Here is a 57,671-nt window from a genome sequence, read left to right as displayed (position 1 = left end):
AGCTGGCGCAGCGCGGCCAGCGAGGCGGCGAGCCCGTGGCCGCCGCCGAAGGCGACGACCGCCGGCTCCAGCCCGGCGCCCGCGTCCTCGACGGCCTGGACGGCCTCAGGGGCCACGGCGACCCCAGTGACCCCGGCGCCCTCAGCGCCCCCGGTGGCCCCAGCGCCCTCAGCGGCCCGGGGGTCACGGCCGGGGCCGGTGGGCTTCGGCACGCTCACTCCCGTCCCAGATCGCGGTGCACGACCCGGACCCCGACGCCGTCGGCGGCCAGTCGCGCGCCGAGCTGCTCGGCCATCGCCACGCTGCGGTGCTTGCCGCCGGTACACCCGACCGCGAGGGTCAGGTACCGCTTGCCCTCCCGCGCATAGCCCTCCCCGACCAGGCGCAGCAGGGCCGCGTACTGGTCAAGGAACTCCTGCGCCCCGGGTTGGGCGAGGACATAACTACGCACCTGCGGATCCCGCCCGGTGTAGGGGCGCAGCTCCTCCACCCAGTGCGGATTGGGCAGGAATCGGCAGTCGGCGACGAGGTCGGCGTCCAGCGGCAGCCCGTACTTGTACCCGAACGACACCACGGTGGCGTTGAGCCGGTTCGCGCCCGGCTGCCCGAACGCCGCATCGATCTTCGACCGCAGCTCGTGGACGTTCAGGTCCGTGGTGTCGAGGACGAGATCGGCCTCGCCACGCAGCTCGGCGAGCAGCGCCCGTTCCCGGCCGATGCCGTCGACCACGCGCTCGTCGCCCTGCAGCGGATGCGGCCGGCGGACGTGGTCGAACCGCCGGATGAGCGCGTCGTCGCTGGCTTCGAGGAAGAGCATCCGGGGATGCATGCCGCGGGCGTCCAGCGCCGCGACCGCTGCCCGCAGGTCGGAGAAGAACGCCCGGCCGCGGACGTCCACGACCACGGCGATCCGGCTGACCGCGCCCCCGGAGCGGTGGCCGAGCTCCGCCATGGTGGACAGCAGGGCCGGCGGCAGGTTGTCGACGACGAACCAGCCGAGGTCCTCCAGGCACTTGGCCGCGGTGCTGCGCCCCGCGCCGGACAGGCCGGTGATGATGGCGAGGTCGAGGGTCGGGGTGGTCATGACGGCCTTCCCGAGTCGGCGTGGTGCAGGGCGCGTGCCGCCGCGGCGGGATCGTCCGCCGCGGGCGCCGGTGCGGTCAGCACCGGGTCGGGTTCCGGCGCGGGCGCCGGTGGCGCCTCGTCGAGGATCTCACCGGTGCGAGGGTCGACGGCGGGGGTGGGGGCGGCGGCGGTGCCCGGCGCGGACCGGCCGAGCGCCGTGAGGATCGCCGCGGCGGTGCGCGGCCCGATCCCGGGCACCTGGGCGATCTCCTCGGCGCTCGCCGCCCGCACCTTCGCCACCGAGCCGAACTGCCGCAACAGCGCCTTGCGCCGGGTCTCCCCGAGGCCGGGCACGTCGTCGAGAGCGGAGGTCACCATCGCGGCGGACCGCTTCTGCCGGTGGTAGGTGATGGCGAAACGATGCGCCTCGTCCCGGACCCGCTGCAACAGGTACAGCGCCTCGGAGGCGCGCGGCAGGATCACCGGCTCCGCGGAGTCGGGCAGCCAGACCTCCTCCAGCCGCTTCGCGAGCCCGCACAGCGCCACCCCGCCGGGCCCCGTGTCGATGCCGAGCTCGTCGAGGGCTCGGGCGGCCGCGGCGACCTGCGGGGGGCCACCGTCGACGACGACGAGGTTCGGCGGGTAGGCGAACTTGCGGGGTCGGCCGGTGTCCGGGTCGATCGACTGCGCCGCGCCCGTCGGCCCGGCCCGGCCCCGCCCGTCCCGCACGCCCGCCTCGGCACCGGCAGGGACGTCGCCCGCGAGGTCGCCAGTCTGATCGGCGGTGGAAGCGGCGGTGGGGCCGACGGCGAGATCCTCCACGGGGTCGACGATGTCGACGAGTTCCCCCGTGCGGGACCGCTCGGCGAGGTACCGGGAGAACCGGCGGTGGATGGTCTCGTACATGCTGGCGACGTCGTCCTGCCCGGCGTCCGGCCGCCCGTGCTCGCGGCCGGCGCCCGCGCCGCCGCGGATGGAGAACCGGCGGTACTCCGACTTGCGCGCCAACCCGTCCTCGAAGACGACCATGCTCGCGACGACGTTGGTGCCCTGGATGTTCGACACGTCGTAGCACTCGATGCGCAGCGGCGCGTCCGGCAGCTCCAGGGCCTCCTGGAGCTCGGCGAGCGCCCGGCTGCGCGCGGTCAGGTCGCTGGCCCGCTTCGTGCGGTGCAGCGTCAGCGCCTGGCGGGCGTTGCGCTCCACGGTCTCCAGCAGGGTGCGCTTGTCGCCGCGGCGCGGCACCCGGACCTCGACCCGGCCGCCGCGGGCGACGCTGAGCAGCTCGGCCACGGCGTCCGCGTCCGGGGGCAGGGCGGGCACGAGAATCTCGCGCGGGATGCCCGCGCCCTGCGGGTCCGTGCGCGGCGACCGGGCCGGCGGCGTGGGCCCGGCGGCCCGAGCGGCAGCCACGACGGCGGCATCCGATGCGCCGGCCTGCCCGGCCTGCCCGGGGGGAACGGGGGGAACGGCGCCGGCGGTGGTGAGCGAGGTGCCCTCCAGGTACTCCTGGGTGAGGAACTGCTCCACGAGGTCGGCCGTGGTCACCTCGTCGAGCTTGTCGACCACNCAGCCGCGTTGCCCGCGCACGCGACCACCGCGAACATAGAAGATCGCGACCGCGGCCTCCAGCTCGTCCTCGGCGAAGGCGATCACGTCGGCGTCGGTGCCGTCGGGCAGCACGACGGCCTGCTTCTCGATGGCGCGCCGCAGGGCGCCGGCGTCGTCGCGCAGCCGCGCGGCCCGCTCGTACTCCTGGGCCGAGGCGGCCTGCTGCATCTCCTGCTCGAGCCGGCGCAGGTAGCGGCCGGTCTGACCGGACATGAAGTCGCAGAAGTCGTCGACGATCTCCCGGTGGGTCTCGGCATCCACCCGGCCGACGCAGGGCGCCGAGCAGCGGTCGATGTAGCCGAGCAGGCACGGCCGGCCGACCTGCCCGGCCCGCTTGAACACCCCCGCCGAGCAGGTGCGCGCGGGGAAGACGCGCAGCAGCAGGTCGAGGGTCTCCCGGATCGCCCAGGCGTGGGCGTACGGACCGAAGTACCGCACACCCTTGCGCTTCGGTCCCCGCATGACCTGCAGACGCGGGAACTCCTCGTGGAGGGTCACCGCGAGGCTCGGGTAGCTCTTGTCGTCGCGGTACCGGACGTTGAAGCGCGGATCGAACTCCTTGATCCACGTGTACTCGAGCTGGAGGGCCTCGACCTCCGTGGAGACCACGGTCCAGTCGACCGCGCTGGCGGCCTGGACCATGTGCTGGGTACGCGGGTGGAGCGTGTGCAGATCGGCGAAGTAGTTGGCCAGCCGGGCCCGCAGGTTCTTGGCCTTGCCCACGTAGAGCACACGGCCGTGCTCGTCGCGGAAGCGGTAGACGCCGGGGGTCTCGGGAATCGAGCCCGGCGCGGGTCGGTAGGACGCCGGATCAGCCATGAACCGAGCCTACGGCGACCATCATCCCGCATGAGCAGCGCCTGCACGTAACCATTTCATCACGCATAGCGCGCAACCTCATCGGCGGGCCCTCTCGAAGCGTGGCAGAAGGATGACAGCAGGCGACAGATCCTGAAGCTGGTCGTGATTAATCCCGGACTTTCCGTTGTTTCTGGTGCCCCCACTGGCGTCCGGCGCGGGGGGCTGCGACCCTCGACACATCGGGCAAGCGAACCGAGGGAGCCAGCTCGTGCTTGGTGAGGACGTCACGGCGGAGTTCGTCGTGGACGACGCGGCCAGCCGTGGGCGGGTGACGGTGTTCCAGATCTGCTGGCGTGCGTGCGATCCGCTGGCCGTGTCCATGACCCTGGTGTCCAGGCCGGAGCACCCCGCGCTGCCGCAGGGGAGCTGGGTCGCCCCCCGCGACGCCCTGCGTGCCGGGCTGGAGGCGGCGGTCGGCGACGGCGATGTGCGGATCGGCCCCGACCCCGGGGAGGGCGGCGTCCGGCTGGACCTGGTCGACGGGGATCGCCACTCCGTCGTGGTCCTCGCGACGGCGTCGCTGCGCAGCTTCCTGGACCGCACCGAACGGCTGGTGCCGACCGGCCAGGAGCACACCGAGCAGGAGCTGGACACCGTCCTGGCGAACCTGCTCCAGACCTGATCTCCCCGGCCCCGGGCGGCCGCACCGCGGACCCGCGCGGTCGACGGATCCCCGCCCGGCGCCGGCCACCCTGTGGCCCGCCGGGCGGCCGGCGCGCCTCTCAGCGGGCCGCCGCTTCGGCGAGCCTGCGCCGCCGAGCGCCTCCCCCACCACCGGCCTCGGCCGCCGCCCCGCCGGCGGCCGGGACCCGGTCGCCGAGGATCTCCCGAAGGAAGACCGCGGTGTGGCTCTCCTCGACTGCGGCAACGGTCTCGGGCGAGCCCTGGGCGACGACCCGACCGCCGCCGGTGCCGCCCTCCGGCCCCATGTCGATGATCCAGTCCGCCGTCTTGATGACGTCGAGGTTGTGCTCGATCACGATCACCGTGTTGCCGGCGTCGACGAGCCGGCCGANCACCCCGAGCAGCTTGCGGATGTCCTCGAAGTGCAGCCCGGTCGTCGGCTCGTCGAGGACGTAGACGGTCCGGCCGGTGGAGCGCCGCTGCAGCTCGGAGGCGAGCTTGACCCGCTGCGCCTCGCCGCCGGACAGCGTCGGCGCCGACTGGCCGAGGCGGACGTAGCCGAGTCCGACGTCGTTGAGCGTGCGCAGGTGACGGGCGATCGCCGGCACCGCGGCGAAGAACTCGGCCGCCTCCTCGATCGGCATGTCGAGGACCTCGGCGATGTTGCGCCCCTTGTAGTGGACCTCGAGGGTCTCCCGGTTGTAGCGGGCACCATGACAGACCTCACACGGCACGTACACGTCCGGCAGGAAGTTCATCTCGATCTTGATGGTGCCGTCGCCGGAGCACGCCTCGCAGCGGCCGCCCTTGACGTTGAACGAGAACCGGCCCGGCAGGTACCCGCGGACCTTGGCCTCGGTCGTCTCGGCGAACAGGCGGCGGATGTGGTCGAACACGCCGGTGTAGGTGGCCGGGTTGGACCGCGGGGTCCGCCCGATCGGCGACTGGTCGACCCTGACTGCCTTGTCGAGGTGGTCGAGGCCGCTGACGGTCCGGTGCCGGCCGGGCACCTCGCGGGCGCCGTTGAGCTTGTTGGCCAGCACGGCGGCGAGGATGTCGTTGACAAGGGTGGACTTGCCCGACCCGGACACCCCGGTGACGGCCACGAAGCAGCCCAGCGGGAACGAGACCGTGACGTCGCGCAGGTTGTGCTCGCGGGCGGCGTGCACCGTCAGCGCCCGCCCCTTCGTCGGCACCCGGCGGATGTCGGGCACCGGGATCTGGCGCCGGCCGGAGAGGTAGGCGCCGGTCATCGACTCCTCGCTGGCGAGCAGCTCCGCCACCGGCCCGGAGACGACGACCCGCCCGCCGTGCTCACCCGCGCCGGGGCCGATGTCGACCACCCAGTCGGAGGCCCGGATGGTGTCCTCGTCGTGCTCGACGACGATGAGCGTGTTGCCCAGGTCACGCAGCCGCAGCAGGGTCTGGATGAGCCGACGGTTGTCCCGCTGGTGCAGCCCGATCGACGGCTCGTCGAGCACATAGAGCACCCCGACGAGGCCGGAGCCGATCTGGGTGGCCAGCCGGATGCGCTGCGCCTCCCCGCCGGCGAGGGTGCCGGCGGCCCGGTCGAGGGAGAGGTAGTCGAGCCCGACGTCGAGCAGGAACGTCAGCCGCGCGTCGACCTCCTTGAGCACCCGCCCGGCGATCGTCCGCTCCCGCTCGCTGAGCTCCAGCCCGCGCAGGAACTCGGCGCACTCGCCGATCGCCATCCCGGCGACCTCCGCGATGGACCGGCCGCCGACCGTGACGGCCAGCGACTCGGGCTTGAGCCGGGCCCCGCGGCAGGCCGGGCAGGGCACGTCGCGCATGTAGCCCTCGTACCGCTCGCGGCTGCTGTCCGACTCGGCCTCCCGGTGGCGGCGGCCGATGAAGCCGATGACCCCCTCGAACGACGTGTAGTAGGNCCGCTTACGGCCGTAGCGGTTGGTGTAGCCGACGTGGATCTCGGTCTCGCCGCTGCCGTGCAGCACCGCCGTGCGGGCCCGCTCGGGCAGCCCCTCCCAGGGGGTGTCCATCCGGAAGCTGAGGTCCTCGGCGAGGGCGGTGAGCAGCCGCTCGAAGTACTCCTTGTTGTGCCCGCCGGCCCACGGCGCCACGGCACCCTGGGCCAGGGAGAGGGTCGGGTCGGGCACGACGAGCTCCGGGTCGACCTCCTTGCGGGTACCGATGCCGGTGCAGTCGGGGCAGGCGCCGTAGGGCGAGTTGAACGAGAACGACCGCGGCTCGAGCTCCTCGAAGGACAGGTCGTCATAGAGGCAGGCGAGGTGCTCGGAGTACATCCGCTCGCGCTCGGGGTCGTCGGCGGCCCGGTCGACGAAGTCGACGAGGACCAGGCCGCCACCCAGGCGCAGCGCCGTCTCCACCGAGTCGGTCAGGCGCCGCTTGGCCGACTCCTTGGCCGCCAGCCGGTCGACCACGACCTCGATCGTGTGCTTGCGCTGCTTCTCCAGCTTCGGCACGTCGGTGAGCGCCACGACGGTGCCGTCGACGCGGGCCCGGGCGAACCCGGAGCTCTGCAGCTCGGCGAACAGGTCGAGGTACTCGCCCTTGCGCCCGCGGACCACCGGCGCGAGCACCTGGAAGCGGGTGCCCTCGGGCAGCTCCAGCAGCCGGTCCACGATCTGCTGCGGGGTCTGCCGGGAGATCGGCCGCCCGCACTTCGGACAGTGCGGCCGGCNGGCGCGGGCGAACAGCAGACGCAGGTAGTCGTACACCTCGGTGATCGTGCCGACGGTGGAACGGGGGTTGCGCGAGGTGGACTTCTGGTCGATGGAGACCGCCGGGGACAACCCCTCGATGAAGTCCACGTCGGGCTTGTCCATCTGGCCGAGGAACTGGCGGGCGTAGGCCGACAACGACTCCACGTAGCGCCGCTGCCCCTCGGCGAAGATGGTGTCGAAGGCAAGGCTGGACTTGCCGGACCCCGACATGCCGGTGAAGACGATCAGCCCGTCGCGGGGCAGGTCGAGATCGACATCGCGGAGGTTGTGCTCACGCGCGCCACGCACGACAAGACGGTCGGCCATCGTCGATCCCTCATGATCTTCCGGAAAATCGGACCTGGGCGAGTGTGGCCATGCTACGGATGGGGACTGACAGTTTTTCCACGGCCGGTCGCCGGCGCCGCCCGCCGGGCACCCGCCCGCGCGCCGGCGGTACGGCCGTCACCCGACGGAAAGTAACGACCTGCCCGAAGTGGGTGTTCCGCGCCCGGCGTGGTCCCACGCCGGTCCGCGGTGTCGGCGAGCCACCGGGCGCCGACAATCACTTCAGGCGGGCGCGACCATCGCGGGCGGACGTGATGCCCGAGCAGACCCGGCCGTTCGCCCGGAGAGGGGAACACCCATGAGCGACGCCCACGGCGACGAGGCCGGCGCGACCACCACCGGCGGCTACACCGGGAAGGTCACCGTCGGTGGCCCGGCGGACACCCGGCCCCTGCCCGGCCTGACGGTGACCAAGGTCGCCGTCGGCCCGGCGGACAACAACGCCTACCTGCTGCGCTGCCCCGTCACCGGGGAGCAGCTCCTCATCGACGCCGCGAACGAGGCCGACACGCTGCTGCGGCTGATCGGCGACGCGGGCCTCGCCACGGTGGTCACCAGTCACCGGCACGCCGACCACGTCCAGGCGCTCGCCGAGGTCGTGGCCGCCACCGGCGCGACCACGGTCGCCCACGCCGACGACGCCCCTCGGATCCCCGTGCCCACCGCCCGGGTCGTGCACGACGGAGACGAGATCACCGTGGGCCGGGCGACCCTGCGGGCGATCCACCTGGTCGGCCACACCCCCGGCTCGATCGCCCTGCTCTACGACGCCGACCCCGCCGCCCCGCACCTCTTCACCGGCGACTGCCTGTTCCCCGGCGGCCCGGGCAACACGTTCGGTGACGCCGACGCCTTCGTCACGCTGATGGACGACCTGGAGCGCAAGGTGTTCGGCCCCCTGCCGGACACCACCTGGATCTACCCGGNCCACGGCTTCGACTCCACCCTCGGCGCCGAACGCCCCCACCTCGCCGAATGGCGCGCCCGCGGCTGGTGACCGTCCCAGGGGGTGCCGGACGCGGCGGCCCGCCGATCGTGCCGCCGACGACCGGCTCAGAGGGTGTTGCCCACGGGGCGCCACGGCTCGGCGTCGGGAGTCTCGGCTCCGCCCGTGCTGCGGGTGAAGGTGAGATGCTCGGTGCCGCTCTCGGCGGTCTCCACTCTCACCGCGTAGTTCTGTTCGAGGCCGCGCAGCTCGTCCCAGAGGCGAACGCCGCCACCAAGAAGGATCGGGGCGATGGCAACGTGGAGGGCGTCGATCAGGCCGGCCTTGAGGAAGTCGCGGACCACGGTCGGTCCGCCGCCGATCCGGACGTCGAGCCCGCGGGCGGCCTCCACCGCCAGCCGGAGCGCCTCCTCGGGCGTGGCCGCCAGGAAGTCGACCCGAAGCCGTCGAGCGAGATGTTCAGGTCGGCGCGCACCTTCATCAGCAGTCCCATCCTCGTGATCGCGTGAACGACTCACCGCCGCGCGGAGGACCATGGCCGACCGGCACCGGCACCGCGATCAACGGCTCGTGGCCGGGCATCGCCCGGCTCAGGACGCCAGGGCGAACTCCAGGGTTGCCTGGGCGAGGTCGCGCAGGAACCGGTCACGGTCGAAGGCGTCGCCGTCGTCGGCCAGATCTGGCGGCGGCGAGTTCATGAAGCTGAAGTGACCCGCGTTCGGCACGATGCGCAGCTCGACGTCGGCCGGCGCGCTCTTCAGCAGGATAGCTTGGTCGACGGGTGTGACGGTATCCAGCTCGGCGGCGTAGACCAGCATGGGAACCGTCACCGCGGCCAGGGCACCGGGAGCGGCGAACCAGCCGGTGGCGGGCGCCCACAGGGCGAGCCGGCTGACCCGAGGTTCCCGCGGCACGTCCAACGGCGTGCCGTCCCGCTCCCAGGGCGTCGCTCCGGCCAGGCAGAGGGCGGCCCAGCCGCCGATGGAGTGGCCTATCGCCACGACGGTCGCGTCCGCGGGTGCCTCTCGGCGCAGCGCTTCGACCAGCCCGGCCGGACGGGCGAGCAACTCGGCCGTAGCCGCCTCCCGCCCGGCCATGCGCTCGAAGCGGGGCGCGACGACCCGGCAGCCATGGGCGGCGAGGTGGTCCAGGAGCGGTCGGTAACGCTGCGGGTCGCCGCCCGCGCCGGTGGCGAAGAGCACGACGCGCTCGGGCTCGGCCGGACCGAGCGTCAGGATGTCCATGTCGTTCCTCCACCACGCGCGGTCCGCCGGCGAGACCCGTCACCCCGCCCAGCAGGTCCTGATGCCGCATCAGGCTACTGAGCGGCGGTGGATCCCGTTCCGCCCCATCGAGCCCGGACGCCGCTCGCCTGCTCCTCGCGCAAGCCGGGCGTCGGTGTCCGCCGGGTCGCGGCGAGGCCTACCCGGTGGCGAGGGGATAGACGACCGAGGGGTCGGGTTCCAGCTCCAGCTCAACGGGTCGAGGTCTCTGCGCCGGGACGGCGGGCGTTGCGATCCGGGCCGCATCGGCCGGGGAGAGGTGGCCGAGGCGACGGCGGGTCGCGGCGGGGGCGGCGTGCCAGCGGGAGTGCACGGCGGGCTCCCAGGTCGGCCGGGCCAGGCCGGCCGCGAGGCCGGCGAGGATCCCGGCAGCGCGCCGGGCATCATGGATGCGACCGGTGGCGAGTTTGCGGGCGGTGAGGACGACGAGCTGGCCGGCGTGCACCGCGGGCCAGCTCCAGCCCAGGGTGGCGCGATGGCGGCGGGCGTAGACGGCGGCCGAGCGGCCGAGCTCGGCGTGCAGCAGGCCGGAGCGGCCGACGGTCTCGCCGCCGACGTGTACCACGGGCCATTCGTCGTCGGCCCAGGCGAGCCGCCCGCCGGCCGCGTACAGCCGGGCGAACAGATCGGTCTCCTCGTAGTACATCCAGTAGGCGGGGTCGAAGCCGCCCAGGCGCAGGAAGGTCGGGACGCGGATGGCGAAGAAGGCGCCGACCGGGTGGCGCAGCTCCGGCCACCGGGCGACGGCCGCCGCCTCGCCGCGCAGCGTGATGAAGGCGTTCGTGCGGGAGGTCGGCAGCACTCCGCGGGACCGTCCGGGGCTGCCGTCGCCGGCGAGGAACGGGAACCCGACGGCGTCGACGGACGGCGGGTACCAGGCGAGGAGCTTGGGCAGGACCTCCGCGGTGTCGCGGGGGATCATCACATCACTGTTGATCACCAGCAGCCAGTCCGGCGCCGGGCCGTCCGTGACGGCGCCTCGGACGGCGAGGTTGACGGCGAGGTTGACGGCGGTGCCGTAGCCGACGTTGCCGTGGCCCTCGACGACGCGTACCCCGGCGGGCACCGAGCGCCCGGCGAGCGTGCCGTTCTCGACCAGCACCGCCTCGCAGCCGTTCATGGCGACCAGGGCCGAGAGCAACTGGTGCAGATGGGTTGCGCCTCCGTGGGACACGACGACCGCCAACAAGCTGTGCATCATCCGCCTTCACTAAAACATAAAACGATGACGAGAAGATCGTGGACAACCCTGCCGTACGTCCACGGAGCAAACCGGCGAACACATCAGGCCAGGTCGATCGATCAGGATTTCGCCGGTGCCGCCGCACTCATGGCCGTACTCCCGTCCACGACCACAGTCGTGACCCACCTCACCCCTGCTGACCAGCCCGGACACCGGTCTCGACCAGGGTAACTAGCGCATCGCGGTGCTCCACTTCTCCCTTCCCGGCGAGTCGCGCACCGTCGCCGGTCCACCCGTTATCCGAAACCGCCAAACGTGCACCGGAAATGCTGCAGATGCGGATTACGGTAACACTCGAGCGGAATTTCGACCCCGATCACGGTCGCCGCCGCAGCCACCGGGAGACACCGAATCCGGTACCGAGCCAGCCTGTCGCGCCGGTCACCGCTGCCGGTCACCGGGCCGCGCCGCCCGGGCCGCGCCGCCCGGGCCGCCCGGGTCCGCTGCCCGGGTCCGCCGCCGTTCGGCACTCCAGTCATCGCACATCACGGGCATGGGGCAGCGAGATTGCCCAAGTCGCGCCGTTTCGGCACCAGTCGTGACAGGGCCCTGTCAACGTGGAACGCATGCCGCACCCAGATCGACTGACCGCGATCGTCGAGGAGCTGCGCCGGGCCGGACCCGCCGGGCGCACAGCCGCAAGCCTGGCGGCCCGGCTGGACGTCAGTGTGCGAACGATCCGCCGGGACCTGCTGGCCCTCCAGGACGCCGGGGTTCCCGTCGGCGGGATCTCCGGGCCCGGGGGCGGGTACGTGCTCGCCCAGCACGCGATGCTGCCACCCGTCGCGTTCACCCAGGGTCAGGCGAGCTCGGCCGCCGTGGCGCTGGCCGCCGCCGCGACGGGCCCGCTGACCCGTGACGGCGCGGCGGCGCTCGAGAAGCTGCTCGACATCATGCCCCCGCCACAGCAGCGGCAGGTCGCCGAACTGGCCTCACCCGGCTGGGCGGGGCCACCCGTGGTCGCCCGCACGGCGCTGGCCACCACGATCGAGGAGGGCCTGCGGGCCGGCCGGGTGCTCGCGATCGACTACCAGGACGCCGCCGGCAGCCGGACCGTGGGCCGCCGGGTGGAGCCACAGTTGCTGGCCTTCACCGGCGGCCACTGGTACCTGCTGGCCTGGTGCCTGGATCGGGGCGGCCCGCACTGGTTCCGCTGGGACCGGATCTCCCGCGCCGTCAACACCGGCCAGCCGGCGGACGACCACGACCCGTTCTCGATCTTCACCGCGCCTCCGCCCGGCCTGCGGCGCATCCGCCGGGCCCCGGCGTCCGGCCCGCGCGGCGAGCCGGCGAGGCCGAGCTGACCGTGCCCGGCGGCCGGCCCGTCGGGCGTGGTCGCCGTCACCACGATCGACGGGCCGCCCGCGCCGGGCGGGGCGGCCTAGCGCGAGCGTCCGCCCGGCAGCCCGCCGCCCGGCGCGGCGACCTCCCGCGGTTCGGCCCGGTCGGCCGCCGGGGTCGGTGAGGAACCCGCCTCCGGGGCCGGTTTCTCGGCGACCTCCCCCGCTTCCCCCGCCTCCTGCGCCTCCTGCGCGGGCGGTTCGGTCAGCAGCGACCAGATCACCGAGACGGCCAGCGCGACGGCGATCACGCCGAGCGACAGCGTGATCGGCATGTGCCACACGTCGGTGAGCAGCATCTTCACGCCGATGAAGGCCAGGATGAACGCCAGCCCCGTCGCCAGCCGGTGGAACCGTTCCATCAGGCCCGAGAGCAGGAAGAACAGCGACCGCAGCCCCAGGATGGCGAGTGCGTTGCTGGTGTAGATGAGGAACGTCCGGTCGGTGACGCCCAGGGCGGCGGGCACCGAGTCGAAGGCGAACAGCACGTCGGCGGTCTCGATCGCGACGAGGACGGCGAGCAGCGGCGTGGCGACGAGTTTGCCCGCGCGGCGCAGGACGAAGTGCTGCCCCTGGTACTGATCGGTGACCGGCATGACCCGCCGCAGCAGTGACACCGCCCGGCTCTGCCCCGGGTCCATCTCCACCCCGCTGTCGCGCAGCATCTTCACGGCCGTGTAGATCAGGAAGGCGCCGAAGATGTAGATGATGAAGCNGAACTGCTCGAGCAGGGCGACCCCGGCGGCGATGAAGATGAACCGCAGTACCAGGGCGCCGAGCACGCCGTAGAACAGCACCCGGTGCTGGTACTCCCGGGGGACCTTGAAGTACGAGAAGATCAGCGCGAAGACGAACAGGTTGTCGACGGACAGGCTCTTCTCGAGCAGCCACGCCGCCGTGTATTCGCCGGCGGCGCCGGGGCCCTGCCAGGCCCAGATGACCCCGGCGAAACCGATGCCCAGCGACACCCACAGCAGGCTCCACCAGGCGGCCTCGCGGAAGCCGATGACGTGGGCCCTGCGGTGGGCGAGCAGATCGATGGTGAGGAGCCCGAGCACAGCGCCGACGAAGGCGGCCCAGGCCCAGAGGGGAACGTGCACGGAGATCTCCAGAGGTGTCGCCGGTCGCGGCCCGGATGCGCCACCCCGGCTCCACCGGGGCGGAAGGTGTCGCTCTGACCGGCCGGGCGCCGTTGCCAGCGGCCGGTCAGAGCACGTTTACGCGCGCCACACCATCAGCGAGATGAGCGTGAAGCGACGAATCGTTAACTCTCAGTAACTATCGGAAGGTACGGCGGTCCCGGTGTCCCCCGGCCGGATCCCACGTGGAGATCCGGCCGGGGCGTGGCCGGGGGCGAACCGGCCGGGCGGGCTGCCCGCCGGCGGGATCAGCGCCGGAGGGGGATCAGCGCCAGAGGTTGCCGGGCCGCACCGGCCGGGCGCCCCGCCCGCGCAGCGGCGCCGTCTCGATCGCCTGGCTGAGCTCGACCGGGCCGACGGTGCCGATCATCCGGGGGTTGCCGTCCGCCGCCGGCTCGATCACGACGACGCAGCCGGCGGCCGGCCGTTCGAGCAGCCTCGCGGGCAGGTCTGCCACCGCGTCGTCCGGCGCGGCGGTCGCGACCATGGACAGTGGGATGCAGACCCGGTTGACCCGGGCGAGGTCGCGGTCGTCCATCGGGACGGCGGCGAGGTCGCGCAGCAGCGCCACTCCGGCGAGCGAACCGTCGAAATCCTCGACCCCGAAGACGGCGCGGTGGGCGGGCAGCACCACGTCGTGGAGCGCGTCGTCCACGGTCGACCAGGACGACAGCGCCGGCGGCGCCGGGCTCATGACGTCCCGCGCCACCAGGCCCTCCAGTGCGGCGTGGGTGCGCTGCTGGGACTGCGCCAGCCGGGACGCACCCAGTGCCAGCCAGCCGAGCAGCACCGCCCACAGCCCCACGAAGCCGACGAGGAACACGCCCGCGGCACCCACGGCGATCAACGACCAGCCGCTGATGACGCCGGCCCGGGCGACGGCCTGCTCGGCGCGCTCCCGGCTGCCGGTGCGGCGCAGCACCCGCGCGGCAATCAGCCGCCCACCGGAGCTGCGCGGGCTGGGCAGCACGTCGATGAAGGTCACCAGCAGCGCGAACGTACCGACCCAGAGGGCCACCTGGCCGGCCAGGGCCAGCGTCCCCGCCGGCGCCAGCGCGCCGAGGGTGACCAGCAGCGCGCCGGCCAGGGCGGTCACGGTGAGCCCCGCGCGGGCGACCTGCGCCTCGGCGCGGACGTCGGCACCCGACTCGACGAACCTCGGGCCGGTGGCCGCCTTCCCGGGGCCGGTGGCCGGCGGCAGAACGACGTCGACTCCGCCGCCCGCGCCGAACGTGCCCGGGGAACCGGCTGCTCCGGAACGCCCGGTGGGCGCGGCCGACCCGGCTGCCGGACGACCCGCGGGGGTCGCGCCGGCGTCGGCGCTGCCCCGGTCACGGCCGCCGAGGGCGACCGTCAGGCGGCTGCCAAAGGCGCCGAGGGTGATGCCGACGACGGTCAGCCCGGCCCGGCGGGCGGCCCGGGCCCGCCTCAGGTCCGCGCCCAGCATGATGCCGATGAGCAGGCCGGCGCCGATCAGCCCGCCGCAGAGGTAGGCGAAGTCGGGCCGGTCCGGCACGGTGGCCGGCAGCGTGATCGCGGCGAGCAGGACGGTGACGACCGCCACCGAGACGGCGAGTCCCGGACGCACCGTGATCGGCGGAAACCCTCCCCGCCTGGTGGCGTCGTGGGTGGTCATGTCCGCTCAGACTCCTCTCCCGTTTCCCAGTTCCCCGGCCGGCGTTGACGACCGGGTGCTACACATGCACAACGTCTAGCGTGCCCTTCAACGTCCCGGCAGACACCGCACGGACTCTGCGACTTCGCCTATGATTTCGCTGCCGAGGCTCGGCAATCAGGGGCGGGAGGCGGGTGGATGGACCAAGCGGACGAACCGGCCGGGACGGCCGCGGTCGACGACGACGCACCGGCCGGTCTGCCCGAGACGAGCCTGACCCGGCTCCCCCGCGCCGCCGTGCTCGCGGCTGCCGACTCCCGGCTGCATGCCGGCCTGCTCGGCGACTACCTCGACGTCCTCGCCTCGGCGGCGGACAGCGGGCGGCGGCTGACCCGGGCGGAGCTGGAGGCGTTTCGCGGCCTCGGCCAGGCGGCGGCGGAGTCCGGGGCGTCGCTGCGCGCCCTGGTCGACCTCTACCTCTCGGCGACCTGGCGGGTGTGGCCGTCGCTGCCCGCGGTGCGGGCCGCCGACCGCGCCGCCCGCGGGCTGACCAGGGCGTCGAGCGAGCCGGTGGCGTCGGGGCAGCTCGCCCACCCGCTGCGCTCGGCCGGCGATTCGGTCGGGGCGGTCTCGCGCACCCGCGCCGCCGCCTCCGCGGTACTGCGGGCCAGCGACGACGCCGTCGCCGCCGTCTGCGAGGGCTACGAGGCGGCCCGCACCGCCCGGGCGCGCTCCGAGGAGGCGCTGCGCCGCGAACTCGTCGATGATCTGCTCACCGGCACGTCGGCGGTGGGCCAGTTGCTGGAGCGGGCCGGGGCGTTCGGCCTGCGGCTGGAGGCGCCGCACACCGTCCTGGTCGTCGCCGGTAACCGGCGCTTCCTCGACGGACGGGCACTGACCCGCGCGGCCGAGTCCCTCCTGCGCGAGCACAGCCTCACCGATCCGCTGGTCGCGACCCGCGACGGCCTGCTCGTCTGCGTGGTGCCCGAGCAGGGCGACCTGGCCCGCGGCCGGCAGCCGCCCGTTCGCGGCCGTACCCCGGCCAGCCATCCGGCGGCCGGGGCGGACGCCGCCGGCGGCGCTGCAGCCGGGCAGGCGCGGGGCGCTGCCGCCGGGCCGCCGAGACCACCGGGGTCGCGGGCCCGGGCCGCGGCGGCTGCGGGGAGCCGCCCGCCCGGCCGGCGGCGGGCGGACGAGTCGGGTGCCGTGGGCGCGGGCTTCTCCCCGCTGCCCGCGTTCGCGCCCACGCCGGAGGCCCCGGCCGCGATGGCCGCACTGACCCGCCGGCTGCGGGCCGAGCCCGGCCTGCTGTGGCGGGTGGGGGTCGGCCGCGCGCGCAGCGGCGTCGCCGGGGTCCGCATCGGCTTCGAGGAGGCCCGCGGCGCCGCGGAGCTCGCCGGCCGCCTCGGGCTGGAGGGGGCCGTCGTGCACACCGACGACCTGCTCATCTACAAGGTCCTGCTGCGCGACCGGGAGGCGCTGGCGGAGCTGGTCGAGGCGGTGCTCTCACCGCTGCGGGCCGCCCGGAGCGGCGCCGGCCCGCTGATCGACACCCTCGACGCCTACTTCACCACCGGCGGGGTGGCGCTCGCCGCGGCGCGCCGACTGCACCTGTCGGTGCGGGCGTTGACCTACCGACTCGACCGCATCCACGCCCTGACCCGCCACGACCCGACCTCCCCGACCGACCGGTACGTCCTGCAGACGGCGGTGCTCGGCGCCCGGCTGATCGGCTGGAACCCAGCCGGCGGGTGAGACTGCCGGCAGGGCAAGACGCCCGGCAGGGCGAGGGCCGGCAGGGCGAGGGCCGGCTGGGCGAGGGCCGGCTGGGCGAGCCGCCGGCGACCGGTCGGAAACTGTCGGAGGGCTGTGGTGTTCTAGATGGCGTGAGCACAACGTTCGAACGGCCCAGCCTCGACATCGAGCGGACGCGCGCCCCGTTCAAGGTCGTGTCCGACTTCTCCCCGTCGGGCGACCAGCCCGCCGCGATCGACGAGCTGGCCCGGCGGGTGCAGGCCGGCGATACCAACGTGGTCCTGCTCGGCGCGACCGGCACCGGCAAGTCGGCGACGACGGCGTGGCTCGTCGAGCGCCTGCAGCGGCCGACGCTCGTGATGGCCCCGAACAAGACGCTCGCCGCGCAGCTCGCCAACGAGTTCCGCGAGCTGCTGCCGCACAACGCGGTCGAGTACTTCGTCTCCTACTATGACTACTACCAGCCCGAGGCGTACATCGCACAGACCGACACCTACATCGAGAAGGACTCCTCGATCAACGAGGAGGTCGAGCGGCTGCGGCACTCGGCGACGATGAGCCTGCTCACGCGGCGTGACGTCATCGTGGTGGCGAGCGTGAGCTGCATCTACGGCCTGGGCACGCCGCAGGAGTACATCGACCGGATGGTGCGGCTGCGCGTCGGCGACGAGATCGAACGGGACCTGCTGCTGCGCCGCTTCGTCGACGTCCAGTACACCCGCAACGACCTGGCCTTCACCCGGGGGACCTTCCGGGTCCGCGGCGACACGGTGGAGGTGTTCCCGGTCTACGAGGAGCTCGCCGTGCGGGTCGAGATGTTCGGCGACGAGATCGAGCGGCTGACCTACCTGCATCCCCTGACCGGGGAGATCGTCCGCGAGGTGGAGGAGATCTTCGTGTTCCCGGCGACGCACTACGTCGCCGGCCCGGAGCGGATGGAGCGGGCGATCGCCGGGATCGAGACGGAGCTCGACGAGCGCCTCGCGACGATGGAGCGCCAGGGCAAGCTGCTGGAGGCGCAGCGGCTGCGCATGCGCACCACCTACGACATCGAGATGATGCGCCAGGTCGGCTTCTGCTCCGGGATCGAGAACTACTCCCGGCACATCGACGGCCGCGACGCCGGCACCCCGCCGCACACCCTGCTGGACTACTTCCCCGACGACTTCCTGCTGGTGATCGACGAGTCGCACAACACCGTCCCCCAGATCGGCGGGATGTACGAGGGCGACATGTCCCGCAAGCGCAACCTCGTCGAGCACGGCTTCCGGCTACCCAGCGCGATGGACAACCGGCCGCTGCGGTGGGAGGAGTTCCTGGAACGCATCGGCCAGACCATCTACCTGTCGGCGACGCCGGGCCCCTACGAGCTGGGCCGGGCCGACGGCGTCGTCGAGCAGATCATCCGGCCAACCGGGCTGCTCGACCCGGAGGTCGTGCTCAAGCCAACGAAGGGGCAGATCGACGATCTCGTCCACGAGATCCGGCTGCGCGCGGAGCGGGACGAGCGCGTCCTCGTCACCACGCTGACCAAGAAGATGTCCGAGGATCTCACCGACTACCTGCTCGAACTCGGCATCCGGGTGCGCTACCTGCACAGCGAGGTCGACACCCTGCGCCGGGTGGAGCTGCTCACCGAGCTGCGTCGCGGGGATTTCGACGTGCTCGTCGGGATCAACCTGCTGCGTGAGGGTCTCGACCTGCCCGAGGTGTCGCTGGTGAGCATCCTCGACGCCGACAAGGAGGGCTTCCTGCGCTCCGACAAGTCGCTGATCCAGACCATCGGCCGCGCCGCCCGCAACGTGTCCGGCCAGGTGCACATGTACGCGGACTCGATCACCCCGTCGATGCACCGTGCCATCGACGAGACGAACCGGCGTCGCGAGAAGCAGATGGCCTACAACGCCGAACGCGGCCTCGATCCGCAGCCGCTACGCAAGAAGGTCGTCGACATCCTCGACGACATGGTCCGCGAGTCGGCGGACGGTGAGCTGATCGGTGGGGGCGGACGGTCGCAGTCGCGTGGCAAGGCGCCGGTGCCGGGGATGAAGTCCCGGGGCGGGGCGCAGGGCACGGTCGGCCGGTACGCCGCCGAGCTCGCCGGGATGCCCTCGCACGAGCTGGCGCAGCTCATCCGCCAGCTCGACGACCAGATGCACGAGGCGGCCAAGGAGCTTCAGTTCGAGCTGGCGGCCCGGTTGCGCGACGAGATCGCCGAGTTGAAGAAGGAGCTGCGCGGCATGGGTGCCGCCGGGGTGCAGTAGCCCGCGCGGCCGGTCCCGCCGCCCGGCCAGGCCGGGCCGGGGGCTACGGGGTGGTGGCCGGGGGGTGTTCGGCGGCGCGGGCGTCGCGGCGGGTCAGCAGCTCCTGCCAGACCTCGTCGAGGCGGGCGTCGAGCTCGTCGAGGCTGCCGCCGTTGTCGATGACGATGTCGGCGGCGGCGCGACGCTGCTCGTCGGTGGCCTGCATGGCCATCCGGGCCAGCGCCTGATCGCGGGGCAGTCCGCGGCCCTCCAGCCGCACCAGCCGCAGCTCACGCGGCGCCTCGACGACCAGCACCAGGTCGTAGCTGCCCTCCGCGTGCACCTCGACGAGCAGCGGGACGTCGTGCAGGACGATCCCGTCCGGGGAGAGCTGCGCGATCCGCCGAGCGGTCTCGGCCCGGATGAGCGGATGGACGATCGCCTCCAGGCGCCGACGGGCCGCGGCATCGGCGAAGACGATCCGGCCGAGTGCCGGGCGGTCGAGGCTGCCGTCGGGCGCGGCCAGCTCGGCTCCGAACTCCGCCAGCACCGCGGCGAGACCCGGGGTGCCCGGTTCGACCACGTCTCGGGCGATCTGGTCAGCGTCGATCAGCAGCGCCCCACGGGCCGCGAGGCGCGCCGACACCGCACTCTTGCCCGACCCGATACCACCCGTCAGACCCACTGTGAGCACGGTGCCGAGTCTGCCAGCCTCTGCCGGCACATGTGCCGCCTCGGCGCAGTACCCAAGCCTCGGCACGATCTGACCGCGATGTGGTCGGGTAACGAAAGCCTGCGGCCGCGACGCCCGTAGTGCCGGCACGCGTCGGACACCACCAGGAACCCACGCGCCGGCCACCCCGGCCTACCGCCTTCGCGGCGCGGGCGGCGGTTGGCAGACTGGTCCGCGTGGGGGCGACCGAAACGGGGCGGACGCAGGCCGTTCTCAGGCCGGCAGTGCCCACCCGGGCCGACCCGGGNGGTCCTGGCCCTGGCGCCGGCGGGCTGCCCGGTAGGGCCGCGGCAGAGCGGATCGACGGCTCCGGAGAGGCACAGCCGGCCGACGGTTCGGCAGGAAGGGAGCCAGCCGACAGCCTGACCGGGGCGGGGCCGCGCGACGCCTCGGCCCGGGCGATGCCGACTGGGCAGCGGCTCGCTCACCGGTTGTGGCCGGTGCTGCTCACCGGTTCGCTGCTCGGGCTCGGCGCCCTGGGGCTGGCCATCGCGCCCGCGCTCGCCGGCCGGGCGCCGCTGCTGCTCATCGCGCTGCGGCCCACCTGGGCGATCCTGCTGCTTGTCGGCGGGTCGGCGCCGTTCGTGCCGGCTCTGCTGGTCGCCGCGTTCTTTCGGGCCCTGGTCGACGTCGGCTACTTCGGGCTCGCGCGCAACAACATCCGGTCGGTCCTCCTGCGGCGTCTCGGTGGCAGCCGCCTGGTCACGGCCCTGGCCCGCCCGGGGACGCAGACCCCCCTGCTGTGGTTCTGCCTGGTCAACACCAACGCGGCGGTCGACGCGGCGCTCGGCGCGGGTGACGTGCCGATGCGTCGCTTCCTGCGGTTCCTGATTCCCGGTTCCCTGCTGTCCGCCGCGCTCTACCTGACCGCGGCGCGGGCGGTGGCCCCGTGGATGCGCGGCGCCGTGAACTGGCTGGACGCGCACATGACCTACCTGGTGCTCGGCGGTCTGGCGCTGGCCCTCACGCAGGCGGCCGCGCGGGGCGGCCTGCGGCGGTGGCGCAGCCGGCGAGGCGGAGCGCCGGTGAGACGACCTCGCGGCAATGGCAACAACACGCCGTAGGCCAACAATCGCACCATACAGACACACCAACACACTCTGGACATCCTGCGCCGCAGGTAGCAGGGTCGGTGGCTACGGGTCACGCCACCCGTCGGCTGCACGCCGGGCCTCGGCCCGGTCGCCGCCCCCACCCTCCGGAGTCGACCATGCCCTGCCCCCGCCCCACCGCGCCGAACCTCACCGTGCCGAACCCCACCGCCCTGGGCACCACCGCCCTGGGCACCACCGCCCTGGGCACCACCGCCCTGGGCACCACCGCCCTGGGCACCACCGCCCCACGCCCCACCGCGCCCTGCGCCATCCCGCCGCACATCCTCGAACGCATCGTCCGCAACGGCAGCGACGACCAGCGTTCCTGGGCGCTGTCCACCCTCGTTCAGGACGGCTCGCACCGCACGATTCGCGTCCACAACGCCCAGCTTCGCTCCGCGCAGCGCGGCGCCGCACCGCCGCGGCTGGACCCGGATGCCGGTCCGCGCCGCACCGTCGGGGACGCCGCCGGCACCGAGGCGCTGCCGGGTAGGACGGTCCGCACCGAGGGCGAGGCCGCGGTCGATGACGTGGCGGCCAACGAGGCCTACGACGGCCTCGGTGCCACGTTCAGGTTCTACTCGGAGGTGTTCGGCCGCGACTCCATCGACGACGAGGGGATGGCGCTGCTCGCCACCGTCCACTACGGCGACCATTACGACAACGCCTTCTGGAACGGCCGGCAGATGGTGTTCGGCGACGGCGACGGCGAGCTTTTCCAGCGGTTCACGGTGTCGCTGGACATCATCGGGCACGAACTGACCCACGGCGTCACCGAGGACGAGGCGGCGCTGATGTACGTCAACCAGTCCGGGGCGCTGAACGAGTCGGTCAGCGACGTCTTCGGTTCCCTGGTGAAGCAGCACGCGCTCGGCCAGACCGCGGAGCAGGCCGACTGGCTGATCGGCGACGAGCTGCTCACCGACGCGGTGTCGGGGGTAGCGCTGCGGTCGTTGAAGGACCCCGGCACCGCCTACGACGATCCCGTGCTCGGCGACGACATCCAGCCCGCGCACATGACCGGCTACGTCCAGATGACCGGTGACAACGGTGGCGTGCACATCAACTCGGGCATCCCGAACAAGGCGTTCTACCTCGCCGCGATCGCGCTCGGCGGGCACGCGTGGGAGCGGGCCGGCCGCATCTGGTACGAGAGCCTGCGCGCCCCGCAGGTGCGGCCGAACGCGACCTTCCGCTCGTTCGCGGCGGTGACGAGCCGCCAGGCCGGCGTGCTGTTCGGCGCGGACGAGCGCAAGGCGGTCGCCGAGGCGTGGCGCGAGGTCGGCATCGCCGTCTGACACCCGCCCGGGACCATGATCCCGCGAATCGCAGGAAACACCCAGCCTCGGCACAGGCTCCCCACAGCGGGGCCCGACAGCGTGTCCACCAGCCGGCACACCGGCGGTCCCGCTGCACCGAGGGGGAGCATGAACGACGTCAGGATGTCCCGGTATGCGCGCCGGAGCGGCACCGCGACGCGGCGGCACCGGCTCATCCTGCCGCTGCTGTCGGTCACCCTGACGGCCGTGCTGGCCGGATGCGGGGGCGGCGGGAGCGACGCGGCGGCCGGCTCGGCCTCGTCGGGGACTGCTGCGTTGGCAACCCCGTCCACGGGAGCGACTCCCGCCACGGGGGCGACTCCCCCCGCCGGCGGGGGGACGGCTGCGATGGCTGCCTACCGGACCTGCCTCGCGAACAACGGGGTGACGCTGCCGACTCCGGGTGCCGGCGCAGCGGGAGGCGCACCGCCGCAGGGCGCTCGTCCGACCGGTGCCCCGCCGTCGGGCGCCCCGAACGGCGGCGGCACCGGTACCGGCGGCGGACCAGGAGCCGGCGGCGGACCCGGCAGTGGTGCGGGCTCGGGCTCGACCGCGGCACCGCCCGGCGTGGACGCCGACACCTGGCGTACCGCGCGGGCCGCCTGCGCATCGCTGGCGCCCACCGCCCCGGCGGCGGCCTCGGGGACGGCGGCCGCGAACTGACCCGCGCGAGGTGGTGCTCCGCGCGGTCAGCCGCTCGACATCGGTCGACCCCCGATGCGCCGGCCTGACCGTGCGGGCACCCCCTGCTGCTGTCCTCGTCCCCCCGGTGCGGTTCCCGCCTCCCCGGGCGGGGGTGACCCCGACCGCCCGGCCTCCGCCTGCCCCGCACCGCCGGCCGCCTCACCCCCGGCCACCCCGCCCTCGACCATCCCGCCGTCAGCCACCCCGCCGTCAGCCACCCCGCCCTCGGCCACCCCGCCGTCAGCCACCCCGCCCTCGGCCACCCCGCCCTCGGCCACCCCGGCTCCGGGCGCCCCGCCACCATCCGACAATCGGGCATCGGGCAACCCGCCGGCGCACTCCGTAGCGCGTTCCGATGTCGGGAGGGTCGCGTGCGGGGCAGACGGCCGTACCTCGGCGGCCCGGGAGCGGAGCAGCTCGGACATCTCCGCCGCCGGCAGCGGCACCGAGATCGCCTCGCCCTGGAGCAGGTCACAGCCGAGGTCGATCATCATCGCAAGCGTGCGCTCGTCCTCGATCCCCTCGCCGACCACCCGCAGCCCGAGCCGGTGGCCCAGGTCGAGCACCGACCGCACGATCGCGGCGTCGGGCAGGCTGCCGCGGGCATCCGCGACAAAACCCCGGTCGATCTTGACCTCGTCGAAGGGGAGCGTCTTGAGGATCNCCATCGAGCTGTAGCCGGTGCCGAAGTCGTCCAGGGACAGCGCCACGCCCTGCGTACGCAGCTCACTCAGCATCGTCGCCGCCCGAGCCGGCTGGGTGACCAGCGCACTCTCCGTGATCTCCAGGGTGAGGACGTCGCTGGCCAGTCCGTGGGCCGCCAGGGAGCCGGCAACGACCTGGGGCAGGTCGTCGAGCACCAGCATCCGGGCGGAGAGGTTCACCGACACGGGCAGGTGCAGACCCTCGTCCGCCCAGGCGGCGCACTGGCGCAGCGCCTCGTCGAGGACCCAGCGGGTCAGATCGGCGATCAGCGGTGAGCGTTCGGCGACGGGGAGGAACACGCCGGGCGCCAGCAGCCCTCGGGTGGGGTGGTGCCAGCGCAGCAGCGCCTCCGCGCCGACGATCCCACCCGAGCATGCCGACTGCAGTGGCTGGTAGAACAGCAGCAGCTCGCCGCGGGTGATCGCGGTGCGCAACTGCGCGTACAACGCGATCTCCTCGGGCCGCACCCCGGTGATACCGGGATCCCACAGTCCGACGCTCTCCCCCACCCGCTTGGCACGCAGCAGCGCCGAGTCGGCGCAGGTCAGCAGCCCGCTCATGGTGGTGCTGTCGCGGGGGGCCACGGCGATCCCGACGGAGGCGTCCACCTCGACGTCGACGCCGCAGACCTGGAAGGGTCCCTGGATCTGGCGCAGGACCCGGCGGCCGAGCACCCGGCGCCGCTTCGTCTCCGCCGCGGTGGGCACGGGCAGGGGCGCTCCCGGGCGGCTGGCGGCCGTCGCGACGGTGGGTGGGACCGGCATCCCGCGGAAGACGAGGGCGAACTCGTCCCCGCCGGCCCGGCCAACGAAGGCCGGGATCGGCCGCAGCCCGGACAGCGTCCGCGCGATGATCTGCAGCAGCCGGTCGCCGCCGGCATGCCCGAGCGCGTCGTTGATCTCATGGAACCGGTTGATGTCGACCAGGACCAGGATCGCCTCCCGGCCCTCTGCCTGGATCTCCGCCACGGCGCTCTCGCCACGTTCGAGGGTGCCCGCCCGGTTGGCCAGGTGCGTGAGCGGATCGGCGTGGCTTTGCAGCAAGCCCGCCCGGAACAGGCCTTTCACCACCGCTCCGGCCACGACCGTGGAGAGCGCCGCCGACACGGGACCCGCTGTCTGGGTCGGATCGGCGCCGGCCGCCACGCCCGCCACGAGCGCGCCGGTGATCATGGCGATGACCAGGATCGCCGCGGGAGTCGTCACGAGGGCGACATACGCACACAGCGGGGGGAACCAGACCAGGTACATGTCGGCGTCGCTGCCGGAGGTGGCTCCGGCGAGCGCGAGGGCGAGGGCGGTTGCCAGCGAGGCGGCGGCGAACGGCGGCACCCAGTTCCAGCGTGGCCTCGCCACCAGCCCCAGTACTACGTTGGCCGCCGCGACCAGCAGGCCGACCCAGCTCTCCCACCGCTGCTGGCCCGGCGAGCCGGGCAGGACCGCGGCGAGCAGGAACAGCGCGGCGGCGCCCGTCGGCGCGGCGACGAGGAACCGCCGGCGGTCGGCGAACGTACGACCGTTGTGCACGAACCGCATTCCTCCCCGCCGTTACGGCCGGTCCGCAGGACGTGGCCCGGACCGCCAATTCCGCCGCGGTCTCCGCGGCGGACTATTCGGCTGGGTCGACATATCCGGCGTAGAATTGCGCGTCACGTCAGGCCGTGGTGACCTGGTGCCGGGGTCACCACCCGCGACGCTGACGAGATCCGGGTCAGGCTTTCTTCAACATAGCCGGTGCGGCGCAGCGGCTAACATGCGCGTCCGAAACCTGCACCGCGACCACGCGACTATGTCCGGACATAGTCCGCCGCGCGCCCGCGGAAATCCCGACCGGAACGTATACAGACCATCGGCGCAGCGGCGCTCGGAGCGGGCTTTTCCGGCATTCAGTGAGCGGCGTCGTCCCAGGTCCGGCCGGCTCCGACGCTGACGTCGAGGGGCACCGACATGGTGTACGCCGACGTCATCTCGGCGCGTACGAGCGCCTCGACCGCGTCGTACTCGCCGGGAGCGATCTCCAGCACGAGTTCGTCGTGGACCTGGAGCAACAGCCGGGAGGCGTGCCCGCCGGCCCGCAGCGCCCGGTCGACCCCCAGCATAGCGATCTTGATGATGTCGGCGGCCGAGCCCTGGATCGGGGCGTTGAGGGCCATCCGCTCGGCCATCTGCCGGCGCTGGGCGTTGTCGCTGGTCAGGTCGGGCAGGTAACGCCGACGGCCGAGCATCGTCTCGGTGTAGCCGTCCTGGCGGGCCCGTTCGACCACACCGCGCAGGAAGTCGCGCACCCCGCCGAACCGGCCGAAGTACGCGTCCATGTGCTCGCGCGCCTCGTCGGGGGCGATCCCGAGCTGGCTGGCGAGGCCGAACGCCGACAGTCCGTACGCCAGCCCGTAGGACATCGCCTTGATGCGCCGCCGCAGCTCGGGGTCGACCTCGCTGATGGGCAGGTCGAACGCCTCTGCGGCGACGAAGGTGTGCAGGTCCTCGCCTGATCCGAACGCCTCGATGAGGCCCTCGTCGCCGGACAGGTGCGCCATGATCCGCATCTCGATCTGCGAGTAGTCGGCGGTGAGCAGGGTCTCGTAACCGGGGCCGACGACGAAGGCACGCCTGATCTGGCGCCCCTCGGCGGTGCGGATCGGGATGTTCTGGAGGTTCGGATCGGTGGACGACAGCCGGCCGGTGGCAGCGATCATCTGGTTGAACGTGGTGTGGATGCGGCCGACATCATCGATCATGGGCAGCAGTGAATCGACGACGGTCTTGAGCCGGNCCACGTCCCGGTGGCGCAGCAGCACCGGCAGCAGCGGGTGGTCGGATTGGACCGCGAGCCAGACGAGGGCGTCGGCGTCGGTGGTGTAGCCGGTCTTGATCTTCTTGGTCTTGGGCAGGCCGAGCTCGTCGAACAGGATCTGCTGGAGCTGCTTGGGGGAACCGAGGTTGAACGTCCGGCCGACGATCTCATGGGCCTGCGCGGCGACGGCCGTGACCTCGCCGCCGTAGTGCTTCTGCAGCTCGGTCAGATGATCCTGGTCGGCGGCGATGCCGGCCCGTTCCATCCCGGCGAGGACCGTGACCAGCGGAAGTTCCATGTCCCGCAGCAGGACCGCGGCGGAACGGCGCTCCAGGTCCGCGTCAAGCTCGTCGGCGAGCTCCAGGCACGCGCGGGCCCGCACCGCGTCCGCGTGGGACTCCTCCGCCTCCCCGGAGCCGTCGAGGGTGAGCTGGCCGTTGCCGGCCGGCTCGACGGCCAGGTCCCGGTGCAGGTAGCGGGCGACCAGGTCGGCCAGGTCGAACGAGCGCTGGCCGGGCAGGGCCAGGTAGGCGGCCAGCGCGGTGTCACTGGTGACGCCGGCCAGCGTCAGGCCCAACTCCGCGAGAGCCAGCATCGGGCCCTTGACGTCGTGCGCCGCCTTCGGCTGGTGCGCATCGGCGAGCCAGCCGCCGAGCGCCGTCAGGTCCGCCGGGGTGAGCTGGGTCGGGTCGAGCCAGGCCGCGGCGCCGTCGGCCGAGGCCAGGGCGAGGCCGGACAGCACGCCCGTGCCCCGCCCCCAGGTTCCGCGGGCGTGCAGGCCGGTGCGGCCGACCCCGCGGGCGTGCTCGTCGAGCCACTGGGCCACCTCGTCAGGACCGAGGGTGGTCAGGTCGACGTCGAAACCCTCCTCGACGGGCGGCGGGGCGGTGGCCAGGGCCGCGTAGAGGCGCTCACGCAGGACGCGGAACTGCAGCGTGTCGAACAACTGGTGGACGGCCTCGCGATCCCAGGGGCGCAGGCGCAGCTCGTCCGGTCCGACGGGGAGCGGAACATCGCGGGACAGCTCGGTCAGCGAACGGTTGCGGATGACCGACGCCAGGTGGGCGCGCAGCGACGCCCCCGTCTTCCCGCCGATCTCGTCGGCCCGGTCCACCAGCTCGGCGAGGGACCCGAACTGCTGGATCCACTTGGTGGCGGTCTTCTCCCCCACTCCCGGCACGGAGGGCAGGTTGTCGGACGGGTCGCCGCGCAGCGCCGCAAAATCCGGGTACTGCACCGGTGACAGGCCGTACTTCGCCTGCACCTCGTCCGGGGTGAACCGGGTCATGTCGGAAATGCCCTTGCGGGTCATCAGGACCGTGACCCGCTCGTTGACGAGCTGCAACGCGTCCCGGTCGCCGGTGACGACCAGCACGTCCATCCCCACCGCGGCGCCCGCGGTCGCGAGGGTGGCGATCACGTCGTCGGCCTCGTAGCCGGCGGCGCTGACCCCCGGCACGGCGAGCGCGTCGCACACCTGGTGGATGAGGCTGACCTGCCCGACGAAGTCGGCCGGGGTCTCCGAGCGGCCCGCCTTGTACTCGGCGTACTGGGTGTGGCGGAAGGTCGGAGTCGGCAGGTCCCAGGCGACCGCCACGTGGGTCGGCTTCTCGTCGCGCAGGACATTGATGAGCATCGAGGTGAATCCGTACACGGCGTTGGTCGGCTGGCCGGTGGTGGTGGAGAAGTTCTCCACCGGCAACGCGTAGAACGCGCGGTAGGCCAGCGAATGCCCGTCAAGCAGCAGCAGCCGCGGGACCGCGGCCGCGGGCGCCGCCTTCTTCGCCGCGGTCGACTTCGCCGTAGTCGCCTTCGCCGTCGCAGCCGTGTCCGTCTTGACCGTCTTCGCCTTGGCCGTCGCGGCCGTCTCCGACTTGGCCGCTGGCGTCTTGGCCGTCGACGTCGACGCGGCGGTGGACCGTCGGACACCGCGCGGCTTCGCCGGCCGAGCCTCCGCCGCGGGCTCCTCCGCACCGGCCGACCCAGCGGCCGCGGAGGCGCTCGTCTCGACAGCATCGCCCGTCTCGGCAGCGAACGCCGCGCCGGTCGGGAACCCGGCCCCGGCGGATCCCGCATCGTCGGCGGGCCTTGCTCTGGCGGCGGATCCTGCCTCGGCAACGGACCCTGCCTCGGCGGCGGACGGGGCCTCGGCGGCGGACGGAGCCGGCTGGTCGGCGGGCGAGTTCGGCGTGGTGACGGACACGCGGCGAGTTTAGGCCGTGCGTCCGACAGTTCCGTTGCCTGTGGGCGGTCCATCGCGGCGGGGGCCACTGTGTGCCCGGACCGCGTGCCCGGACCGCATGGCCGACTGCCGTCCGTCCTGCTGTCCGTCCGCCCTCAGCCACCCGCCGTCGGTCCACCCCCGGTCGCGCCGCGAGTTGCCTGAGGCTGATGACCTTTCCTATGGCGGGAGGCGCCAGCAACCTCCAACCACTGGCGCTCGGCCGGGGCGAAGGCGGTCGGGGGCCTGCCCTCGCCGGAGGCCGGTGCCCGGCGCCAGGGTTCGGCCACACATCGTGGTTGGTCGGCCAGCCGACGGGAGCTGGTCGTCTAGGCTGGCGGTCATGACCGCTGCCGATGCCGCGCCCGCGGCCGACGACATCGCCGCGATCCAGGGCAGTGGTGAGGACGGCAACAGGGGTCCGCGCGTCGAGGCCAACGTCGTGGAGGCTGACGTCGAGGAAGCCGACGCGGTTCGGCTGGCCGCGCAGATCAACGCCGCGCGCGGGGAGATCGAGCGGCAAATGGGCATCCTGCTCACCGAGGCGAGCCCCGAGCGGCTGGTCGCCACGATGCCCGTCGAGGGCAATCGACAGCCCTACGGTCTCCTGCACGGCGGCGCCTCCGTGGTGCTCGCCGAGACGCTGGGCTCGGTCGGGGCGAACCTGGACGCCCCGCCCGGCTCGATGGCCGTCGGTATCGAGATCAGCGCCTCGCACCACCGGTCGGCGACCTCGGGCACCGTCACCGCCGTCGCCACCCGCATCCGTGGCGGGCGTAGCCTCGTCACCTACGACATCCGGATCACCGACGACGCCGGCCGCGTGACCTGCACCTGCCGCCTCACCTGCATGATCCGCAGCGGACTGCCGGCCGGCCTGAACACATCTGGCCCGAGCTGATCGGAAGCGGCCCGCCGCCGACCGGGACACGAAAACCGGACATGGATCGCCCTAATGCCAGTATTTTCCGGTTCTCCTGCCCACCCAGGAGGACACTCGAACTGACACACCGGACCACTCCGATGCATTGACCAGATGCATGGACCGCCCTAATCTCATCGCCCGTGGCACCCGGGATGGGCGAGTAGACAACGCCTGGGCTCGGGGAAGGTCCGGACGGCACCAAAGTCGGTCCCGGGTGCCTCACCATCGAGTCTCCGATCGCGCGAATCCCCGACCGGACCGATCGACCCTGGTTCCCGTCTGCGGCCCAGCCGTTCCCGCCGGCCGACGGGTCCTCCGGCCCGAACAGCACACCGGCCCGAACGGCACACCGGCCCGAACTGCACTGCACACCGGCCCGAATGGCACACCTCCGGGTCCGCCCGCTTGACGCCGGTGACCCGGAGGTAGGCGGGGCGGAACCGGGGTCCGCCGCGGGGTCACGGCTTGACGAGTGACTGGACCGGGCCGAGCACGGTCCGCTTCCCGTCCCGGACCTCGTAGAGGTAGACCGTCGACCCCTCCACCTCGCCGTTCTTACGGAACCGGATCCGCTTGGTGACGCCGGGGACGTTCACGGAGCCGAACGCGGCCGCGACCGACTCCCGGGTGGCCCCGGTGCCGATCTTGCGCAGCACCTCGATGATCGCGTTGGTGGCGTCGTACGCCTCGCCGGAGTACGTGCCCGGTCGGGCCCCGCTGTTGACCGTCCGGTATTCGGCGACGAAACCGGCCGCGGCGGGATCGCTGTTCGGATCCCCGCAGGCGCAGGTGAGCAGCGTGCCCTCGGCGTTGCCGACGCCGGCCTCCCGGATGAGCTGGTCGTCGTTGGCCCCGTCCCCACTGACGATCTTCCCGGTGAAGCCCTTGCTGCGCAGCGCCTTGGTCAGCAGGGCGAGCTCCGAGTAGTAGCCGGAGTAGTAGAGAACGTCCGGCCGCTCACCGATGATCTTCGTGGCCTGGGAGGTGTAGTCCTTCGTCGGGTTGATGCCGTCGTGGACGACCTTGACGTCGTGGGCGGTCAGCGCCTGCTCGAGTGCCCCGGACAGGCCGGTGCCGTACTCGCTGCGGTCATCCAGCGAGTAGACCTTCGTCGCCTTCAGCACCTTGGTCAGGTACTCGGCTGCGGCCGCGCCCTGGACCGTGTCGGGGGCGATCACCCGGTAGAAGGTGAGGAAGCCGAGGTCGGTGAGCGCCGGGTTCGTCGCCGACGGGCTCACCGACAGCAGGCCGGTCTGGGAGTAGAGCGGCTCGCTCGACTTCGTCGGCCCGGAGAAGACCGGACCGACGACGGCGACGACGCCCGGGTTGTCGAGGAGCTTCTGCGCGGCGGTCGGGCCCTGGTCGGGGTCGCCCTGGTCGTCCGAGGCGACCAGCCGCAGCCGGAACGGCAGATCATCGCGTCGATTGGCCAGGTCGACGGCGGTCAGCACGCCGTCGTAGGCGTTGATGCCGAGCTGCTGGTTGTCGCCGGACAGCGGCCCCTGGAAGCCGATGACGAACTCCTTCTTCCCGACCTCTGCGGTGGAGCCGCCGCACCCGCCGAGCGCGGCCACGGCCGTCAGCACCCCCGCGGCCCCGAGCACTGCCCATCGCCGTCCAGGACCGCTCATGACACGTCCTTCCGCAGCACCTCGCTGCTGGTGTCGGCACCCGGGGCGCCGGAGTCGCCGGAAATGTCGTCGAAGAAATCAGGTAACCGATCGACGACTTGTCGCGACGAAACCTAGCCCGCGATATCGACCAAGGAAAGCTCGTAGTGAGCGTGTCGTAGCCTTGAGTGATTTCCTGGCGTGGATGTGGACGTGGACGTGGGGCTGCGGGCCACACCCACTCGGCCGGGTACGACCGGCAGCGCCACGGGAACCGACCGGCGGGTCAGGTCCAGGTCGTCAGGGCGACGAACCGGCCCCCGAGCACGGTGTAGAGGGCGACTCTCGGCGTGGGCGTGTCCCCCCAGCGATCGAAGCCGACGGAACCCGTGACGCCGGCGAACGAGCCACGGCCGATCGCGACCACGACGTCGTGCCGGGCGGCCGCGTCGACGGAAGGACGGCCGGGCAGCACTGTCGCCGCCGCCCGGATGATCGTCCGCGCCGCGTCATAGGCGTAGGCGGCCACCGGGGGAACGGCCTCGGCGCGACGTTGAGCGAGCTCGACGGCGGCGTCGTGGGCCACCTGCCGGCGCTGCGCCGCAGCCGCGTCGCCACCGGCGGCGCCGCTCCCGGCCGGGTCCCGCGCCGCCGATTGGCGACCCTCACGCGGCGGCGATGCCGGCTGGCCACCCGTCCCCGCGACCGCGGCCGCTTCGGGAGTCCGGGTGGCAGGCGGAGTCCGGGTGGCAGGCGGAGTCCGGGTGGCGGGCGGAGTCCGGGTGGCGGGCAGAGTCCGGGTGGCGGGCAGAGTCCGGGTGGCGGCCAGAGTCCGGGTGGCGTCCTCGCGGTTCCGCTCGCCGACGTCGGACCCGTCGGTACTGTCGGCGCCGCTCGGGGTCGTGCTGCCGTCGTCGTCCGCCGGACCGCCGAACCGCTGGGAGTAGTCGGCGACGAATGCACCGGCGGCCGGCAGCCTCGTCGGCGGGACCAGCAGACTGGTGATCAGGTCCCCGTCCGCGGCCGACTTCGCGTCGTCGGTGTAGCGGCGTTGCAGCAGCGCGTCCGAGCCCATGACCTGGATCGACGCGCCCGACGCGGCGAGCCGGGTGCGCAGCTTCCCGGCGAACGCCGCGCCGGTGGCGAGGTAGACCAGGTCGGGGGCCTCCTGCTCGATCGCCTCCACGGTCGAATCCAGCTCGGACCCGTCGGAGCCGTCCCCCTGGACCTGGTAGACCGACGTGACCGTCGCCCCCAACGCGGCGGCACGCACCGCGAACCGGCCGCCGAGCGTCGTGCCGTAGCGGGGTTCCCCGTCGACGACGGCGATGCGTCGGCGGCCGAGCGTCCGCACCGCGTACTCGGCGGCCACCCGCGCCTGCAGCTCGTCGGTGCCGGCGAGCCGGAAGTAGGTCGGGTAGGGGCGGGTGCGCGGGTCGATGCCGGCACCGGTGAGGGTGGGGTCGGCATTGGACGGGGAGACGACCGGGATGCCCTCGGCACTCAGCGCGGGCAGGGCGACCTTGGCCACGAGCGAGCTCAACGGCCCGACGACGCCGATCAGGCGGTCGTTGGCGGTGAAGGCGTCGGCGGCCTGGGCTCCCCCGTCCGGGCGGGACAGGTCGTCGTGGGTGGACAGCTCCAGGCGCCAACCCGGGATCGCCCCCGAATCGTTGGCCTCCTCGACGGCGAGCGCGACAGCGTTGCGCGCGCTCGTTCCCTCGGCGGACAGATCACCCGACAGCGGTGCCATGACGCCGAGGGTGGCCACCCGGGTCACGCGAACGTCGGCGCCGCGGTCGCTGTCGAGGGCGGTGGCCAGGATGAGCCCCAGCGCCGACGGCACGGCCAGGACCAGAGCGACGATCGCGGCGAGGATCGCCCGACCCCGGCCGGTGCGCCACCGCGCCCGGCTCCACTGCCCGATCCGGCCGACGACCGCCACGAGAGTCGCTCGCGCATGACCCGCTCGGACCCGCCACGGTCGCGCGGACCCCGGCGTCGCTCGAGCGGGCGCGGGGGCCTCCGCGCCTGGGCCTGAGGCCCCTGCGCCTGGGTCTGAGGCCCCTGCGCCTGGGCCTGAGGCCTCGGCGCCCGGGGAGGAAGTGTCGGCCTCGGTCGATGCGGGCGCGGGCGCGGGGGCGTCCGCCAAAACCGGTTCCGGTGCTCGGGGGGACGGCTGCGGCGCGTCCTCGGGACCGGGGATCGGCGCTGATCCCGGCGGCGAGGCGTCGCTCACCCGGTCCCCGGCCCGCGCGTTGCCGGGGACGGCACGGACGGGGTTGCCGGGGGCGGCACGAACGGGGACGTCACGACCCTGGCAGCGCCTCGCCCGACAGCACGGCCTCGGCTACGGCGCGCATCGTCCGACGCTGGTTCATCGACGTCCGCTGGATCCAGCGGAAGGCGTCGGGCTCGGTCATGCTGTGCTCGGTCTGGAGCACACCCTTCGCCCGCTCGATGATCTTCCTGGCCTCGAGCCGGCCCTGCAGGTCCTCGACCTCGGCCTCCAGGCTCACGATCTCCGTGAACCGGCTCATCGCCATCTCGATCGTGGGCAGCAGGTCCTTCTTCTGGAACGGCTTGACGACGTAGGCCATGGCGCCGGCCTCGCGGGCCCGCTCGACCAGCTCCCGCTGACTGAACGCGGTGAGGATGACCACGGGGGCGATGCGGTCCTTGGCGATCTTCGCGCCGGCCTCGATGCCGTCCATCCTGGGCATCTTCACGTCGAGGATGCACAGGTCGGGCCGGAGCTTGCCGGCGAGGTTGACGGCCATCTCGCCGTCGCCGGCCTCCCCGACGACCTCGTAGCCCTCCTCTTGCAGCATCTCCCTGAGGTCGAGCCGGATCAGCGCTTCGTCCTCGGCGATCAGAACCCGGCGCGGGTTCGAGGAGGGTTGGCTCATCGAGTCGTACTCCTGGTCTCGGAGGTGTGACCCTAGTGTGACAGGGCAGGGGAGTCAGGTTGACATCCTGCCCGAGCAGAGGAGGGCGGGAGGTCGAAACGCACCCTACCCGGATAGAGTCGTGGACGAGACGTTCCGGACCGGATCGATCACGATCTCTTCGCCCAGCTCCGCCCGGTCGTCTCCGCAGCGGCCCCGCCCGCTCGACCACGCTCCACCCGCCGGCCCCGGTACTCCAACGGCAGAGAGACGGTGCTCAAACCACCGACAGTGTGGGTTCGAATCCCACCCGGGGTACGTACAGCATCTACGCGACCTGGATGCCCAGTGGCCGCCGGGTGCGGCCCGGGGACGGCGGCCGTCACTCCCGCCAGATGGGCAACCTTGCCGAGGTCTGCCACCGGAATCCGCCCGAAGACGCGTTCGGCGTAGAAGTCGGCGATCGCGGCTTCAAGGACGTCTTCACGGATACGGACGCTCTTGGGGTGTCCGTCGAACTTGTCGTCACGGCCCCGGTTGTTCGCTCGGGGCCAGCACTTTTACCAGACAGGCGCACTGGGCCTCGCCGCGACCGGCCTTCCGGCACATCGGCGTCGAGGCCGGACCCGCCTCTGCCATTGGGGGGAGCGGCGTCTCGTTCTTTCGGTGGGTCTCCGACGCCCGGGCTGTCTCTAGGCTGGGTGTGTGTTCACTACCGGCCTGCGCTCGCTCTGGGACGAGCCCCGCGCCGCGGACACGCCCGAACGGGTGTGGCTCGACCGGGTGCTGGTCGGCGTGGTGATGGTGGCGGCGTTGCTCGAAGGAACCCTCCGAGAGGACATCACCTGGCGGCCGGTCGTGACGATTGTGACGGTCGGACTTGCGCCGGTGCTGCTATGGCGGCGTACTCACCCGTTGGTCTGCGTCGTGGTGGGCTTCGGCACCGGGATGGCGTTAGGACTGGCGAGCTGGCTGGGCGGGACCTCAGGCGTGGGCCTAAACACGATGATCTACATCCTGGTGCTCGTCTACTCGCTGGTCCGCTGGGGCTCAGGGCGTCAGATCGTGATTGGGCTGCTGGTGGTTGCGGTCGCCGCGGGGTTCAGCATTGCGACCGACTACACCGGGCCAGCCGAGCTCTTCGGCGGGTTGGCGGTCCTGGCGGCGGCGGCAGCGAGCGGAGCGGCGTTCCGCTACCGCGCCGAGAGTCGGCGCCGGGCGCTCGACCAGGTCCGCAGCCAGGAACGCGTCGGCCTCGCGCGCGAGCTGCACGACTCGGTCGCCCACCACGTCTCGGCGATCACGCTGCAAGCGCAGGCTGGCATGACGATGGCCGCGAAGCGACCTGAAGCGGCGCTCGAGGCGCTTGCGATCATCGAGGGGGAAGCGTCGCGGACCCTGGCAGAGATGCGAGCGATGGTCCGGGTGCTGCGTGACGGAGCGCCGGCGGAGTACGGTCCCCAGCCCGGCGTCGCCGACCTGATGCTCCTCGCCCGCCGCGAACCGGACCCCGTCGTCGACGTGGAGTTGGCGGGTGATCTGGCCGGACTTCGGCCCCAGGTCGACGCCGCCGTGTACCGGATGGCGCGGGAGGCGCTGACCAATGCGCTGCGGCACGCCCGAAACGCCTCGCGTGTGGAGATCAGGGTCGTCGAGGGCGCAGGAAGGCTGCGGCTCCACGTGACCGACGACGGCCAGATCGGCCCGGCGCGGCCGGCGACCCACGGTTTCGGGCTGCTGGGGATGACCGAGCGCGTGCAGCTGCTCGGCGGCACGCTACGCGCTGGGCCGACGCCCGAGGGCGGGTGGGCGGTCGACGCCGAGCTGCCGATGAAGTTGCCCCTATGACGACGCGCGTGCTGGTGGCAGACGACCAAGATCTGGTGCGCACCGGCCTGTCGATGATCCTTGACGCCCAGCCCGACATCGAGGTCGTCGGCCAAGCCGCCGACGGCAAGGCCGCCGTCGAGCTGGCGCATCGGCTCCGCCCCGACGTGTGCCTGGTCGACATTCGGATGCCCGGGCTGGACGGCATCGAGGTGACCGAGCTCCTCGCAGGGCGGGGCGTCGCGGACCCCATTGCGGTGGTGGTGATCACGACGTTCGACCTGGACGAGTACGTCCACGGCGCGCTTCGGGCCGGAGCCCGAGGATTTCTCCTCAAGGATGCCGGGCCAGAGTTGCTGGTGCAGGCTGTCCATGCCGCTGCCGTCGGCGATGCCCTGATCGCGCCGAACATCACCCGCAGGCTGCTAGCGACCCTTGCCGCGGGGGCCTCATCGAAACGCCGTACCCAACCGATCGAGCCGCTCACCCAACGCGAGGAGGAGGTGCTGAAACTGGTCGCTGTCGGCCGCACGAACGCGGAGATCGCCGCCGAGCTGTTCATCAGCTTGACGACCGCCAAGACCCACGTCGCGAGCCTGCTGGCCAAGATCGGCGCCCGGAACAGGGTCGAGATCGCGATGTGGGCCTACGACACCGGCCGGGTGGGGCACTGAACCGAACCTGACGTACATGCACGACGACTGGTCCCGGCCGGGGCGACCGAGGCCCACAACGAGCGCAGCGCCTTCGTCACCATCTGTCCACTGTAGGGACAGCGCGGCAGCGGCGGATCAGCCGAAAGCACGAGAGAGAGACCATCTCATCGGCCAGGCGAACTCCGGCCTCCGGGCCGGTGTGCCCGCCAGCGGGCTCAGCGATCGTGGACGTACCGATCCTCACCAACGACGGAGCCCATGATGAGAACGCGTCAACCCACCACCACACTGGAAGACCAGCCGATCCCGGTGAGAGCCAAGCTCGCCGCGGCGTGGACCAGCTTCATGTTCCTGTACGCCTATGTGGACATTCTCAACTTCTTCACGCCCGGCGTCGTCGAAGACATCCTCGACGGCAAGGTCTTCGAGTTCGACCTCTCCCAGACCTTTTCGACCGCGGCGCTGACCCTAGTGGCCATCCCGATCCTCATGGTCGTGCTGTCGATGACGCTGCCCGCCCGGGCGACCCGCATCACGAACCTCATCGTGGCCTCGCTCTACGTTCCCGTCACGGCATTCAACGCGGTGGGCGAGTCCTGGCCGTACTTCTACGGCCTTGGCATCGTATTGGAACTGATCCTACTCGCCCTCATCGTGCGGTACGCCTGGACCTGGCCCCGCACCGCACCATCGGCGACCAACCCGGACCGTGAAACCGTTCGCGCCCCGCAGCAAGCGTGAACCCAAGAACGGTCCCCGTCCTGTTCGGAGCCATCTGCCTCGGTGCCGCGGTGTGGGCCTCGTGGCCGTGGGACACCAACTACCACCACTGGGACGTCGCGTAGGGGCCTTCCAAGGCCCCTACCGGCAGGTGGCTACGCGGATGCCGCGCACCACCGGGGCAGTTGCACGGATGCGTCCTGTGATGTAGCGCCCGACGGGACGCGGGTCGCGGCACCAGCGACCGCGTCGATCCGGTCTTCCGGAATTTTGATCTTCATCGTGATCTCTTTCTGGTCATGGTCGACCTCGATGGCCCGTTGTGTGACGTCGTAGAGGGTCCGTTGCAGGACATCAGGGGCGTCGTGCAGGGTGAGGCTCAGCTGCGGCAGGACTTCGAGCAGGCGCGTGGCGTCTGAGGTGCTGTCCGTTCTACGAACAGCACCTCACCAAGAAACTCGTTGTTGGCCAGGTAGCGGTCCCCACCGGAGAGAGGTGGCCATGGTGTGGGCGTGACGGGCTCGGCTACTGGTACGAGCTCGGCTACTGGCAGTGGTAGCGGCAGGCGATGATCGCGATCTGGCCGGGCTCGACCGCATAGACCAGGCGGTGTTCGTCATCGATCCGCCGCGAGCGCAGGCCGGCGAGGTTGTTGCGCAGCAGTTCGGGCTTGCCGATCCCCTGCCCCTCCGGATCGCGTCTGATGTCCGCGATCAGGGCGTTGATGCGCTTCAGTGTCCTGCGGTCCTGGCCCTGCCAGTACAGGTAGTCGTCCCAGGCGTGGTCCGTCCAGGTCAGCTTCACTCGTCAGGGCCCACCGGACGCTCGACCGCGCCGCCCGTACGCCACTGCTCCACGCTTTCCATCAGGCGCCGCGCGTTCGCGGGCGTGCGCAGCAGGTAGTTGGTCTCCACGATGGCGTCCCAGTCCTCCTTGCTCACCAGGACCGCGTTCCCCCGCTTCGAGACGATCTCTACCGGTGTGTGATCGGTGTTGACCTGCTCGATCAGCGGAAACAGCGTCTTACGTGCCTCACTGGCACTGATCGCCGAAACCATCCTGCCACCTCCCGAGCACCTAGTCGTACCAGATACGGTACAACTTTGGGGGGCGCGTGTCAGCTGCTCGTCGAGCCGGTGGGCTGTACATCCCACCTCCGTGTTTTCGATCAGCAAAAACTCACGTGCGGAGGGCGGGCGGTGGCGCGGCCGTGGCGGCGCCGGCGGCGATCAGCCCGTCGATCGTTTCGCGGGCGATCCCGACTTCGGTGAGTACCTCGATCGTGTGCTCGCCGAGTACCGGCGGGGCCAGATGCAGCTGGGTCGTCAGGTCGCCCAGGTCCCACAGTGCGCCCGGCTGCTCGAAGCCGCCCCAGTCGTGGTGGCGGTAGCGGGCGATCAGGCCTGCGGCGTCGTTGTCGGCCGAGTCGAAGAACGCGTCGCGCTGGTCGAGCCGGACCTCCTCTGCCGCCACACCCGCCCCGGCGAGCAGATCGAGCACCTCACCGGCCGGGCGGACGGCGGCCGCCGCCGCGAGCTGCGCCGTACTCCCGCACCCGAGCGCCTGGCAGGCCGCCGCGACGTCGCTGTCAGCGGTCGCGGCCATCGCGACCCACCCCTGCGCGCAGGCCAGCAGGCGCCGTCCCGGTGTCGTGGTCAGCTGCGCCTGGTCGAGCATCGGCACCGGGGCGAGGGTGCCGTCTGGTCGCAGGTAGGTCTCGCTCGTGGTGAGCACCCCGGCACCCAGCAGGGACGCGGCGACCGAACTCGCCCGACCGGTCCGGTCCCGGGCGAGGACCGCCCATAACGTCGCGGCCGCGGACGCCATCGCGCACTGGTGGTCCATGAACCCGAAGCGGTGCCACATCGGCGGGTTGCCCTCGCCGCCGCCCATCCGCTCCCATCCCAGCGACGACTGGAACAGCTGGTCGTAGCCGGGCCAGTTGGCGCGTGCGCCGTCCGGACCGTACGAACTCGTGTGACAGAACACCACGTCCGGATTCACCGCACGGACGGCCTGCTCGTCCAGGCCGAGCCGGCGGGCGGCCGGCACGCGCAGGTTGTGGTGCACGACGTCGGCCCAGCGCAGCAGGGCTTCGACGGCCGGCCGGGCGGCCTCGGACTTGAGGTCGAGGGCCACGGCGCGCTTGCCGCGCTGGCAGCCGACAAACGGCCAGTCGCCCCAGCGGCCAGGTTCGCCGGCCGCCGGTTCGACCTTCACGACGTCGGCGCCCAGATCGGCGAACAGCATCGGCGCGAACGGCCCGGCCAGGAACGCGCCGAAGTCCAGCACCCGTAAACCCTGAAGCGGGAAACGCAGCGACTCGACCGGCCCGCCCGCGGCGGAGTCCGCGTCGGCGCGGCCGCGGTCGGTGGCCGTGCTGCGGGGCGTCCAGTGCCTGGCGGCCACGTCCTGGTGCTCACCGAGCCGGGGGGCCGAATTGCGGACGGTGGCAGGCGGGTCCAGCGTGACCGGATGGCCGGGCACGGTGATGCGGCCGGCCTCGGGGTCGTCGAGCTGTGTGACGTACCGGTTGGCCTTCGCCTGCTCGTCGTCGAGGACCGCGCCGAGCGGCAGCACGGGCTGGGCCGGCCGGTCGTTGGACCACAGCTCGGCCAGCCACTCGGCCGCGGGCCGGCGGCGGAACGCCTCGACGTTGGCCCCCCAGTTCGGGAACGCTCTGGCCATGATCCCCCCGGCGTGGCGCCGGTTGGCCTCGGCGACCTCGTCGGCACCCATCTCGTCGAACACCCGCTTCGTCAACGGCAGGTCGTCGGGGGACGGCGGCATGACGTGGATCCATTCGCCGTCGGCGCACTCGAACAGCGGTGTCACTGCCTCGTCCTTGGGCATGCCCGCCGCGAGCAGGGCCGACGGCGCCTCGGCCCGGTGCCAGTGCATCATCATCGGAACGAGCGCGCCCTGGACGAGGCTGGTGTGCACCGGCCCGCCCCGGCCGGTCCGCCCCCGTGCCACCAGCCGGGCCGCGATCCCGGTCGCGCACAGCCACATGGCCCCCCAGCTGCCGAGCGGGAACCGGACGTGGACCGGCCCCGGCCGGTGCCCCCGTTGCTCGTCGAGGAGGCCCAGTCGCGCCAGCGCCAGCAGGTCGTCAACCGGACGGTCCGCGTCGACGTGGTTGGCCGGCCACGCGAGCACCGACGAGACGACCAGCGCGGGGTAGCGGCTCCCGACAGTGGCGTCGTCGAGGCCGAGCCGGGCCGCCGTCGTGGGACTGTACGAGTGGACGAGCACGTCGGCGCCGCGCAGCAGCTCGTCGAGCCGCGATCGCCCCTCGGGGGAGTCGACGTCCAGCACCAGCGACTGCTTGGAACGGGCCCAGGTACGGAAGCCGGGCAGGGCGCGATCGGGGTGGCCGCCGGGCGGCTCGACCAGGACTACCTCCGCGCCCGCCTCGGCCATCAGCATCGTCGCCGTCGGCCCGGCGACACCGGTCGACAGGTCGACGACCCGGATTCCGTCGAGCAGTGGTGCGGGCATGCGGGCTCCCTTTTTTCTCGGGCTCTTCTCGGACGCGAGTGTCACAGCCGGCTGGCCAGATAGTCGAGCGCGTGGTCCCAGGACTGGTCGCGGGTCGTCTCGTCGAACCCCTCGCCCCGCAGGTAGTCCGGCATGATCGTCACGTGGCCCTGCCCGGCGAGCCGCCTGGCCACGTCGACCATCTCGCTGGTCAGACCCCATACCTCGGCGCCGACGACGACCGCGGGATAGGTTCCCGGCGCCGTCGGCCGGGATAACATCGCCGTGACGTCACCCGTGGCGGTGGGTAACGACACGTACGAGAGCTGTACGTCCGGTTCGGATTCAGGCAGCGTCGGATACACCTTAATCACCCCAAATCTCCAGGCGTTCGGACAACCAGTCGACACTGCGACCTAATCGCCGACGCGTAGCCTTCGTCCTCGATGGCGGGCCCGAGGACCTCGATCTCAAACAGGCCTCCACGACGAGTACCCGAAAATCAGCCCGCAGTCTAAATCAGCTTGATAGCGACTGTCCGGATTCAACGAGGCACATCGCCCGGAGGGCATCGGCGCGGAGCTGCACGACCAGACTCCGGGCCCTCTTCGACCCGACCCGCAGCCGCTTCCGTAGCTCGTTTGCCGAGATCGGCCGGCGGTGCTTTTCCAGTAACAGGCATCCTCGCGGCGCGCCCGGTCCAAGAGGGCACCGTCCTCCACGGCGGCTGCGTCTTGGCCGGACTTGCGCTGCGCAGACACAGCTGGCGACGCCGCACCGGCGCCATGGTCGCCGTCCTGCTGGTCCGCAGGGACTTCAGCGGGTGCCACCCGCACACCTGCCCGTTCCGGCTCAGGCTGCGGGACCGGGACGTGGACGTTCGTGCGGACGCCATCGGCGTCCTTCATCTGATCCGTGCCACCCGCCGAGTTCGACTGCTTGACCGATGACGTGGAGCCAGCCTCGCCCGCCCTGCCGGCCTCGTGCGCCGAGCCGCAACGCGAGCAGCCACACATTGCCGAACGCGAACAGGAAACTCAAGCCGACGACCACGATCATGATCGCCGTGACCAGCCGGACGGTCACCGCCCGCGCCTCCGCCGGCCCTCCCCCGCCGGCCATCAGACCTTCCCGCCTTCACCACCGACACCAGCAGGATCACCATCGAGATCCCCACGGCGACGGCGACCCATCCGGATCGCCGCCCGAGCAGTCACAATCAGCTCAGATCGCTTACCGGACCATGAGGATGACGAACGAACCTCACCGTCCGGACTCGTTGCTTCGGTCCGCGTGCGACGGGTCAGCGCCGGTGCGCGAACGTCGCCTGCGCGCGTTCGAACCGGCGTTCGGTCACGTGGGAGGTGTCGACGGCAGCGGCTGCGGTGACCAGGATGAGCGCGGCGAGTATGCCCGCCAGGACCGGCCGTGGTGTGGGCGGTGGCTCCTGCAAGGCCCGTGCCCGATGGGCGAGGTCGGTGTGCACCGCACCGAGCGCCGCGGTCGGCATGGTCGCTGTGCCGGAGCGGGCGAGTCCGGCGCGGGCGAGGGTCCGGACGGCGACAGCACGGTTCTCGGCGGTCGCGGCGGCGTCTTCGTCGGCCCAGCGTTCGACGGCGAGTCGGACGGCGGCGGCGGAGGTCCGCAGGAGCGGGTTGGCGGCGGCGGCGAGGTCGGCGAGCTGGGTGTAGGCGTGGTGGCGGTGGCGGAGGTGGGAATGTTCGTGGGCGAGCAGGACGCGGCGTTCGTCGGCGGGCAACGCGCGCAGCATCGCGGTGGACACGACGATCCGGCCGGTGAGTCCGGGCAGGGTGTAGGCGTCGGCCCGGTCGTCGTCGACGATGACCAGGCCGGTGGGGGCGGGTCCGAGCCGGCGGCAGGTGAGTTCGGCCGCGGCCAGGTCCCGGCCGACGCCGACGGCCCGGCGGGCGGCGGCGGCGAGCAATCCGATGACGGCGGTGGCGGGGAGCAGCCCGGCGGTGGCGGGCAGCGGGTCGTGGCCGCGGACCACGGCGGTCGACCAGTGCCCGACCGCGACGAGCACGGGCATCGGGGCGAGCAGGGTGAAGGCCACGACCGAAAGGACGAAGCCGGTGGCCAGCGCGGTCACCAGGCAGGCAGCGGTGAGCAGCCGGGTGGCGGCGGCGGGCGGTAGCCGCCGGCCGAGCCAACCGCCGCCGGCGGCCAGCAGCAGGCTCGTGACGAACGGGACGAGCGCGACAGCCGTCATCGCCGAGGCCTGCCATCCGCGCCGCCGGCAGTGGTCCCGACGTCGCCGTCGGTGTCGGTGTCGGCGTCGGTGTCGGCGTCGGTGTCGGCGTCGGCGTCGGCGTCGGACCGGTGAGGAGCGAGGAGGTCGGCGAGGAGCTGCTCGTCCTCCGGTCGCAGGTCCGCGACGAACCGGGCAAGTGTCTCGGCCCGGTGGCTGCCGGCGCCAAGCAGGCGGGACATCTGCCGGGCGGTGAGCGCGGCGTCAAGGGTGTCCGGGTCGGTGGCCGGGGCGTAGACGTAGGAGCGGCCCGCGGGCGCCCGGGTCAGGGCGCCCTTGTCGTGTAGGCGAGCGAGGGTCGTCATCACCGTGGTGTAGGCCAGTGGTTCGCCGAGCTCGGCGAGGGTCTCGGCCGGGGTGAGCGGCCGGCCGGCCGCGGCGATCGCGGCGAGTACCTCGCGTTCCAGCGCTCCCGGTTCACGTCTGGGTTTCCGCGCCACCGCGCCTCCTCGCTACTACTGGACTGATAGTACGAAAGGTCGAGCAGTGGCGGTGGACCTCAACGTGCCGCCCTCGCCACCACGACGTCCTGCCGCCAGCCCTCCGCGGGTCTTCCCGTGCAGTCATCTACTATTCAATGAGTAGTAGATGACTGCATGAGGGGGCGGCGGATGGTGGATGGGGTGCCGGCGGTCGAAGCCGTTGGGCTGGTCAAGCGCTTCGGTGGGCTCACGGCCGTGGATCATGTTGATCTGCGGGTGGACGTCGGGGAGGTGTACGGCATCCTCGGCCCGAACGGTGCCGGGAAGACGACGTTCCTGCGGATGCTGTTCGGGTTGATCCGGCCGGATGCCGGGACGCTGCGGGTCTTCGGCCGGACGTGGGCCGAGGCGGGACCGGCGATGCTGGACGGGGTCGCGGGGTTCATCGAGAGCCCACGCTTCTATCCCTACCTGTCCGGCCGGCGCAACCTGGAGCTGCTCGCCGGCCTGGACGGCGGTGACGCGGACAGCCGCATCGATCAGGTGCTCGACGTGGTCGACCTCGCCGGTCGGGCGGGTGACAAGGTCGGGGGCTACTCGTTCGGGATGCGCCAACGGCTCGGCGTCGCCGCGTCCCTGCTGCGCGACCCGCGGCTGCTCGTCCTCGACGAGCCGGCCAACGGACTGGACCCCGCCGGCATCCGGGACATGCGCGCGCTGGTCACCCGGCTCGCCGGCAGCGGGCTGACCGTGCTGCTGAGCAGCCACAACATGGACGAGGTCGAGGAGATCTGCGACAACGTCACGATCATGCGCACCGGCCGGGTGGTCTACCACGGCTCGATCGACCAGCTGCGCGCCCAGGCACCGGACCCATCCCACCGGCTGGCGACCAGCGATGACGAGCAGGCGATGCGCCTGTCCGCCGAGCATCCCGCCGTGTCCGTCACCGCCCATCACGACGGCGGCCTCGCACTACGGGCCCAGACCGCCGACGCGGACGGCTACCTCATCGCCCTCGGCCGGGCCGGCGTCGCGGTACGCGCCCTGCACCTGGAGATCGCACCGCTGGAATCGCTGTTCTTCATGCTCACCGAGACCGACCCGGCGACCGGCTCCGCCCCGGCCGGCCTGCCGCGCCAGCCCCGCGACCTCACCGGAGCGACCCCATGACCACGCCCGCCACCACCACGCCCACGGCCGGCCCGGCGGCGGTCCGGCCTCGTCCGGTCGGCCGCGGCCGGGTGATCATCGCCTACCGGTGGGAGATCACCAAACTCGTCGCCCAGGCCCGCACCCGGGCCACCCTCGCCGTCTGCCTGATCGCCCCGTTCGTGTTCGTGGTGCTCCTCGACCGCCAGGACCGCCTGCCGAAGGACACCCTCTACGGCCGGTGGGTGCACGCCAGCGGCTTCGCCACGCCGCTGCTCATCCTCGGCTTCGCCGCCCAATGGGTGTTCCCGCTGCTCACCAGCATCGTCGCCGGCGACATCTTCGCCAGCGAGGACCAGCACGGCACCTGGAAGACGATCCTGACCCGCTCCCACAGCCGCAGCCAGATCTTCTGGGCGAAGTCGCTGGCCGCGGCCACCTTCGCGGTGCTCGTCGTCACGGTCCTCGCGCTAAGCTGCCTGACCGCCGGCGTCCTGCTCGTCGGCCATCAGCCGCTGGAAGGCCTCTCCGGCACCCTGCTGCCCCCGGGCCGCACCGCCGGGCTGGTCCTCGCCGCCTGGGCCACCGCGCTGCCACCCCTGCTCGGCTTCACCGCCCTCGGGATCATGCTCTCGGTGCTCACCCGCAGCAGCCCCGCCGGGATCGTCGGACCGATCATCCTTGGCCTGCTCATGCAGCTCTACGCCTTCCTCAACGGCGCCGACACCATCCGCCACCTGCTGCTCGTCACCCCGTTCGACGCCTGGCACGGCCTGTTCGCCGCACACCCGTACTACGGGCCGCTGCGCGACGGCACGTTCGTCAGCGTCGCCTACATCGTCATCTGCCTGGCCGTCGCCTTCACGGCGCTGCGCCGCCGCGACATCACCGGAGGCTGATCCGCATGCCCCGTCCCACCGCCGACCGGCCGCGCGGCGACCGGGCACCCCGCGGACCGGCTCGTGGCCGGCTGGCCCGCCGGGCTCGCCTGGCCGGCGTGGCGGTCACCGCCGCCGCGCTGACCGCCACGCTGGTCGGCTGCTCCGCCGATGTCACCCGCCCCCGCGTCGAGACCTCACTCGGCCCCGTCTTCGCCAACCTCTACGTCCAACAGCAGGCCCTGCTCGGCCACCCCGGGCTCACCCCCGCCGCCGTCGCCGCCAGACCCACCTGCCACCGCAGCACCCCCGGATCCCACGACAAAGGCGCCGGCAGCGACTGGATCTGCCAGGTCGGCTGGACCGACGGCACCGGCAAGGCCCAGAGCGGCAAGTTCGAACTCCAGGTCCGCTCCAACGGCTGTTACCAGGCCGGCGGCCCCAGCAAGATCGTCGGACCGATCATGATCCGGAGCGCCGCCGGCAAACAGGTCATCAACCCGGTGTTCGAGTTCGACGGCTGCTTCGACACCACCTGAAACCCACCCGAGACGAAAACCCGAGCGGAGACACGGTCATGCATGAACTGACGTACCTGCAGGCGGGCGTCATCGGACTCCTCCAAGGAATCACCGAGCTGTTCCCGGTCTCCAGCCTGGGCCACTCGGTGCTGATACCGGCGCTGATCGGCGGATCCTGGCAGCACCTGGTGACCGAAAACGCCTCGGGCAACAGCGAGGGCTCGCCCTACCTGACGTTCGTCGTCGGGCTGCACGTGGCCACCGCCGCCGCCCTGCTGGTCTTTTTCCGATCCGACTGGGCCCGCATCATCCGGGCCTTCCTCACCACGCTGCGCACCCGGCGCATCGAAACATCAGCGCAACGGCTCGCCTGGCTGATCGTGGCCGCGACCGTCCCCGTCGGAATAATCGGCCTGGCGCTGGAGCACACCTTCCGTACCCTGTTCGCCAAACCGCTGGCCGCCGCGCTGTTCCTGACCGCCAACGGGATGATCCTGCTCGCCGGAGAACGGCTGCGCCGCCGCAGCGAACAACGCGCCGGCAAACACCAGGCCAGCGCCAAGGCTGAACCGGCGACCGTCCCGCTCACCGTCCCCGCCCCAGCCACCGTCCCCACGCAGACCACAATCGCGCCGGGCGGCCGGGCGACGGGCGGCCGGGCGACGGGCCGCCACACGACCGCACCCCGCGGTGGCCTCGTGGTGGCCGAGCACCGCAGCCTCGACACTCTCGCCTACCGGGAAGCCGGCGTGATCGGTCTGTTCCAGACCCTCGCGCTGCTCGCCGGCATCTCCCGCTCCGGCATCACCATGGTCGCCGGCCTGCTACGCGGCCTCGACCACGAGGACGCCGCCCGCTTCTCGTTCCTGCTCGCCNCCCCCGTCATCCTCGCCGCCGGACTGCTCAAGCTCCCCGCCCTGGCCGGCCCCGCCGGCGACGGCATCCGCGGCCAGGTCATCCTCGGCGCGCTGGTCGCCGGCATCGCCGCCTACCTGTCCATCCGCTTCCTGGTCCGCTACTTCGAAACCCGCACCCTGACCCCCTTCGCGATCTACTGCCTGCTGATGGGCGCGCTGTGCACGGTGCGTTTCGTCGTCGCCTAGCTTCCGCCGGCCGTGCAGCGGGCCGGAGTATCCGGAGCGCGGCGCGGGAGTCGGTGGCATAGGGGACGTCGTCGCGACAGCCGCGTCCCGGTCCGATGCTGCGACCTATGGCACGGCCTCATGGCCGTTCATGTCGTCGGGGCCTCCGCCCATCATGGTGAGCATCTGTCGGCCGCCGGTGGTGAGGAAACGCCGGAGGAGAATCGCCGCCAGGGCGAGGAAGGCGATGTTGAGCCAGGTGGTGTAGTTCCAGGTGATGCCGTCCTCTCCGACGGAGGCATGCCGGGGGCCGGTGGGGAGGAGATGGAGCGGGGTGAAGACGAGTTCGATGACGTAGCCGGCGGCGACCATGGTGAGGTAGAAGATGCCGGCGAGGAACAGCGCCATCCGCGGGCCGTAGTACTTCCGGTAGATCACGATGATCGGAACAATGATCAGGTCGGCGAAGATGAAGCTGACGACTCCGCCGAAGCTGATACCCCCGTTCCACAGCACGGCCGCGAGCGGGACGTTGCCGATGGAGCAGACGAACGCGGCCACAGCCACGAGCGGGCCGATGATCGGTCCCCAGATCCGGGCGGCGAGCGGGTGGTCGGTGAAGAACAGGTGCCGCCAGAACGTGTCGGGTATCCAGGCCGCCGCGGCGCCGGCGATCAGCAGGCCGATGAGGATGTCGCGGAGCACTGCGGCCCATTCCATGACGAAGTTGTGGCTGACCGCGGTGTAGCCCTGCCGGCTGAGTAGCCGACGCCGGAACGACCCCTCGCCGGCGACGGACATGTCCATCGCCGCGTGACCTTCCATTGACCCGGGGACGGCACGATCCGCTTGCGTCCTGGCCTGCCGGAGCAGGTTCGGGGACAGGAACCGGCGAAAGATCAGCGCCAACATCACGATCATGAACGGGCCGCCGACGAACTCGGCGGCGGTGAACTGCCAGCCCAGCAGCAGCGCCAGGATCAGCCCGAGTTCGATGACGAGGTTGGTGGAGGCGAACTGGAAGGCCATCGCGGCGGTGAAGTCGGCGCCCTTGCGGAACAGCGAGCGGGCCAGCGCGACGGCGGCGTAGGAGCAGGACGAGGATGCCGCGCCCAGGACGGTGGCGGTGGCCAGGCTTTTCGGCCGGTCGTCGGGCAGGAGACGCGCGATGGTCGACTTGGGTACCAGCGCCTCGATGACCGCCGACAGGGTGAAGCCCAGGATCAGCGACCAGGTGACCTGCCAGGTCATCGACCCGGCGATACCCAGCGCGTGCAGAACGCCGTGCCCGACGGTGTTCACAGCCTGTTCGCAGGGTGGAGGTCGGCGGGGTGGAAGCGGCGCAGCCGCAACGAGTTGGATGCGTGAGCGCCGTCGTCGGGCTGACCCGCTGCCGGTGCGGTGTCGCTGGTGGGCGGCTGGGGTAGCCGGGCGGTGCAGCCGGCGGCTTCCACGGTGGCCACGAGGTCCTGCGGGCCGAGGATCGCCGGATCGTAGCGGACGGCGGCTGTCTCGGTGGCGTCGTTGACCGTGGCGGAGACGCCGTCGATCCCGCCGACTTCACCGCTGCCGGCGCTCACGCAATGCCCACAGGTCATGCCGGTGACGGTGGAGGTCCTCGTTGCCATGGTCAGCTTTCCTCTCACTCGAACCGCGTTGCCTACCACGTGCGCTACGGCATCCGAGGCGGGCCTCGCGTCGCCCCGACGGGGGCGATCTTCCAGCGCTCTACACATACCCCACCGGGGTATGTGTAGCCGCCGCGCGAGACAAGCGTCAAGTACCCCTGGGGGGTACCTTCGGGAAACGGACCGAAGGGGGCGCCCTGCACGGCTACACGACCGGCAAGGACGACTACCTCAAGCGACTGCGCCGCATCGAAGGGCGGCTCCGGGGCATCGCCAAGGCGGTCGCCCGGGACATTGAGGTGCTGCATTGACGTCCTGGCGCAGGTCAGCGACGCCACCAAAACGTTGCAGTCAGTCGCAGTGGTGCGCGGCGTCGCTCAGGGCGGGCAGCGTGCGGACCGCGTAGCCGTCTACCTCGCCTCCCGACAGAGACGACCCGCATTCCCAAATCCGGTAAGCAGCCCGGCGACCTCATCTTCTTCGGCAGCCCCTCCAACATCACCCACATGGGTATCTACGCCGGCAACGGCTATCTGTGGGCCGCCCCGCAGACCGGACGCAACATCAACCTGCAACCCATCTACACCTCCACCTACTGGGTCGGCCGGGTCCGCTGACCCTGTCCCGGCGCAGACGGATCGGACCCATGGCCTGCCAGCCGACCAGCTCCCCGTCAGGCAGACTGGACCCGTGAGCGCCCGGCCCCATGGAAAGACCACCGCTGCCGGGCTGCCGCTGTTCCTGCTCGCCGTACCCGTCCTGCTGGGCATTCTGCTCATGCATGGCGGCCTGTCCGCGCACCTGGCGCACGGCCTGCACGCCGACACCACCGACCAGATCGGGTCGTCGGTGATGTACGGGGCGGACATGTACCCCCCACCGTCGGCCCTGCCGGTGAGCCACCCCGATCCACGGCACGTCATGACACCGCCCGCAACAGAGATGGATCACGACGGGCACGGTGGTGCGATGTGCCTGGCGTTTCTCCGCCTGACGCTCCTGCTGGTCATCGCGTTGCTGCTCACCCGGCTGCTCTCCTCGACGTCGGTGAGACGTGCAGTCCTACGCGCAGCGTCCCCCCACCGCGGGCGGGCGCCCCCAGATCGCTCGTTGCTCCACCGACCCTCACTCGCCTCGCTCTGCGTGCTCCGTCTGTAGACCGACACGTCCTGCCCGGGCCACCCGGGCTCCTGCGACGTGCGCCGAACTTCTTCGGACTACAGACCTCCGGCAGACGAGGAACCAGCATGAGACGACTGACACTGCTCATCGCGGCGGCCCTGGCCGCGATCGTTCTCACCGCCTGCGGCAACGACGGAAGCAACGGCAGCACGAGCACCGGTGCCGCCGATCACAACGCCGCCGACGTCACCTTCGCCCAGAACATGATCCCCCACCACCGACAGGCCATCGACATGGCCGATCTGGCCGAAACCCGCGCCAGTCACCCGGAGGTGAAAACCCTCGCCCGCCAGATCCGCGCGGCGCAGGCCCCGGAAATCGCCACCATGGTCGGGTGGCTCAACGCCTGGAAGCAGCCCACAGTGCCCCCCGGCGGCGACAGCGGTTCCGGGCACGGTATGGGTGACCACGGCTCGACCACCATGATGCCGGGCGGCACCATGACCGGGATGATGCCGGGCGGGCCCATGGCCGGCATGATGAGCGACGATGACATGGCGAGATTGAAGATGGGGACCGGACCCGCCTTCGACAAAATGTTCCTCACCATGATGATCGCGCATCATCGAGGTGCCATCACCATGGCGAAGACGGAAACCCGCGACGGACTTTACACACCGGCGAAACGACTCGCCGAGAATATCCAGAACACCCAGAACACCCAGATCACGACCATGCAGACCCTGCTCACCAAGGTCTGACGCCCACGGAGGTGGTGGCGCGCACCATGAATCCGCGCCACCACCTCATCTCCGTGGACTGCACTCGCGGGGTTACTCGGCAAGGTGCTACTGATAGCCAGGTGCGACACGGTGGCAGCCGCCGTCACACCGCATTGATCGTTTCCGGCTACCGCCGAGACATGCACACCGGTCAAGGTCATGATCTCGGCACGCATGCCCACGCCCACGGCCGCTCTGATCACACCCGGCCTGGTGGGTTTCGTCGGGAACGAGATCGTGGCCTGCAGCCGTCTCAAGGTAGGCCGCCAGATCGGTTCGGACGCACTCGTCGCCGCTGGGCTGCACGCCCGAACGGATGGATTCACCAGCCTCGCGGTCCTGCTCGGCGTGTCCCGCCCAGCACCATTCCGCCGCCCCTCGGCCCCGTAAAGCAGTGCGATCCGGTCAACGCCGCCAGCACACAGCGCAAAGATGATCGTGATCGCTTCAGTCTGCGTTTCTGATCATCACATCGCCAGCAAACCGGCCACCGTACACTCGGATTCCGATATCGGTTTCATCACTGCCGGGCCGGCGGCGTGGAGGCGGGTGGGGTGCGGGAGTTCCAGCGAGGCGCGGTGCGGCTGCACATCCTTCATCACGCGGCCGAACAGGAGATCCACGGTGCGTGGATGACCGAGGAGCTGGCCCGGCACGGCCATCACATCAGCCCCGGCACGCTGTATCCGACGCTGCACCGGCTGGAAGCCGACGGTCTGTTGGCTTCCGAGCAGCGGGTGATTGACGGACGCACCCGGCGAATGTACCGGGCGACCGAGGCCGGGAAGCGTGCTTTGGCTGAAGATCGTAGAGCGTTGGCGGAGCTGGCCCGTGAGGTCCTCGGCCGCGACACTTCTCCCTGACGGCGCCAGAGATNGGCGTCGCGCCGAGTCCACTGGACGGGGTGACGCAGCGTTCCTGTGCAAGGAGGCCCCGTCGGGTGCCTGCGCGTCGGGTGCCTGCGCGTCGGGTGCCTGCGCGTCGGGTGCCTGCGCGTCGGGTGCCTGCGCGTCGGGTGCCTGCGCGTCGGGTGGGGCTCTATGTCCGCGTCTGGGCGATGGTGATCCGGCGAATGCCGTAGGCGGCGGCGCCGACGACGAGCACCGTGGCCCCGGAGACCACCGAGGACAGTGGCAGGGCGAAGGCCAGGGTCAGGCAGCCGGCGAGCCCGACCGCGGGCACGACGCGCGGTGGACGCCCTTCGTCCGGGGTGAGGGTCCAGGCACTCGCGTTGGCGATGGCGTAGTAGCCCAGCACGCCGAAGGAGGAGAAACCGATCGCCCCACGCACGTCCGTGGTCGCGGTGAGGACCGCCACCACAGCGCCGATCAGAAGCTCAGCACGGTGCGGCACCGCGAACCGGGGATGGACCGCAGCCAGGGCATGAGGCAGGTGCCGGTCACGGGCCATCGCCAGGGTGGTGCGCGAAACCCCGAGAATCAGCGCGAGCAGGGAACCCAGCGCGGCGACCGCCGCACCGCCCCGGACGATCGGCGCCAGCCAGCCGACGCCTGCGGCGCGCACCGTGTCCGACAGCGGCGCGGTGGCCTCCGCCAGCCGCTGGGGACCCAACACCATCAGGGCCCCGACCGCCACAGCGGCATAGACGGCCAAGGTGATGCCGAGGGCGGTCGGGATGGCGCGGGGGATGGTTCGGGCCGGGTCACGGACCTCCTCGCCGAGGGTGGCGACGCGGGCGTATCCCGCGAACGCGAAGAACAGCAGGCCAGCCGCCTGAAGCACCCCGCCGAACGTGGCGTCCGCGCCGATGTCCAACCGGGCAGCGTCCGACGTGGCCGAGGTGACGGCGGCGACCACCACCGCGGCGAGCACGGTCAGGACGACCGCGACGATCACACGGGTGAGCCAGGCGGACTTCTGTACCCCGACGTAGTTCACCGCGGTCAGCGCCACCACCGCCACCACCGCCACCGCATGGGCCTGGCCTGGCCAGACATAGAAGCCGACGGTGAGAGCCATCGCCGCACAGGAAGCGGTCTTTCCGACGACGAAAGCCCACCCGGCCAGATAGCCCCAGAAGACACCGAGCCGTTCACGGCCGTAAACGTAAGTGCCGCCCGAGGCCGGATAGCAGGCTGCCAACCGTGCGGACGACGTCGCGTTGCAGTAGGCGACCACTGCGGCGAAGGCCAGCCCGAGCAGCAGCCCGGATCCGGCCGCCTGCGCCGCCGGTCCCACCGCGGCGAAGACCCCCGCGCCGATCATCGCCCCCAGGCCGATCATCACCGCGTCGAACATCCCCAACCGCCGCTGCAACTCCTGCGGCATCGCTGTCGACGGCACGCTCATGGCCACCCCTCCGCGGCACGCGGCAAACTTACGTCTGCCGATATCGGCAGACGATATGCCATTCGGGGGTGGGAGCCGCCATGCGACGGCCCCTCGAACTCGGCCGGGAAAGCCGTCACCGGATGGTCGAGCGGCGGCCCTCGATTCACCGACCATGCAGATGCCGATCCAGATGCTGTCCGTCGACCGGTAGCGCCCGCCGGGGCGTGCACGGCACCCGGCCCGTCCCAGCGCCCACTCGCAAGAGAGATGCTCACCCGGGCGCGCGGCACACGGGAAATCCTCCGGGCCCGACGGTAGCGGTGTACGCAGCGCTGTAGCTTCGCGAGGAAGTCGTCCGTCCAGAGCGGCCTGCTGGACGGTCATCGTCCAGCAGGCCGATTCCACAGACCGGGGGCACACCGGTCGCCGTCTCGCCTCAGCACGCCCCTTCGGTGTTCGTGGCGCACGCTCAGTCGCACACACGGCGTTGGCGGGGCTCCGGCCGCACGTCGGCGGAAGCGTCATCAAACCGACGCCTGCCGGCGTATGGCAACGGAAAGTACCACCGAGGTCCCCTTCTGATCCAGCCACGGACTGATAAACGGCGGGGTGGCCGAGTTGAGCCACGTGGCCTGGTACTGGACCTGGAAACTGCCTCCGGCGCTCGGCGACCAGACTCCCGACAGATACGCCTGCCTCCACCGAGCGCGCGTAATGTCGCCTTGTGAGCCACCTCGTGCGGACAGTGGCCGGACCTCGTCGCGAGCCCGCTGTCCCGCCCCCGGAACTGCGCGATGCCCTGTCCGCGGTGGACGGCGCCTGGACGCAGTGGGAGGCGCAGTCCACCTCCTTGCGGGGGCTTTACATCGCCTGGATGGACGGCTCGCGGCTCGGCCCCGTGCGCCGCCGCCGAGCCCGGCGGACCGCCGAGTACGCCGCCCGTGGCACGCTCGAACGCTCCTTGCAACCCGCAACCGGTGGCGCCCGCGAGCACCTGATCGGCGGAGTTGTCGCCGCGCTCTTCGCTGGCGCCGCCGAGCTGACAGCCGGTGTTGTCGGCGACGAAGTCGAGGATCCCGGCCTCGCCCCCGCCGTCATTCTCGTCACCGCGGTGATCCTCTTCTGGATCCGCCGGTGCCGGCAACGAGCATGTGGCCCCAGCGCCGAGGGCACCTGACCGAGCACCGTCTGCGGACACCCCCGGTGGATCTCGCCACGTGGCCGCGTCGCTCTGCCGCGTCGCCGCAGCGGCCCTCGGTCGCCGGCGCCCAGCCTCGTAGGTGTTAACAGTCCTTCCGAGCGCAGTGCACTGCGCTTGACGAACGAGTGTGGCGTCCGTAATCTGCATACGTCGGACGGAGTGCGCAGGTTCGGCCCGAAGCGAACACCGACACCAGCCACGCGCAGCGAAGGCGCCGCAGTGGGCCGTCGAGGCTGCCCAACGCGCCCAAAAAAGCCGTGCCCCGGGCGGCATGCATAGCAGAGGCGTGCCCGGGGCCTACGAGGTCCACTCTACCAAGCACCGCCCGGCCGCGAGCCGTCGATCCGCGGGAGTGTTCCATGATCACCGAACAACCTGACTGGATCCACCGCCTGCTTTCGCCCCCACGACTGCGTTCCTACTTGCATGCGACCGACGGTTCGTNGGACGCGGCGATACGCCTCTACTGGTGGAACGCGGCGGTCTCCGCTGCTTTCTACGGGCCCTTGCACTGCCTGGAGATAGGGCTGCGGAACGCGCTGCACGGCCGGCTCTGCACGCACTATGGGCGACCCGACTGGTGGTCCGTCGCGAAACTTGCCGACGAGGACGCTCGTAAGGTCAGGCAGGCCGGTGACAAGCTCCGCCGGGCAAACACCCGACCGCCGACTTCCGACGATGTCGTCGCCGCCCTGACATTCGGCTTCTGGGTCGCGCTGCTGAGCCGCGGCAGGTCGTACGACCGGACGCTGTGGGTCCCGGCTCTCCACCAGGCGTTCCCGTACTACACGGGAAGGCGCGATGAGTTGCACCGAAATCTGGTGACGATGCTCTATCTCCGAAACCGGGTCATGCACTACGAACCGATCCATCACCGGGATCTCGGCGCCGACCGCGCGAAGATCTACCGCCTGCTGGGCTACCTGTCGCCCGAGGCAGTGCGAGAGGTCGAGCTGCTTGATCGCATACCCGAGATCCTGGCCCGCCGGGACGGAATCTGGAGTGGGGACGATCATGTACGGTTCTGACCACCGGGATGGGTCTTACGGACCGCGCAGTGGAGGCGGGCCACCTGAAGCTCCGATCAAACAGTGCACGCCCGGATGGGACTTCGGTGCGCAGTGACCGGATCCGTGCGCCTCGTCACGGCCGCCGAGATCGCCCGGCTCGCCGAGGTGAAACCGGCGGCGGTCAGCAACTGGAGACGTCGGCATCCGGATTTTCCCGCGGCCGAACGGCGTATGGGACGGGAGGTCTACCCCGCCCCAGAGGTAGCCGCCTGGCTCGATCATCGGATCGTTGCGGAAAAAGATCGACAGCCTACTGAGGATGCGGGGATCACCTATGGGATCCGGTTCCGTCGAAACCTGGGATCGCCCGAGCGGGTCGCCCCTCCCCCGGATACCGGTCGACGGCTCTGGCGGGCGTTCGCAGCCTACCGCAACTTCGGCGGGATCAATGGGACCGAGGCGTCGATGTTGGCTTTCGGGCTGCTCTACCTCCGCTTTCACGACGCGTCACGATGGTCGGAGCTCAGGGAACTCAGGTACGCCCCCGACCGTGACCTGCCCCGACGAGCGGATGATCTGGTCAACAGCGCGCTGTTGGCAGGCGGGCATGAACCGCTGCCGCGGCATGCGTGGACCACTGGCGGGCCCTCTGCCGACCACGCAGATCTGGCGACGGCCATCCAGATCCTAGATCGTCTGGATCCGTCGTCGGGGCCGGATGGCATCCGAGACGCGCCGATCGCCGGCTGGCTCGCCGATGATCTGCTGTCCCGGTTCGCGGCTGCCGACGGCCGGCGGGGGCATCTCACGCCGGACTCGGTGGTTCGGTTGGCAGTTCGCCTGACGAACCCGATCGGCGGCGAGCGAATTCATGATCCATTCTGTCATCTGGGCGAGTTCCTCGTAGGCGCCGTCGACCATGTCCGGACCCGGTGCGGAGCGCCCGCGAAGCTGAAGGTCAGCGGTGGCACGGTTGGCCACCTGGNATGGCTCGCGGGGATGAACCTGACGCTGCACGACATCGCTACCCGCGAGGTGCGGGTCGAGCCGCCCCTGTACCGCTGGGACACACAGCGGCGCTTCGATCTGGTGCTGACCAATCCACCGTTCAACATGTCGGACTGGACTGACGGTTACCACGTCGGTGACCTGCGCTGGCGATATGGCATTCCGCCGCGACACAACGCGAACTTCGCCTGGCTGCAGCACGCCTTGGCCCTGCTCACCGAGGGCGGCCGTGCCGCCGTCCTCATGCCCCACGGCGCCGGATCATCCGAGAACTCCCGGGAGCGGGCCATCCGGGCCGCCATGGTCGAGGACGGTGTGGTCGATGCCGTCATCGCGCTGCCACCTCAACTGTTCCACTCCACCGCGATCGCCGTGACGCTCTGGCTGCTGCGGGGTCGGGGGTCGGACGGTGACGACGATGTCTTCTTCGTTGACGCTCACGCGGCCGGCACCATGGACGGCCGCAACCATCGGGTCCTGCGCGAGGAGGATCTGGAGCGCATCACGGCGGCGTACCGCGATCGATCGACGTTCACCTCGGGTGACGTGCTGTCGCGGGCCGTGGCCCGAGATCGGCTACGAGACGACGGATACGTGCTGAATCCCGGCCGCTATCTGATCGCCGCCTCGGCTCCCGTCGATCTCGATCGGAACCGGGCCGACGCCGATGACCTGCGCCACAGCCTACGCAACCTGCTACAGCGGTCGATCGACTCGCACGAGCGGGCGGAACGTCAGATAGATACCGCCGCCGATCTGCTCTACGGGACTCCCGCCGGTTGGAGCCGGTGCCAGTTGGGTGAGGTGTGCGACGTGCTCGCCGGCCCTTCCGGCGCGGTGAGCTCCGGGGGAGGGAACTCCTCCGATGTTCCCGTCATCAAGCCGAGGAACATCAGCGAGAACCGGATCGTGCGGGATCACCTCGACTTCGTCGATCCGTCAGTGGCCGAGACGCTGGATCGTTACCTGCTGGCACCGGGCGACGTCGTATGTACCAGAACCGGCGAGATCGGCCGGTGCGGGCTGGTGACCGAGGAGCACGACGGCTGGTTGCTCGGCACGTCCTGCCTGCGTCTGCGACCGGACGCGTCCCTCGACCCGAGCTATCTGGTCTTTTATCTGGGACATCCCCGCGTACAGCGGTGGCTGGTCGGCAATGCCGGCGGCTCGACCGTTCGATCGCTGACCGCCGCGACCATGCGCGCCCTGCCGCTCCTCCTTCCGGACACCGACCGGCAGCGGCGCATCGGCGCGGCGATGGGCGCACTGGACGAACAGTTGGCGATCCACGATCGGATCCGGCGCACCACATCGGCGCTGCGGGAGTCGCTGGTACCGCTGTACCTCCAGGACACGCTCCTTGACGAGGCGCCCGAGGAGATCTGAGTCCGCTGCTTTCGGCCACCGGCATCGCGGCAGATCGTCCCACGGCTGCCACTGCGCGCAGAGTGGCGCACCGGCCACAGACCGGCGCGGACGCGAATACAATCACCAACCTAGTAGACCGTCGCCACTAATGTTTGGGGTATAGGTGGCGGAGTTTGGTGCGGGCGTCGGCGGTGGTGAAGTGCCAGTGGACTTGGCGCTGGTCGGCGTTGACGGCTGTCTGCCAGGCGGCGAGTTCGGTGTTGAGCACGTCGAGGTCGTCGATGCGGCGGTCGAGGCATTGGCGGGTCAGTGCGGCCAGTTCGATCTCGGCGATGTTGAGCCAGGAGCCGTGTTTGGGGGTGTGGTGGATCTCGAGGCGCCCGGCGAGAGCGAACGCGACGGCGGGGTCGAAGGCCTCGTAGAGCGAGGCGATGCCGTGGGTATTGAGGTTGTCCATGACCAGCACCACCCGCTCGGCGTGGGGGTAGTCGATGGTCAGCAGGTGC

At 71.6% G+C, this 57,671-nt stretch carries 45 protein-coding genes, 1 tRNA gene and 15 pseudogenes (1 of these 61 running past the window's edge); 28 read left to right on the top strand and 33 right to left on the bottom strand.

Annotated features, from left to right (window positions below):
• From yvcK to uvrC (UK82_RS38190), 4 genes and pseudogenes are all read right to left on the bottom strand, one after another.
• Positions 1-116, bottom strand: the 5' portion of a protein-coding gene (yvcK, locus tag UK82_RS16145; RefSeq protein ID WP_152989915.1) for a uridine diphosphate-N-acetylglucosamine-binding protein YvcK. The gene continues 1,078 nt to the left of window position 1, outside the view; the window shows 116 of its 1,194 coding nt (coding positions 1-116); its start codon is at positions 114-116; its stop codon lies off the left edge, out of view.
• Positions 117-214: 98 nt separating this feature from the next.
• Positions 215-1,084: an RNase adapter RapZ gene (gene rapZ, locus UK82_RS16140; RefSeq protein ID WP_009399441.1), complete on the bottom strand. Its 870-nt coding sequence runs from the start codon at positions 1,082-1,084 to the stop codon at positions 215-217.
• Positions 1,081-2,634: pseudogene (gene uvrC, locus UK82_RS38195) on the bottom strand (excinuclease ABC subunit UvrC); the annotation flags it as partial. The pseudogene uvrC (UK82_RS38195) and the gene rapZ, both read right to left, overlap by 4 nt.
• Before the next feature lies 1 nt (position 2,635).
• Positions 2,636-3,495, bottom strand: an 860-nt coding sequence (gene uvrC, locus UK82_RS38190) for an excinuclease ABC subunit UvrC (protein ID WP_236706003.1), incomplete at its 3' end; no start/stop codon positions are given.
• 250 nt (positions 3,496-3,745) lie between these two features.
• Here uvrC (UK82_RS38190) and UK82_RS16130 point away from each other — a divergent pair.
• A complete protein-coding gene (locus tag UK82_RS16130; protein WP_044884742.1) occupies positions 3,746-4,159 on the top strand; it encodes an SsgA family sporulation/cell division regulator in 414 nt (137 codons plus the stop codon).
• A gap of 100 nt (positions 4,160-4,259) precedes the next feature.
• On the opposite strand, the pseudogene UK82_RS38185 reads toward UK82_RS16130, so the two are convergent.
• The 4 pseudogenes from UK82_RS38185 to UK82_RS38170 all read right to left on the bottom strand — a co-directional run.
• A pseudogene (locus UK82_RS38185) lies at positions 4,260-4,552 on the bottom strand (hypothetical protein); the annotation flags it as partial.
• A gap of 1 nt (position 4,553) precedes the next feature.
• A pseudogene (uvrA, locus tag UK82_RS38180) lies at positions 4,554-6,067 on the bottom strand (excinuclease ABC subunit UvrA); the annotation flags it as partial.
• A gap of 1 nt (position 6,068) precedes the next feature.
• Positions 6,069-6,841 (bottom strand): annotated as a pseudogene (locus tag UK82_RS38175) (excinuclease ABC subunit A); the annotation flags it as partial.
• A gap of 1 nt (position 6,842) precedes the next feature.
• A pseudogene (locus UK82_RS38170) lies at positions 6,843-7,190 on the bottom strand (excinuclease ABC subunit A); the annotation flags it as partial.
• A 319-nt stretch (positions 7,191-7,509) separates the two neighbouring features.
• Here UK82_RS38170 and UK82_RS16120 point away from each other — a divergent pair.
• Both UK82_RS16120 and UK82_RS41855 read left to right on the top strand, forming a co-directional pair.
• A pseudogene (locus tag UK82_RS16120) lies at positions 7,510-8,137 on the top strand (MBL fold metallo-hydrolase); the annotation flags it as partial.
• A 1-nt stretch (position 8,138) separates the two neighbouring features.
• Positions 8,139-8,208: pseudogene (locus UK82_RS41855) on the top strand (MBL fold metallo-hydrolase); the annotation flags it as partial.
• Positions 8,209-8,264: 56 nt separating this feature from the next.
• Here the strand turns inward: UK82_RS41855 and UK82_RS16115 are convergent.
• The 3 genes from UK82_RS16115 to UK82_RS16105 all read right to left on the bottom strand — a co-directional run bounded on the left by UK82_RS16115 (position 8,265) and on the right by UK82_RS16105 (position 10,638).
• Complete coding sequence (locus UK82_RS16115; RefSeq protein WP_082121802.1) at positions 8,265-8,693, bottom strand: dihydrofolate reductase family protein; 429 nt, start codon at positions 8,691-8,693, stop codon at positions 8,265-8,267.
• 54 nt (positions 8,694-8,747) lie between these two features.
• Complete coding sequence (locus UK82_RS16110) at positions 8,748-9,401, bottom strand: alpha/beta hydrolase (RefSeq protein ID WP_044884745.1); 654 nt, start codon at positions 9,399-9,401, stop codon at positions 8,748-8,750.
• 178 nt (positions 9,402-9,579) lie between these two features.
• Positions 9,580-10,638: a glycosyltransferase family 2 protein gene (locus UK82_RS16105; protein ID WP_044884783.1), complete on the bottom strand. Its 1,059-nt coding sequence runs from the start codon at positions 10,636-10,638 to the stop codon at positions 9,580-9,582.
• 611 nt (positions 10,639-11,249) lie between these two features.
• Between UK82_RS16105 and UK82_RS16100 the strand changes: the two genes are divergently transcribed.
• Complete coding sequence (locus UK82_RS16100) at positions 11,250-11,987, top strand: YafY family protein (protein ID WP_044884746.1); 738 nt, start codon at positions 11,250-11,252, stop codon at positions 11,985-11,987.
• A 77-nt stretch (positions 11,988-12,064) separates the two neighbouring features.
• Here the strand turns inward: UK82_RS16100 and UK82_RS38165 are convergent.
• From UK82_RS38165 to UK82_RS16090, 3 genes and pseudogenes are all read right to left on the bottom strand, one after another.
• Positions 12,065-12,738: pseudogene (locus UK82_RS38165) on the bottom strand (tellurium resistance protein TerC); the annotation flags it as partial.
• Between the two features lies 1 nt (position 12,739).
• Positions 12,740-13,123, bottom strand: a pseudogene (locus UK82_RS38160) (tellurium resistance protein TerC); the annotation flags it as partial.
• Between the two features lie 304 nt (positions 13,124-13,427).
• Positions 13,428-14,798, bottom strand: a complete 1,371-nt coding sequence (locus UK82_RS16090; RefSeq protein ID WP_044884748.1) for a peptidase M50 — start codon at positions 14,796-14,798, stop codon at positions 13,428-13,430.
• Between the two features lie 177 nt (positions 14,799-14,975).
• Between UK82_RS16090 and UK82_RS16085 the strand changes: the two genes are divergently transcribed.
• Together UK82_RS16085 and uvrB are read left to right on the top strand one after the other, a co-directional pair.
• Positions 14,976-16,532: a CdaR family transcriptional regulator gene (locus tag UK82_RS16085; RefSeq protein ID WP_044884749.1), complete on the top strand. Its 1,557-nt coding sequence runs from the start codon at positions 14,976-14,978 to the stop codon at positions 16,530-16,532.
• 131 nt (positions 16,533-16,663) lie between these two features.
• The gene (gene uvrB, locus UK82_RS16080; protein WP_044884750.1) at positions 16,664-18,796 is read left to right on the top strand and encodes an excinuclease ABC subunit UvrB; all 2,133 of its coding nucleotides are present in this window, start codon (positions 16,664-16,666) and stop codon (positions 18,794-18,796) included.
• A gap of 43 nt (positions 18,797-18,839) precedes the next feature.
• Here the strand turns inward: uvrB and coaE are convergent, their stop codons facing one another.
• Positions 18,840-19,469, bottom strand: a complete 630-nt coding sequence (coaE, locus tag UK82_RS16075; RefSeq protein WP_044884784.1) for a dephospho-CoA kinase — start codon at positions 19,467-19,469, stop codon at positions 18,840-18,842.
• Between the two features lie 287 nt (positions 19,470-19,756).
• Here coaE and UK82_RS16070 point away from each other — a divergent pair.
• From UK82_RS16070 to UK82_RS16060, 3 genes are all read left to right on the top strand, one after another.
• Positions 19,757-20,572 (top strand): hypothetical protein (locus UK82_RS16070; RefSeq protein WP_313949814.1); only part of this gene is annotated, 816 nt, incomplete at its 5' end.
• 299 nt (positions 20,573-20,871) lie between these two features.
• The gene (locus tag UK82_RS16065; RefSeq protein WP_044884786.1) at positions 20,872-21,900 is read left to right on the top strand and encodes a M4 family metallopeptidase; all 1,029 of its coding nucleotides are present in this window, start codon (positions 20,872-20,874) and stop codon (positions 21,898-21,900) included.
• A 129-nt stretch (positions 21,901-22,029) separates the two neighbouring features.
• Positions 22,030-22,584: a hypothetical protein gene (locus UK82_RS16060; protein ID WP_055407968.1), complete on the top strand. Its 555-nt coding sequence runs from the start codon at positions 22,030-22,032 to the stop codon at positions 22,582-22,584.
• A 26-nt stretch (positions 22,585-22,610) separates the two neighbouring features.
• Here the strand turns inward: UK82_RS16060 and UK82_RS38155 are convergent.
• From UK82_RS38155 to UK82_RS16050, 4 genes and pseudogenes are all read right to left on the bottom strand, one after another.
• Positions 22,611-23,268 (bottom strand): annotated as a pseudogene (locus tag UK82_RS38155) (EAL domain-containing protein); the annotation flags it as partial.
• Position 23,269: 1 nt separating this feature from the next.
• Positions 23,270-24,482: bifunctional diguanylate cyclase/phosphodiesterase (locus UK82_RS38150; RefSeq protein ID WP_236706015.1), on the bottom strand; the 1,213-nt coding region annotated here is incomplete at its 3' end.
• 713 nt (positions 24,483-25,195) lie between these two features.
• Positions 25,196-26,081: pseudogene (locus UK82_RS38145) on the bottom strand (DNA polymerase); the annotation flags it as partial.
• A 1-nt stretch (position 26,082) separates the two neighbouring features.
• On the bottom strand, positions 26,083-27,850 hold a 1,768-nt coding region (locus UK82_RS16050), incomplete at its 3' end, for a DNA polymerase (protein ID WP_236706014.1).
• A gap of 817 nt (positions 27,851-28,667) precedes the next feature.
• Here UK82_RS16050 and UK82_RS16045 point away from each other — a divergent pair.
• The gene (locus UK82_RS16045) at positions 28,668-29,225 is read left to right on the top strand and encodes a PaaI family thioesterase (protein WP_082121803.1); all 558 of its coding nucleotides are present in this window, start codon (positions 28,668-28,670) and stop codon (positions 29,223-29,225) included.
• A gap of 482 nt (positions 29,226-29,707) precedes the next feature.
• Here UK82_RS16045 and UK82_RS16040 read toward each other — a convergent pair whose 3' ends face one another.
• The 3 genes from UK82_RS16040 to UK82_RS16030 form a co-directional block, all read right to left on the bottom strand.
• Positions 29,708-30,880: a branched-chain amino acid ABC transporter substrate-binding protein gene (locus UK82_RS16040; protein WP_173667300.1), complete on the bottom strand. Its 1,173-nt coding sequence runs from the start codon at positions 30,878-30,880 to the stop codon at positions 29,708-29,710.
• A 265-nt stretch (positions 30,881-31,145) separates the two neighbouring features.
• Positions 31,146-32,804 (bottom strand): branched-chain amino acid ABC transporter substrate-binding protein, encoded by a 1,659-nt coding sequence (locus UK82_RS16035; protein ID WP_055407966.1) that lies wholly within the window; start codon positions 32,802-32,804, stop codon positions 31,146-31,148.
• A gap of 364 nt (positions 32,805-33,168) precedes the next feature.
• Positions 33,169-33,768 (bottom strand): ANTAR domain-containing response regulator, encoded by a 600-nt coding sequence (locus tag UK82_RS16030; protein WP_011605735.1) that lies wholly within the window; start codon positions 33,766-33,768, stop codon positions 33,169-33,171.
• Between the two features lie 224 nt (positions 33,769-33,992).
• On the opposite strand from UK82_RS16030, the gene UK82_RS16025 reads away from it, so the two are divergent.
• The 4 genes from UK82_RS16025 (at position 33,993) to UK82_RS16010 (ending at position 36,971) form a co-directional block, all read left to right on the top strand.
• A tRNA-Leu gene (locus tag UK82_RS16025) sits at positions 33,993-34,065 on the top strand.
• Between the two features lie 387 nt (positions 34,066-34,452).
• A complete protein-coding gene (locus tag UK82_RS16020; protein ID WP_055407964.1) occupies positions 34,453-35,595 on the top strand; it encodes a sensor histidine kinase in 1,143 nt (380 codons plus the stop codon).
• Positions 35,592-36,248 (top strand): response regulator transcription factor, encoded by a 657-nt coding sequence (locus UK82_RS16015; protein ID WP_009399358.1) that lies wholly within the window; start codon positions 35,592-35,594, stop codon positions 36,246-36,248. Before UK82_RS16020 ends, UK82_RS16015 begins: the two co-directional genes overlap by 4 nt.
• A gap of 243 nt (positions 36,249-36,491) precedes the next feature.
• Positions 36,492-36,971 (top strand): DUF6326 family protein, encoded by a 480-nt coding sequence (locus UK82_RS16010; RefSeq protein ID WP_055408024.1) that lies wholly within the window; start codon positions 36,492-36,494, stop codon positions 36,969-36,971.
• A gap of 522 nt (positions 36,972-37,493) precedes the next feature.
• Here the strand turns inward: UK82_RS16010 and UK82_RS16005 are convergent.
• The 7 genes from UK82_RS16005 to UK82_RS15975 all read right to left on the bottom strand — a co-directional run bounded on the left by UK82_RS16005 (position 37,494) and on the right by UK82_RS15975 (position 43,139).
• A complete protein-coding gene (locus UK82_RS16005; protein ID WP_055407962.1) occupies positions 37,494-37,754 on the bottom strand; it encodes a Txe/YoeB family addiction module toxin in 261 nt (86 codons plus the stop codon).
• Entirely contained in the window at positions 37,751-38,008 is a 258-nt protein-coding gene (locus UK82_RS16000; protein ID WP_044884754.1) for a type II toxin-antitoxin system Phd/YefM family antitoxin, read from the bottom strand. The genes UK82_RS16005 and UK82_RS16000 overlap by 4 nt, the downstream gene beginning before the upstream one ends.
• Positions 38,009-38,129: 121 nt before the next feature.
• Positions 38,130-40,451 carry a CoA transferase gene (locus UK82_RS15995; protein ID WP_055407960.1) on the bottom strand — a complete coding sequence of 774 codons (2,322 nt, stop codon included), beginning with the start codon at positions 40,449-40,451 and terminating at the stop codon, positions 38,130-38,132.
• A gap of 41 nt (positions 40,452-40,492) precedes the next feature.
• Entirely contained in the window at positions 40,493-40,711 is a 219-nt protein-coding gene (locus UK82_RS15990; RefSeq protein ID WP_128423288.1) for a dienelactone hydrolase family protein, read from the bottom strand.
• Positions 40,712-41,282: 571 nt separating this feature from the next.
• Positions 41,283-41,516 (bottom strand): hypothetical protein, encoded by a 234-nt coding sequence (locus UK82_RS34085; RefSeq protein WP_173667299.1) that lies wholly within the window; start codon positions 41,514-41,516, stop codon positions 41,283-41,285.
• A gap of 217 nt (positions 41,517-41,733) precedes the next feature.
• Positions 41,734-42,660, bottom strand: a complete 927-nt coding sequence (locus UK82_RS15980; RefSeq protein ID WP_044884758.1) for a M56 family metallopeptidase — start codon at positions 42,658-42,660, stop codon at positions 41,734-41,736.
• Positions 42,657-43,139, bottom strand: a complete 483-nt coding sequence (locus UK82_RS15975; protein ID WP_313949813.1) for a BlaI/MecI/CopY family transcriptional regulator — start codon at positions 43,137-43,139, stop codon at positions 42,657-42,659. Before UK82_RS15975 ends, UK82_RS15980 begins: the two co-directional genes overlap by 4 nt.
• Positions 43,140-43,310: 171 nt before the next feature.
• Here UK82_RS15975 and UK82_RS15970 point away from each other — a divergent pair, with 171 nt between their 5' ends.
• From UK82_RS15970 to UK82_RS38135, 5 genes and pseudogenes are all read left to right on the top strand, one after another.
• Positions 43,311-44,294 carry an ABC transporter ATP-binding protein gene (locus UK82_RS15970; protein WP_044884759.1) on the top strand — a complete coding sequence of 328 codons (984 nt, stop codon included), beginning with the start codon at positions 43,311-43,313 and terminating at the stop codon, positions 44,292-44,294.
• On the top strand, positions 44,291-45,172 hold the full coding sequence (locus UK82_RS15965; RefSeq protein ID WP_044884760.1) for an ABC transporter permease: 882 nt from the start codon (positions 44,291-44,293) through the stop codon (positions 45,170-45,172). The genes UK82_RS15970 and UK82_RS15965 overlap by 4 nt, the downstream gene beginning before the upstream one ends.
• A 5-nt stretch (positions 45,173-45,177) precedes the next feature.
• Complete coding sequence (locus UK82_RS15960) at positions 45,178-45,690, top strand: hypothetical protein (protein WP_055407956.1); 513 nt, start codon at positions 45,178-45,180, stop codon at positions 45,688-45,690.
• Positions 45,691-45,728: 38 nt separating this feature from the next.
• Positions 45,729-46,547 (top strand): annotated as a pseudogene (locus tag UK82_RS15955) (undecaprenyl-diphosphate phosphatase); the annotation flags it as partial.
• Between the two features lies 1 nt (position 46,548).
• The coding region (locus UK82_RS38135) for an undecaprenyl-diphosphate phosphatase (protein WP_304438054.1) at positions 46,549-46,775 on the top strand (227 nt) is incomplete at its 5' end.
• Between the two features lie 105 nt (positions 46,776-46,880).
• Here UK82_RS38135 and UK82_RS15950 read toward each other — a convergent pair.
• Positions 46,881-48,056, bottom strand: coding sequence for a permease (locus UK82_RS15950; RefSeq protein ID WP_055407952.1), 1,176 nt, complete (start codon positions 48,054-48,056; stop codon positions 46,881-46,883).
• Positions 48,053-48,382, bottom strand: a complete 330-nt coding sequence (locus UK82_RS31555) for a heavy-metal-associated domain-containing protein (RefSeq protein WP_152989914.1) — start codon at positions 48,380-48,382, stop codon at positions 48,053-48,055. The genes UK82_RS15950 and UK82_RS31555 overlap by 4 nt, the downstream gene beginning before the upstream one ends.
• Between UK82_RS31555 and UK82_RS42765 the strand changes: the two genes are divergently transcribed.
• From UK82_RS42765 to UK82_RS15925, 6 genes and pseudogenes are all read left to right on the top strand, one after another.
• On the top strand, positions 48,376-48,693 hold the full coding sequence (locus tag UK82_RS42765; protein WP_396230570.1) for a metal-sensing transcriptional repressor: 318 nt from the start codon (positions 48,376-48,378) through the stop codon (positions 48,691-48,693). The two genes, UK82_RS31555 and UK82_RS42765, sit on opposite strands and share 7 nt — an antisense overlap.
• Positions 48,694-48,813: 120 nt before the next feature.
• A pseudogene (locus tag UK82_RS31550) lies at positions 48,814-48,999 on the top strand (NlpC/P60 family protein); the annotation flags it as partial.
• A gap of 73 nt (positions 49,000-49,072) precedes the next feature.
• Positions 49,073-49,540: a DUF6153 family protein gene (locus UK82_RS34080; RefSeq protein ID WP_052681045.1), complete on the top strand. Its 468-nt coding sequence runs from the start codon at positions 49,073-49,075 to the stop codon at positions 49,538-49,540.
• An 89-nt stretch (positions 49,541-49,629) separates the two neighbouring features.
• Positions 49,630-50,265: a DUF305 domain-containing protein gene (locus UK82_RS15935; RefSeq protein WP_044884881.1), complete on the top strand. Its 636-nt coding sequence runs from the start codon at positions 49,630-49,632 to the stop codon at positions 50,263-50,265.
• Between the two features lie 180 nt (positions 50,266-50,445).
• A pseudogene (locus tag UK82_RS34075) lies at positions 50,446-50,634 on the top strand (cation transporter); the annotation flags it as partial.
• A 206-nt stretch (positions 50,635-50,840) separates the two neighbouring features.
• Positions 50,841-51,149, top strand: a complete 309-nt coding sequence (locus UK82_RS15925; RefSeq protein ID WP_044884879.1) for a PadR family transcriptional regulator — start codon at positions 50,841-50,843, stop codon at positions 51,147-51,149.
• Between the two features lie 175 nt (positions 51,150-51,324).
• Here UK82_RS15925 and UK82_RS15920 read toward each other — a convergent pair whose 3' ends face one another.
• Positions 51,325-52,596 carry an APC family permease gene (locus UK82_RS15920; protein WP_044884878.1) on the bottom strand — a complete coding sequence of 424 codons (1,272 nt, stop codon included), beginning with the start codon at positions 52,594-52,596 and terminating at the stop codon, positions 51,325-51,327.
• A gap of 718 nt (positions 52,597-53,314) precedes the next feature.
• Here UK82_RS15920 and UK82_RS15915 point away from each other — a divergent pair.
• The 3 genes and pseudogenes from UK82_RS15915 to UK82_RS38125 form a co-directional block, all read left to right on the top strand.
• The gene (locus UK82_RS15915) at positions 53,315-53,755 is read left to right on the top strand and encodes a YdeI/OmpD-associated family protein (RefSeq protein ID WP_157871711.1); all 441 of its coding nucleotides are present in this window, start codon (positions 53,315-53,317) and stop codon (positions 53,753-53,755) included.
• A 1,127-nt stretch (positions 53,756-54,882) separates the two neighbouring features.
• Positions 54,883-55,774, top strand: a pseudogene (locus UK82_RS42035) (N-6 DNA methylase); the annotation flags it as partial.
• Between the two features lies 1 nt (position 55,775).
• A partial coding sequence (locus UK82_RS38125) for an N-6 DNA methylase (protein WP_236705999.1) occupies positions 55,776-57,183 on the top strand: 1,408 nt, incomplete at its 5' end.
• Between the two features lie 127 nt (positions 57,184-57,310).
• Here UK82_RS38125 and UK82_RS15900 read toward each other — a convergent pair.
• The coding region (locus UK82_RS15900) for a transposase (RefSeq protein WP_173667256.1) at positions 57,311-57,671 on the bottom strand (361 nt) is incomplete at its 5' end.

This window comes from Frankia sp. ACN1ag, from assembly GCF_001414035.1.
GTDB lineage: Bacteria > Actinomycetota > Actinomycetes > Frankiales > Frankiaceae > Frankia > Frankia torreyi.
This window is presented reverse-complemented; position numbering and strand designations above follow the sequence as displayed.

Bases quoted from the DNA above. Each gene is read 5' to 3' on its own strand.
- UK82_RS15920 (WP_044884878.1), bottom strand. From the start codon at position 52,596: ATGAGCGTGCCGTCGACAGCGATGCCGCAGGAGTTGCAGCGGCGGTTG.
- UK82_RS16110 (WP_044884745.1), bottom strand. From the start codon at position 9,401: ATGGACATCCTGACGCTCGGTCCGGCCGAGCCCGAGCGCGTCGTGCTC.
- UK82_RS15965 (WP_044884760.1), top strand. From the start codon at position 44,291: ATGACCACGCCCGCCACCACCACGCCCACGGCCGGCCCGGCGGCGGTC.
- UK82_RS16040 (WP_173667300.1), bottom strand. From the start codon at position 30,880: ATGAGCGGTCCTGGACGGCGATGGGCAGTGCTCGGGGCCGCGGGGGTG.
- UK82_RS15970 (WP_044884759.1), top strand. From the start codon at position 43,311: ATGGTGGATGGGGTGCCGGCGGTCGAAGCCGTTGGGCTGGTCAAGCGC.
- UK82_RS16085 (WP_044884749.1), top strand. From the start codon at position 14,976: ATGGACCAAGCGGACGAACCGGCCGGGACGGCCGCGGTCGACGACGAC.
- UK82_RS16100 (WP_044884746.1), top strand. From the start codon at position 11,250: ATGCCGCACCCAGATCGACTGACCGCGATCGTCGAGGAGCTGCGCCGG.
- UK82_RS16030 (WP_011605735.1), bottom strand. From the start codon at position 33,768: ATGAGCCAACCCTCCTCGAACCCGCGCCGGGTTCTGATCGCCGAGGAC.
- UK82_RS16090 (WP_044884748.1), bottom strand. From the start codon at position 14,798: ATGACCACCCACGACGCCACCAGGCGGGGAGGGTTTCCGCCGATCACG.
- UK82_RS16015 (WP_009399358.1), top strand. From the start codon at position 35,592: ATGACGACGCGCGTGCTGGTGGCAGACGACCAAGATCTGGTGCGCACC.
- UK82_RS15935 (WP_044884881.1), top strand. From the start codon at position 49,630: ATGAGACGACTGACACTGCTCATCGCGGCGGCCCTGGCCGCGATCGTT.
- UK82_RS16000 (WP_044884754.1), bottom strand. From the start codon at position 38,008: ATGGTTTCGGCGATCAGTGCCAGTGAGGCACGTAAGACGCTGTTTCCG.
- UK82_RS16045 (WP_082121803.1), top strand. From the start codon at position 28,668: ATGACCGCTGCCGATGCCGCGCCCGCGGCCGACGACATCGCCGCGATC.
- UK82_RS31555 (WP_152989914.1), bottom strand. From the start codon at position 48,382: ATGGCAACGAGGACCTCCACCGTCACCGGCATGACCTGTGGGCATTGC.
- rapZ (WP_009399441.1), bottom strand. From the start codon at position 1,084: ATGACCACCCCGACCCTCGACCTCGCCATCATCACCGGCCTGTCCGGC.
- UK82_RS16105 (WP_044884783.1), bottom strand. From the start codon at position 10,638: ATGCACAGCTTGTTGGCGGTCGTCGTGTCCCACGGAGGCGCAACCCAT.
- UK82_RS15990 (WP_128423288.1), bottom strand. From the start codon at position 40,711: ATGTTATCCCGGCCGACGGCGCCGGGAACCTATCCCGCGGTCGTCGTC.
- UK82_RS15980 (WP_044884758.1), bottom strand. From the start codon at position 42,660: ATGACGGCTGTCGCGCTCGTCCCGTTCGTCACGAGCCTGCTGCTGGCC.
- UK82_RS16060 (WP_055407968.1), top strand. From the start codon at position 22,030: ATGAACGACGTCAGGATGTCCCGGTATGCGCGCCGGAGCGGCACCGCG.
- UK82_RS16115 (WP_082121802.1), bottom strand. From the start codon at position 8,693: ATGGTCCTCCGCGCGGCGGTGAGTCGTTCACGCGATCACGAGGATGGG.
- UK82_RS15995 (WP_055407960.1), bottom strand. From the start codon at position 40,451: ATGCCCGCACCACTGCTCGACGGAATCCGGGTCGTCGACCTGTCGACC.
- UK82_RS15960 (WP_055407956.1), top strand. From the start codon at position 45,178: ATGCCCCGTCCCACCGCCGACCGGCCGCGCGGCGACCGGGCACCCCGC.
- UK82_RS16010 (WP_055408024.1), top strand. From the start codon at position 36,492: ATGAGAACGCGTCAACCCACCACCACACTGGAAGACCAGCCGATCCCG.